This is a genomic window from Streptomyces sp. NPDC057302 (genome assembly GCF_042667685.1).
Lineage (GTDB): Bacteria > Actinomycetota > Actinomycetes > Streptomycetales > Streptomycetaceae > Streptomyces.
Genome location: NZ_JBHUZJ010000023.1, coordinates 1 through 56,854 on the forward strand (window position 1 = coordinate 1; position 56,854 = coordinate 56,854).

General features: G+C 71.4%; 50 protein-coding genes. 30 read left to right on the top strand and 20 right to left on the bottom strand.

The genetic code is table 11. From position 1 onward, the window contains the following. Positions 1-51: 51 nt before the first annotated feature. Complete coding sequence (locus ACFUPX_RS18305; protein ID WP_383322935.1) at positions 52-1,299, bottom strand: branched-chain amino acid ABC transporter substrate-binding protein; 1,248 nt, start codon at positions 1,297-1,299, stop codon at positions 52-54. Positions 1,300-1,804: 505 nt separating this feature from the next. Between ACFUPX_RS18305 and ACFUPX_RS18310 the strand changes: the two genes are divergently transcribed. Then, positions 1,805-1,963 carry a hypothetical protein gene (locus ACFUPX_RS18310; RefSeq protein ID WP_383322938.1) on the top strand — a complete coding sequence of 53 codons (159 nt, stop codon included), beginning with the start codon at positions 1,805-1,807 and terminating at the stop codon, positions 1,961-1,963. 247 nt (positions 1,964-2,210) lie between these two features. Here the strand turns inward: ACFUPX_RS18310 and ACFUPX_RS18315 are convergent, their stop codons facing one another. From ACFUPX_RS18315 to ACFUPX_RS18325, 3 genes are all read right to left on the bottom strand, one after another. Beyond that, a complete protein-coding gene (locus ACFUPX_RS18315; RefSeq protein ID WP_383322941.1) occupies positions 2,211-2,603 on the bottom strand; it encodes a hypothetical protein in 393 nt (130 codons plus the stop codon). An 85-nt stretch (positions 2,604-2,688) separates the two neighbouring features. Then, positions 2,689-3,162 (bottom strand): PaaI family thioesterase, encoded by a 474-nt coding sequence (locus ACFUPX_RS18320; RefSeq protein ID WP_383322944.1) that lies wholly within the window; start codon positions 3,160-3,162, stop codon positions 2,689-2,691. Between the two features lie 45 nt (positions 3,163-3,207). After that, positions 3,208-5,487 carry an FdhF/YdeP family oxidoreductase gene (locus tag ACFUPX_RS18325; protein WP_383322947.1) on the bottom strand — a complete coding sequence of 760 codons (2,280 nt, stop codon included), beginning with the start codon at positions 5,485-5,487 and terminating at the stop codon, positions 3,208-3,210. Positions 5,488-5,609: 122 nt separating this feature from the next. On the opposite strand from ACFUPX_RS18325, the gene polA reads away from it, so the two are divergent. From polA to ACFUPX_RS18350, 5 genes are all read left to right on the top strand, one after another. Continuing rightward, positions 5,610-8,351, top strand: coding sequence for a DNA polymerase I (gene polA, locus ACFUPX_RS18330; RefSeq protein WP_383322950.1), 2,742 nt, complete (start codon positions 5,610-5,612; stop codon positions 8,349-8,351). Positions 8,352-8,648: 297 nt separating this feature from the next. Beyond that, positions 8,649-9,581 carry a serine hydrolase gene (locus tag ACFUPX_RS18335; RefSeq protein ID WP_383322953.1) on the top strand — a complete coding sequence of 311 codons (933 nt, stop codon included), beginning with the start codon at positions 8,649-8,651 and terminating at the stop codon, positions 9,579-9,581. Positions 9,582-9,719: 138 nt separating this feature from the next. Beyond that, positions 9,720-11,429 (top strand): lytic transglycosylase domain-containing protein, encoded by a 1,710-nt coding sequence (locus ACFUPX_RS18340; protein ID WP_383322956.1) that lies wholly within the window; start codon positions 9,720-9,722, stop codon positions 11,427-11,429. Between the two features lie 160 nt (positions 11,430-11,589). After that, positions 11,590-11,724 (top strand): SPW_0924 family protein, encoded by a 135-nt coding sequence (locus tag ACFUPX_RS18345; protein ID WP_383322959.1) that lies wholly within the window; start codon positions 11,590-11,592, stop codon positions 11,722-11,724. Between the two features lie 14 nt (positions 11,725-11,738). Continuing rightward, positions 11,739-12,740, top strand: a complete 1,002-nt coding sequence (locus ACFUPX_RS18350) for a DUF3068 domain-containing protein (RefSeq protein ID WP_383322962.1) — start codon at positions 11,739-11,741, stop codon at positions 12,738-12,740. On the opposite strand, the gene hrpB is transcribed toward ACFUPX_RS18350, so the two are convergent. Next, positions 12,730-15,276, bottom strand: coding sequence for an ATP-dependent helicase HrpB (gene hrpB, locus ACFUPX_RS18355; protein WP_383322965.1), 2,547 nt, complete (start codon positions 15,274-15,276; stop codon positions 12,730-12,732). The genes ACFUPX_RS18350 and hrpB overlap by 11 nt on opposite strands. A gap of 4 nt (positions 15,277-15,280) precedes the next feature. Then, a complete protein-coding gene (locus tag ACFUPX_RS18360) occupies positions 15,281-16,111 on the bottom strand; it encodes a methyltransferase domain-containing protein (RefSeq protein WP_383322968.1) in 831 nt (276 codons plus the stop codon). A 398-nt stretch (positions 16,112-16,509) separates the two neighbouring features. Here ACFUPX_RS18360 and rpsA point away from each other — a divergent pair, with 398 nt between their 5' ends. Further along, positions 16,510-18,036, top strand: coding sequence for a 30S ribosomal protein S1 (rpsA, locus tag ACFUPX_RS18365; RefSeq protein ID WP_383322971.1), 1,527 nt, complete (start codon positions 16,510-16,512; stop codon positions 18,034-18,036). Between the two features lie 106 nt (positions 18,037-18,142). Here rpsA and ACFUPX_RS18370 read toward each other — a convergent pair whose 3' ends face one another. After that, on the bottom strand, positions 18,143-19,120 hold the full coding sequence (locus ACFUPX_RS18370; protein WP_383322974.1) for a sheath polysaccharide-degrading enzyme: 978 nt from the start codon (positions 19,118-19,120) through the stop codon (positions 18,143-18,145). 270 nt (positions 19,121-19,390) lie between these two features. On the opposite strand from ACFUPX_RS18370, the gene ACFUPX_RS18375 reads away from it, so the two are divergent. From ACFUPX_RS18375 to ACFUPX_RS18390, 4 genes are all read left to right on the top strand, one after another. Further along, complete coding sequence (locus tag ACFUPX_RS18375; protein ID WP_383322977.1) at positions 19,391-20,329, top strand: PAC2 family protein; 939 nt, start codon at positions 19,391-19,393, stop codon at positions 20,327-20,329. Between the two features lie 42 nt (positions 20,330-20,371). Beyond that, positions 20,372-20,974 (top strand): dephospho-CoA kinase, encoded by a 603-nt coding sequence (coaE, locus tag ACFUPX_RS18380; RefSeq protein ID WP_383322980.1) that lies wholly within the window; start codon positions 20,372-20,374, stop codon positions 20,972-20,974. A gap of 13 nt (positions 20,975-20,987) precedes the next feature. Next, a complete protein-coding gene (locus ACFUPX_RS18385) occupies positions 20,988-21,371 on the top strand; it encodes a DUF3592 domain-containing protein (protein WP_383322983.1) in 384 nt (127 codons plus the stop codon). Between the two features lie 97 nt (positions 21,372-21,468). Further along, complete coding sequence (locus ACFUPX_RS18390) at positions 21,469-21,891, top strand: tetratricopeptide repeat protein (protein WP_383322986.1); 423 nt, start codon at positions 21,469-21,471, stop codon at positions 21,889-21,891. A gap of 10 nt (positions 21,892-21,901) precedes the next feature. Here ACFUPX_RS18390 and ACFUPX_RS18395 read toward each other — a convergent pair whose 3' ends face one another. Beyond that, positions 21,902-22,162 carry a DUF6343 family protein gene (locus tag ACFUPX_RS18395; protein WP_383323182.1) on the bottom strand — a complete coding sequence of 87 codons (261 nt, stop codon included), beginning with the start codon at positions 22,160-22,162 and terminating at the stop codon, positions 21,902-21,904. A 227-nt stretch (positions 22,163-22,389) separates the two neighbouring features. Between ACFUPX_RS18395 and ACFUPX_RS18400 the strand changes: the two genes are divergently transcribed. The 3 genes from ACFUPX_RS18400 (at position 22,390) to ACFUPX_RS18410 (ending at position 24,649) form a co-directional block, all read left to right on the top strand. Then, on the top strand, positions 22,390-23,292 hold the full coding sequence (locus tag ACFUPX_RS18400; protein ID WP_383323185.1) for an acyltransferase domain-containing protein: 903 nt from the start codon (positions 22,390-22,392) through the stop codon (positions 23,290-23,292). A gap of 70 nt (positions 23,293-23,362) precedes the next feature. Beyond that, positions 23,363-24,058, top strand: a complete 696-nt coding sequence (locus tag ACFUPX_RS18405; RefSeq protein WP_383323188.1) for a class I SAM-dependent methyltransferase — start codon at positions 23,363-23,365, stop codon at positions 24,056-24,058. A 114-nt stretch (positions 24,059-24,172) separates the two neighbouring features. Then, a complete protein-coding gene (locus ACFUPX_RS18410) occupies positions 24,173-24,649 on the top strand; it encodes a DoxX family protein (protein WP_383322989.1) in 477 nt (158 codons plus the stop codon). Between the two features lie 93 nt (positions 24,650-24,742). Here ACFUPX_RS18410 and ACFUPX_RS18415 read toward each other — a convergent pair whose 3' ends face one another. After that, the gene (locus tag ACFUPX_RS18415; RefSeq protein WP_383322992.1) at positions 24,743-25,186 is read right to left on the bottom strand and encodes an RNA-binding S4 domain-containing protein; all 444 of its coding nucleotides are present in this window, start codon (positions 25,184-25,186) and stop codon (positions 24,743-24,745) included. A 171-nt stretch (positions 25,187-25,357) separates the two neighbouring features. Here ACFUPX_RS18415 and ACFUPX_RS18420 point away from each other — a divergent pair, with 171 nt between their 5' ends. Genes ACFUPX_RS18420 through pip form a run of 4 tightly spaced genes read left to right on the top strand, consistent with a single transcriptional unit; the run spans position 25,358 to position 30,492 of the window. Then, positions 25,358-26,725 carry a M20/M25/M40 family metallo-hydrolase gene (locus ACFUPX_RS18420; RefSeq protein WP_383322995.1) on the top strand — a complete coding sequence of 456 codons (1,368 nt, stop codon included), beginning with the start codon at positions 25,358-25,360 and terminating at the stop codon, positions 26,723-26,725. After that, entirely contained in the window at positions 26,722-28,248 is a 1,527-nt protein-coding gene (locus tag ACFUPX_RS18425; protein WP_383322998.1) for a YfcC family protein, read from the top strand. The genes ACFUPX_RS18420 and ACFUPX_RS18425 overlap by 4 nt, the downstream gene beginning before the upstream one ends. After that, positions 28,245-29,501, top strand: a complete 1,257-nt coding sequence (locus ACFUPX_RS18430; RefSeq protein ID WP_383323000.1) for an MFS transporter — start codon at positions 28,245-28,247, stop codon at positions 29,499-29,501. The genes ACFUPX_RS18425 and ACFUPX_RS18430 overlap by 4 nt, the downstream gene beginning before the upstream one ends. Before the next feature lie 37 nt (positions 29,502-29,538). Further along, positions 29,539-30,492 (top strand): prolyl aminopeptidase, encoded by a 954-nt coding sequence (pip, locus tag ACFUPX_RS18435; RefSeq protein ID WP_383323003.1) that lies wholly within the window; start codon positions 29,539-29,541, stop codon positions 30,490-30,492. 127 nt (positions 30,493-30,619) lie between these two features. Here pip and ACFUPX_RS18440 read toward each other — a convergent pair whose 3' ends face one another. Next, positions 30,620-31,279, bottom strand: coding sequence for a GntR family transcriptional regulator (locus ACFUPX_RS18440; RefSeq protein WP_383323006.1), 660 nt, complete (start codon positions 31,277-31,279; stop codon positions 30,620-30,622). Between the two features lie 159 nt (positions 31,280-31,438). On the opposite strand from ACFUPX_RS18440, the gene ACFUPX_RS18445 reads away from it, so the two are divergent. The 3 genes from ACFUPX_RS18445 (at position 31,439) to ACFUPX_RS18455 (ending at position 34,821) form a co-directional block, all read left to right on the top strand. Continuing rightward, positions 31,439-32,908, top strand: a complete 1,470-nt coding sequence (locus tag ACFUPX_RS18445; RefSeq protein ID WP_383323009.1) for an NCS1 family nucleobase:cation symporter-1 — start codon at positions 31,439-31,441, stop codon at positions 32,906-32,908. Beyond that, positions 32,908-33,624, top strand: coding sequence for an aspartate/glutamate racemase family protein (locus ACFUPX_RS18450; protein WP_383323012.1), 717 nt, complete (start codon positions 32,908-32,910; stop codon positions 33,622-33,624). The genes ACFUPX_RS18445 and ACFUPX_RS18450 overlap by 1 nt, the downstream gene beginning before the upstream one ends. 117 nt (positions 33,625-33,741) lie before the next feature. Continuing rightward, positions 33,742-34,821: a glycoside hydrolase family 6 protein gene (locus tag ACFUPX_RS18455; protein WP_383323015.1), complete on the top strand. Its 1,080-nt coding sequence runs from the start codon at positions 33,742-33,744 to the stop codon at positions 34,819-34,821. Here the strand turns inward: ACFUPX_RS18455 and ACFUPX_RS18460 are convergent. From ACFUPX_RS18460 to ACFUPX_RS18475, 4 genes are all read right to left on the bottom strand, one after another. After that, a complete protein-coding gene (locus ACFUPX_RS18460; protein WP_383323018.1) occupies positions 34,818-35,234 on the bottom strand; it encodes a RidA family protein in 417 nt (138 codons plus the stop codon). The two genes, ACFUPX_RS18455 and ACFUPX_RS18460, sit on opposite strands and share 4 nt — an antisense overlap. A gap of 73 nt (positions 35,235-35,307) precedes the next feature. Beyond that, on the bottom strand, positions 35,308-36,339 hold the full coding sequence (locus ACFUPX_RS18465) for a TolB family protein (RefSeq protein ID WP_383323021.1): 1,032 nt from the start codon (positions 36,337-36,339) through the stop codon (positions 35,308-35,310). Then, positions 36,336-37,730: an MFS transporter gene (locus ACFUPX_RS18470; RefSeq protein WP_383323024.1), complete on the bottom strand. Its 1,395-nt coding sequence runs from the start codon at positions 37,728-37,730 to the stop codon at positions 36,336-36,338. The genes ACFUPX_RS18465 and ACFUPX_RS18470 overlap by 4 nt, the downstream gene beginning before the upstream one ends. 41 nt (positions 37,731-37,771) lie before the next feature. Beyond that, positions 37,772-38,728, bottom strand: a complete 957-nt coding sequence (locus tag ACFUPX_RS18475) for a metallophosphoesterase family protein (protein WP_383323027.1) — start codon at positions 38,726-38,728, stop codon at positions 37,772-37,774. 231 nt (positions 38,729-38,959) lie between these two features. Here ACFUPX_RS18475 and ACFUPX_RS18480 point away from each other — a divergent pair, with 231 nt between their 5' ends. Both ACFUPX_RS18480 and ACFUPX_RS18485 read left to right on the top strand, forming a co-directional pair. Continuing rightward, on the top strand, positions 38,960-42,535 hold the full coding sequence (locus ACFUPX_RS18480; protein WP_383323191.1) for a DEAD/DEAH box helicase: 3,576 nt from the start codon (positions 38,960-38,962) through the stop codon (positions 42,533-42,535). A gap of 176 nt (positions 42,536-42,711) precedes the next feature. Beyond that, positions 42,712-44,112 carry an SWIM zinc finger family protein gene (locus tag ACFUPX_RS18485; protein WP_383323030.1) on the top strand — a complete coding sequence of 467 codons (1,401 nt, stop codon included), beginning with the start codon at positions 42,712-42,714 and terminating at the stop codon, positions 44,110-44,112. A 16-nt stretch (positions 44,113-44,128) separates the two neighbouring features. Here the strand turns inward: ACFUPX_RS18485 and ACFUPX_RS18490 are convergent, their stop codons facing one another. Further along, positions 44,129-44,749: a DUF4291 domain-containing protein gene (locus ACFUPX_RS18490; protein ID WP_383323033.1), complete on the bottom strand. Its 621-nt coding sequence runs from the start codon at positions 44,747-44,749 to the stop codon at positions 44,129-44,131. Between the two features lie 250 nt (positions 44,750-44,999). On the opposite strand from ACFUPX_RS18490, the gene ACFUPX_RS18495 reads away from it, so the two are divergent. Beyond that, positions 45,000-46,862, top strand: a complete 1,863-nt coding sequence (locus ACFUPX_RS18495; protein WP_383323035.1) for an FUSC family protein — start codon at positions 45,000-45,002, stop codon at positions 46,860-46,862. Between the two features lie 25 nt (positions 46,863-46,887). Here the strand turns inward: ACFUPX_RS18495 and ACFUPX_RS18500 are convergent, their stop codons facing one another. Continuing rightward, positions 46,888-47,373, bottom strand: a complete 486-nt coding sequence (locus tag ACFUPX_RS18500) for a DUF3574 domain-containing protein (protein ID WP_383323038.1) — start codon at positions 47,371-47,373, stop codon at positions 46,888-46,890. A gap of 246 nt (positions 47,374-47,619) precedes the next feature. On the opposite strand from ACFUPX_RS18500, the gene ACFUPX_RS18505 reads away from it, so the two are divergent. After that, a complete protein-coding gene (locus tag ACFUPX_RS18505; protein ID WP_383323041.1) occupies positions 47,620-48,681 on the top strand; it encodes a phosphatidylinositol-specific phospholipase C domain-containing protein in 1,062 nt (353 codons plus the stop codon). On the opposite strand, the gene ACFUPX_RS18510 is transcribed toward ACFUPX_RS18505, so the two are convergent. Then, positions 48,678-49,637, bottom strand: a complete 960-nt coding sequence (locus ACFUPX_RS18510) for an endonuclease/exonuclease/phosphatase family protein (protein ID WP_383323044.1) — start codon at positions 49,635-49,637, stop codon at positions 48,678-48,680. The two genes, ACFUPX_RS18505 and ACFUPX_RS18510, sit on opposite strands and share 4 nt — an antisense overlap. Positions 49,638-49,744: 107 nt before the next feature. Here ACFUPX_RS18510 and ACFUPX_RS18515 point away from each other — a divergent pair, with 107 nt between their 5' ends. From ACFUPX_RS18515 to ACFUPX_RS18525, 3 genes are all read left to right on the top strand, one after another. After that, the gene (locus ACFUPX_RS18515) at positions 49,745-51,136 is read left to right on the top strand and encodes an amidohydrolase (RefSeq protein ID WP_383323047.1); all 1,392 of its coding nucleotides are present in this window, start codon (positions 49,745-49,747) and stop codon (positions 51,134-51,136) included. A gap of 158 nt (positions 51,137-51,294) precedes the next feature. Then, entirely contained in the window at positions 51,295-51,996 is a 702-nt protein-coding gene (locus ACFUPX_RS18520) for a DUF899 domain-containing protein (RefSeq protein WP_383323050.1), read from the top strand. A gap of 116 nt (positions 51,997-52,112) precedes the next feature. Further along, on the top strand, positions 52,113-52,319 hold the full coding sequence (locus ACFUPX_RS18525) for a hypothetical protein (RefSeq protein WP_383323193.1): 207 nt from the start codon (positions 52,113-52,115) through the stop codon (positions 52,317-52,319). A gap of 39 nt (positions 52,320-52,358) precedes the next feature. Here the strand turns inward: ACFUPX_RS18525 and ACFUPX_RS18530 are convergent, their stop codons facing one another. From ACFUPX_RS18530 to ACFUPX_RS18540, 3 genes are all read right to left on the bottom strand, one after another. After that, positions 52,359-54,179, bottom strand: coding sequence for an ABC transporter ATP-binding protein (locus ACFUPX_RS18530; RefSeq protein ID WP_383323196.1), 1,821 nt, complete (start codon positions 54,177-54,179; stop codon positions 52,359-52,361). A gap of 280 nt (positions 54,180-54,459) precedes the next feature. Then, positions 54,460-54,912, bottom strand: coding sequence for a hypothetical protein (locus ACFUPX_RS18535; RefSeq protein WP_383323053.1), 453 nt, complete (start codon positions 54,910-54,912; stop codon positions 54,460-54,462). 51 nt (positions 54,913-54,963) lie between these two features. Further along, positions 54,964-55,332: an ATP-binding protein gene (locus ACFUPX_RS18540; protein WP_383323056.1), complete on the bottom strand. Its 369-nt coding sequence runs from the start codon at positions 55,330-55,332 to the stop codon at positions 54,964-54,966. Between the two features lie 263 nt (positions 55,333-55,595). On the opposite strand from ACFUPX_RS18540, the gene ACFUPX_RS18545 reads away from it, so the two are divergent. Continuing rightward, positions 55,596-56,456, top strand: a complete 861-nt coding sequence (locus tag ACFUPX_RS18545; protein ID WP_383323059.1) for a helix-turn-helix domain-containing protein — start codon at positions 55,596-55,598, stop codon at positions 56,454-56,456. Between the two features lie 93 nt (positions 56,457-56,549). Then, entirely contained in the window at positions 56,550-56,765 is a 216-nt protein-coding gene (locus ACFUPX_RS18550; protein WP_249593092.1) for a DUF397 domain-containing protein, read from the top strand. Positions 56,766-56,854: the final 89 nt, after the last annotated feature.

Here is a 56,854-nt window from a genome sequence, read left to right on the forward strand (position 1 = left end):
GGGCGCTGCAGAGGCAGCGCCCCGCGCGGTGGTGTCGTGCTGCGGGGTGGATCAGCCGGTGAACGTGCCGGACTTGACCGGCTTCCAGCCCTTGGTCGGGTCCTCGGTGGACTTCACCTGGTACACGGTGAGCTGCTTGTTGGTGGCGTCGCCGTACTGGTCGAAGGAGACCTTGCCGGTCACACCGTCGAAGGAGACGCCCTGCATGGCCTCGACGATCTTGGCGCGAGCGTCGTCGGGCAGCTTGCCGTCGTTGTCGTCGACGACCTTCTTGACCGCTTCGATGATCGCCCAGGCCGAGTCGTACGAGTAGCCGCCGTAGGCCTCGTAGGCCTCCTTGAAGCCGGCCTTCTTGTAGTTCGCGATGAACTCCTTGGCGGACGACAGCTTCTCGACGGGCTGACCGATCGAGGTCGCCATGTCGCCCTTGCCCTCCTTGCCGGCGAGCTTGACGAAGTCGGCGCTGTAGATGCCGTCACCGCCGACGAGCGGGATCTTGGCACCTGCCTTCTTCATCTGCTTGCTGAGCGGGCCGGCCGCGGGGTACTCGCCGCCGTAGTAGACGACGTCGGCGTCGGAGTTCTTGATCTTGGTGGCGACGGCGCCGAAGTCCTTGGTGTCCGGGTTCACGTGCTCCGTGCCGGCGACCTTGCCGCCGAGCTTGGTGAACTCGTCCTTGAAGGTGGCGGCCAGACCGGCGCCGTAGGTCTTCTTGTCGTCGACCACGAAGACCTTCTTCTTCTTCGCGTCGTTGTACAGGTACTGCGCGGCGAACGGGCCCTGGATGGCGTCCGTGGTGGCCGTACGGAAGTAGGCCTTGTACGGGCGAACCTTCTTGCCGCCGTTCCAGTCCTGGCCCTGGGTCATGGCCGGGTTGGTGTTGGCGGGGGAGACCTGGACGAGCTTCGCGTCGTCGAAGACCTTCTGCATCGACTCGCCGACGGAGGAGTTCAGGGGCCCGACGGCGCCGAGGATGTCCTTGTTCGCGACGAACTTGGTCGCGTTGGTCTGGCCCGACGCGGGCTGTCCCTGGTCGTCGGCGGCTTCGATCTTGAAGGTGATGCCGTCGACGTACTTCTTCTCGTTGGCCTGCTTGGCGGCGAGGTCCACGGAGTTGCGGATGCCGAGGCCCAGCGCGGACAGGTCGCCGGTCAGCGGCGCGTCGACGCCGATGACCACGGTGGTACCGCCACCCCCGGCGTCGTCCTTGTCCTTGTCGTCGCGTGAGCCACAGGCGGTGAGGGTGAGTGCCCCCGCGGTGAGTGCAGCGGTGATGGCTATGAGCGAACGTTGACGCACGATCAGTCCTTTCCCCTGGCACGGCCGTCCCCTGTTGGGTGGCCGAGTCGAGCGCAGAACCGAACTGACAGGAATCCGGTGGGCGCGGTGACTGGCCGTGACTCTAAGGGGCGCTTTGTTCCTGGTGGAGTGGTCGGGCCAAAGGTGTGACGCTCTTGTTATGCCACGGAGTATTCCGCGCTGGAACTCAGGGGGCGGATGAGACGGAATGCGCCGTCTTCGGCGCATCCCGCATGCTGAGAACTTGCAGGACTGTCAGGGTGTTTTACTCATGACATCAGTGTTCGGGGGGCATGCGGCTGTCAGGGCCGCTGAAAGATCTTTTGCGTACGCCGAGCCGAGGATGAAGCTCTGTATCTGCATTGCGCGCACATTACGCAGTGTTACGACCAGGAAAGGGAGTCCGGCATTCCGCTGCACATTTCCACATTCGCGAATGTGCATCGTGATCCGTGCCGTACGAGGGCTTCCCGTTTTCACGGTGAATGGGGTATGGGGAGCGGCGGTGACCGACAGGGCCGTCGTCGGCTGGGCGATCCGTCGGACGGACACCGGCGGCCCCGAGTCCTGGTCGACCCTGACGGTGAAGCTGAACGTGCGATCGCCCGCCCGCGGGTGCGTCATCCCGCCCTTGTACGACACGGAGACGGTCTGCGACGGGTAGAGCGGTGGCGGCGGCGCCGGGGGCCGGGGACGGGTCAGATAGAGGCTCAGCCCCGCCGCCCCGACGGCCACGGCCGTGGCGAGGGCCAGGGCGGTGCGGCGGTGGCGGGTGAGGAGCGGGTGGCTCCTGACGGGGTGGGCGGCGACTTGGTCCGCGGTGGCGGCTCGGGGGTCCTGGGCGTCGCCGGCGGCTTGCACGGCGCCGGCGTCGTAGGTGTTGTCGCCGGGCTCGATGGGGCCGATGGCGTTCACACCCACGGCCCGCCGCTCGGCTCCCCGTGGCGGTAGCGCTTCTCGCACCGCTCGCGGGCCTCCCGGGAGATCAACTTCCGCCCGGCGTCGACCCCTTGGCGCTTTCGCTCGGCGCGGGCCAGGTCGAGGGTGTCCCGCAGGATCATGTACTGACCGTTGGAGAGGCCCATCGACTGGTAGTCGCCGTAGGTCTCCTTGCCCGAGTCGTAGATCTGCCGCCCCCACTTGGTGATCAGGGCCGTGCAGAGGTCCTCCGGGGACGTGGTGGAAGGGGCGGGCCCGGGGGTGTCGTCGGCGGAAGGCGGGCCCCCGCAGCCGGTGGCGGTGAGCAGGGTGGTCAGGAGGGGGGCGGCGAAGGCGAGCGCACAGAGCGGTTTCCGGTGCCTCATGCACCGACGCTAGACCGGGGCCCCACGCTCCGACAATGCGTGGGGCGGGCCCGGTCGGTGCGGGGCGCGTCCGCCTCCAACCGCCTTATCCGGCGGAGCCGTTGCGCTCCACGTCGCGCAGCAGGCAGGTCAGCCGCGCGGTGCACACCCGCTTGTCCTGCTCGTCGGTGATCACGATCTCGTACGTCGCCGTGGAGCGGCCCCGGTGCACGGGCGTCGCCACGCCGGTGACCAGGCCCGAACGCGCGCCCCGGTGGTGCGTGCAGTTCAGGTCGACGCCGACGGCGAGCTTCTTGCTCCCGCCGTGCAGCATCGAGCCGACCGAGCCGAGGGTCTCGGCAAGGACGGCGGACGCGCCGCCGTGCAGCAGGCCGTACGGCTGGGTGTTGCCCTCGACCGGCATCGTGCCGACGACACGGTCCGCGGAGGCCTCGACGATCTGGACGCCCATACGGGTGCCGAGGTCGCCCGCGGAGAACAGGGCGGGCAGGTCGACGCCGAGCGCGGCGTACTCGTCGATGACCTCTTGCGGGAACTTCACGCTGTGCTGCTCGCCCATGGGCCCGGCTCCGTTCGTCGTCCTCACCAGTCGCTGAGCGAACGCTCAGTCGGTGCCCGATTGTTCCAGGCGTACGACGACGGACTTGCTGGCGGGGGTGTTGCTGGTGTCGGCCGTCGCGTCCAGCGGGACCAGGACGTTCGTCTCCGGGTAGTACGCCGCGGCGCAGCCCCGGGCGGTGGGATAGTGCACGACCCGGAAGCCGGGCGCGCGCCGCTCGACGCCGTCCCGCCACTCGCTCACCAGGTCCACGTACGACCCGTCGGCGAGGCTCAGCTCGCGGGCGTCCTCGGCGTTGACCAGGACGACCCGGCGGCCGTTCTTGATGCCCCTGTAGCGGTCGTCCAGGCCGTAGATCGTGGTGTTGTACTGGTCGTGCGAGCGCAGCGTCTGCAGCAGCAGCCGCCCCTTCGGCAGCTCGGGGAACTCGACGGGCGCCGCGGTGAAGTTCGCCTTGCCGGTGGCCGTGGGGAAGCGGCGCTCGTCGCGCGGGGCGTGCGGCAGGGCGAAGCCCGCGGGGTCGGCCACCCGCGCGTTGAAGTCCTCGAAGCCGGGGATCACGCGCGCGATGCGGTCGCGCACCGTGGCGTAGTCCTTCTCGAACTCCTCCCAGGGCGTGGCCGATCCGGGGCCAAGGACGCGGCGGGCGAGGCGGCACACGATGGCGGGCTCGGAGAGCAGCTGCGGGCTCGCGGGCGCCAGACGGCCGCGCGACGCGTGCACCATGCCCATGGAGTCCTCGACGGTCACGAACTGCTCGCCGCCACCCTGGACGTCCCGCTCGGTGCGGCCGAGCGTCGGCAGGATCAGCGCCCGCGCGCCCGTCACCGCGTGCGAGCGGTTCAGCTTCGTCGACACGTGGACGGTCAGGCGGGCCTTGCGCATGGCCGCCTCCGTCACCTCCGTGTCGGGCGAGGCCGCCACGAAGTTGCCGCCCATCGCGAAGAACACCTTCGCCTCGCCGTCCCGCAGCGCCTTGATCGCGCGGACGACGTCCAGGCCGTGCTCGCGCGGCGGCGCGAAGCCGAACTCCTTCTCCAGGGCGTCGAGGAAGGCCGGGGCGGGCCGCTCGAAGATGCCCATCGTGCGGTCGCCCTGCACGTTCGAGTGCCCGCGCACCGGGCACACGCCCGCACCCGGACGGCCGATGTTGCCGCGCAGCAGAAGGAAGTTGACGACCTCGCGGATGGTCGGCACGGCGTGCTTGTGCTGTGTCAGGCCCATCGCCCAGCACACGACCGTGCGCTTCGACGCGAGCACCATGGCGAGGGCTTCCTCGATGCGGTCGCGCTCGAGCCCGGTGGCCGCGAGGGTCTCTTCCCAGTCCGCCGTGCGCGCGGCCTCGGTGAACGCCTCGTACCCATGGGTGTGTTCGCGGACGAACTCCTCGTCGACCGCTCCCTCCGTCTCCAGGACGAGCTTGTTCAGGAGACGGAACAGGGCCTGGTCGCCGCCGAGGCGGATCTGCAGGAAGAGGTCGGTGAGGGCGGTGCCCTTGAGCATGCCCTGCGGGGTCTGCGGGTTCTTGAACCGCTCCAGGCCCGCCTCGGGCAGCGGATTGACCGTGATGATCTTCGCGCCGTTGTTCTTCGCCTTCTCCAGGGCGGAGAGCATGCGCGGGTGGTTCGTGCCCGGGTTCTGCCCGGCGACGATGATCAGGTCCGACTTGTAAAGGTCCTCCAGGAGGACGCTGCCCTTGCCGATCCCGATGGTCTCGGTGAGGGCGGAGCCGGACGACTCGTGGCACATGTTCGAACAGTCGGGCAGGTTGTTCGTGCCCAGCTCACGGGCGAACAGCTGGTACAGGAACGCCGCTTCGTTGCTGGTGCGGCCAGAGGTGTAATAGACGGATTCGTCCGGGCTGTCCAGCGCGGCCAGTTCCTCGGCGACTATGTCGAAGGCCCGCTCCCAGGAGACGGGTTCATAGCGCTCGGCGCCCTCCGCCAGATACATGGGGTGGGTGAGGCGGCCCTGCTGGCCCAGCCAGTAACCACTGCGGGTGGCGAGGTCGGCCACCGGGTGCGCGGCGAAGAAGTCCGGGGTGACGCGGCGCAGCGTGGCCTCCTCGGCCACCGCCTTCGCGCCGTTCTCGCAGAACTCCGCGGCGTGCCGGTGCTCCGGCTCGGGCCAGGCGCAGCCGGGGCAGTCGAAGCCGTCCTTCTGATTGACCCGCAGCAGGGTCAGCGCCGTACGGCGCACGCCCATCTGCTGCTGGGCCATGCGCAGCGAATGCCCGATGGCGGGGATGCCCGCCGCGGCGTGCTGCACCTCGGCGACCTGCGGCGCGTCCTGGACCGGATCACCCTTGGGCGACTTCCTTGCCATGATCGGCTCCCCTTCGAGCACGTGCGTGAGCTATGTCTGCGATCCTCCCACGCGACGCTGACAGCGCGGTCGCGGGTGAGGGTTGGGCCTGAGTGTCAGTGGGGCGTGGCAGGATCGGGGACGTGGCAGAAAAAGCAGCGAAGAAGAAGTCCGAGACCGCGCCGAAGCCGAGTGGCGAGCAGCGTCCGCGCCTGCTCCTCATGGACGGGCACTCCCTGGCCTACCGGGCGTTCTTCGCGCTGCCCGCGGAGAACTTCACGACCGCGACGGGCCAGCCGACGAACGCGATCTACGGCTTCGCGTCGATGCTGGCGAACACCCTGCGCGACGAGGCGCCCACGCACTTCGCGGTGGCGTTCGACGTCTCGCGCAAGACGTGGCGCTCCTCGGAGTTCCCCGAGTACAAGGCGAACCGCTCCAAGACCCCGGACGAGTTCAAGGGTCAGGTCGAGCTGATCGGCGAGGTGCTCGACGCGATGAACGCCGTGCGGTTCGCCGTGGACGGCTTCGAGGCGGACGACGTCATCGCCACGCTCGCCACCCAGGCCGAAGCGGCCGGCTTCGACGTCCTGATCGTCACCGGCGACCGCGACTCCTTCCAGCTGATCACCGACCACGTGACGGTGCTGTATCCGACGAAGGGCGTCTCCGAGCTGACGCGCTTCACCCCGGACAAGGTCGAGGAGAAGTACGGCCTCACGCCCAGCCAGTATCCCGACTTCGCGGCCCTGCGCGGCGACCCCTCGGACAACCTCCCCGGCATCCCCGGCGTCGGCGAGAAGACCGCCGCGAAGTGGATCAACCAGTTCGGTTCCTTCGCGGACCTCGTCGAGCGCGCCGACGAGGTCAAGGGCAAGGCCGGGCAGAACTTCCGCGACCACCTGGACGCGGTGAAGCTGAACCGCCGCCTCACGGAGATGGTGCGCGACGTCGAGCTCCCCAAGGAGGTCACCGACCTGGAGCGCGCCGCGTACGACCGCACGGCCCTCGCCCTGGTCCTCGACACCCTGGAGATCCGCAACCCCTCGCTGCGCGAGCGCCTCCTCGCCGTCGACCCGGGTGCGCAGGAGGCCGACGAGACGCCTGCCGAGCCCGGCGTGGAGCTGGACGGCTCGGTGCTCGGCGCGGGTGAGGTCGCGCCCTGGCTCGCCGAGCACGGCAAGGCGGTCCTCGGTGTGGCCACGGTCGACACCTGGGCGATGGGCACGGGCTCGGTGACCGAGGTCGCCCTCGCCGCGGCCGGGGGAGCGGCGGCCTGGTTCGACCCGTCCCGCCTGGACGAGGCCGACGAGAACGCGTTCGCGGCCTGGATCGCCGACCCGAAGAAGCCCAAGGTCCTGCACAACGCCAAGGCCGCGATGCGGGTCTTCCCCGAGCACGGCTGGAGCGTGGACGGCGTCACCATGGACACGGCGCTCGCCGCGTACCTGGTCAAGCCCGGCCGCCGCTCCTTCGCCCTGGACGCCCTGTCCCTGGAGTACCTGGGCCGTGAGCTGGCGCCCGCGTCCGCGCCCGAGGGACAGCTCGCCTTCGGCACGGAGGAGGACGACCGGGCCGAGGCCGACTCGCTGATGCACCAGGCCCGCACGATCCTCGACCTGGGCACGGCCTTCGGCGAGAAGCTGAAGGAGGTCGGCGCCGGTGATCTCCTGACGGACATCGAACTGCCGACGTCCATCCTCCTGGCCCGCCTGGAGCGGCACGGCATCGCGGCCGACCGCGCCCATCTGGAAGCGATGGAGGAGCAGTTCGCGGGCGCGGTGCAGCAGGCGGTGAAGGAGGCGCACGAGGCCGCGGGCCACGAGTTCAACCTCGGCTCGCCCAAGCAGCTCCAGGAAGTCCTCTTCGGCGAGCTGAACCTCCCCAAGACGAAGAAGACCAAGACCGGGTACACCACGGACGCGGACGCCCTGGCCTGGCTCGCGGCCCAGACCGAGAACGAACTGCCGGTCATCATGCTGCGCCACCGCGAGCAGGCGAAGCTGCGCGTCACGGTCGAGGGCCTGATCAAGGCCATCGCCGCCGACACCCGCATCCACACGACGTTCAACCAGACGGTGGCGGCGACGGGCCGTCTGTCCTCCACCGACCCGAACCTCCAGAACATCCCGGTCCGCACGGACGAGGGCCGGGCGATCCGCCGCGGCTTCGTGGTCGGCGAGGGCTTCGAGTCCCTGATGACCGCGGACTACAGCCAGATCGAACTGCGCGTGATGGCCCACCTCTCCGAGGACGAGGGCCTCCTGGAGGCGTTCGAGTCGGGCGAGGACCTGCACACGACCGTGGCGTCCCAGGTGTTCGGCGTGGAGGGCTCCGCCGTCGACGCGGAGATGCGCCGCAAGATCAAGGCCATGTCGTACGGACTGGCGTACGGCCTCTCGGCGTTCGGCCTCTCCCAGCAGCTGAACATCGAGGCGGGCGAGGCCCGTGCGCTGATGGACACGTACTTCGAGCGGTTCGGCGGCGTACGCGACTATCTGCGCCGAGCCGTCGACGAGGCCCGCGCCACGGGCTACACGGAGACGATGCTGGGCCGCCGCCGCTATCTCCCCGACCTGAACAGCGACAACCGCCAGCGCCGCGAGATGGCCGAGCGGATGGCCCTGAACGCGCCCATCCAGGGCACGGCCGCGGACATCGTCAAGATCGCCATGCTGAACGTGCACCGCGCACTGACCGAGGCGAAGCTCGACTCCCGCATGCTGCTCCAGGTCCACGACGAAATCGTCCTGGAGATCGCCCCGGGCGAGCGCGCGAAGGTCGAGGAGCTGGTCCGCCGCGAAATGGCCAGCGCGGCGTCGCTGCGGGCTCCGCTGGACGTCTCGGTGGGCGTGGGACCGGACTGGGAGTCGGCAGCGCACTGACGGCTGCGCCGGACTTGAGCGCAGTTCCTCCTCCCGGCCCCGGTTGGAAAGTTCCAGCCGGGGCCGGGAGGGTCCGGGAAGGTCAGCCCCTCCGGCGTTTGAGGAGCGGGGTCCGGGGCGGAGCCCAGGGCGGGGCGCCGCAGGGCCCCTCACCCACGTGGCCCAGGCCCCCAGGCCCGAAGAAGGCGCCCCGGCCACGATGACCGCATGGCCCTTCACCTGCGAAAGTGCCGAATAGCGATAGCCACGGCACTGGTCACGACCCTCCTCACCCCCCTCCCCGCAACCGCCGCCGGCGTGAGCACCGCGCAACGCGCGGCCTCCTGCACGGCCCGCAGCGACCCCGCCCTCGCCGCCCAGCTCTCCCGCGAGATCCGCGCCGTCCTGACCGCCCGGCGGGGCACCGTCTCCGTGGCCCTCCACGACCCCGCCACGGGCCTCAGCTGCACCTTCGGCAGCAGCCACCGCTACGACACCGCGAGCGTCGCCAAGGTCATGATCATGGAGGCCGCCCTGCGCCGCGCACAGGACTGGGGCCGCGGACTCACCGCCTGGGAGCGCCGCAAGATACATCCCATGATCACCCGCTCGGACAACACCGCGGCCGGGCGCCTCTTCGACGACCTGGGCCAGTCCTACATCGGCCGCTTCCTCGGCCGCGCGGGCACCTCCGCCACCACGCTCAATCCCTACGGCCTCTGGGGCCTGACCCGCACCTCCGCGGCCGACCAGCTCCGCCTTCTCGGCGTCCTCACCGGAGCCAGGGCCCGCGCCCTGCTCAGCCCGCGCTCACGCGCGTACGGCCTCAAGCAGCTGAACGAGGTGCGGCGCGACCAGCGCTGGGGCGTGCCCGCCGGAATGCCGCGCGGCACCAAGGCGTACCTCAAGAACGGCTGGCTGCCCCGGTCCACGAACGGCTGGCGGGTGCACAGTGTCGGCGCTTTCACCGGAACCGGAACCGGGAAGGCGTCAAAGACGTCTCAAGGCCGTAGCCGCATGTACCGCATCGTCGTCCTCTCGCACGACAACCCCACGATGAAGTACGGGGTCCGTACGATCGAACGCGTTGCCCAGGCCGTGCACCGCGCGCTCAACAAGGGCCGCTCCACGGGGCAGGAGCTCACCCCGGAGAGCGAGATCAGCGAGGTGCCCGACGGCTCGGCCCCGGCCGAGGACCCGACCGGCGCCTCGCCCGACGTCCCGCCCGAACAGGACACGGCCAACCGGTGAAAATCGGGCACGAACGGGTGTCTGGGCGCCGGAAGTTGTCGTAGTGTCGCCTGAGTCGGCCTGCTGGGGAGCACAACGGGGAGCACAACAGGGCAGGGCGGCGACAGGCACAGTCGTCAAGGGGAGGGGTTCACGGTCATGGCGGCGGTATTCGGCAGGCGGTTGCGCAGGGGAGCGGTGACCACCGCGGTGGCCGCCGCGGCGGTGGCGGCGCTCGCGGCGTCCCAGGCCCCGGGCGTGGCGGACGTCTCTCGCGACGAGCGGGCGGGGGCCTCCGGCTCCACACCGCCACCGGAGGAGTCCGCGACCGGCAACTCCCCTTACTACACCGACCTTCCGCCCCTGAAGACCCCGGTCCCGCCGACCGGAGCGCCCACCGGCGACGCCGAGGAGAGCGGCTCGGGGATACCCGCCACGGTCCTGGACGCGTACAAGAAGGCCGAGTCGTCCCTGGCCACCTCCAAGCCCGGCTGCAAGCTCCCCTGGGAGCTGCTCGCCGCGATAGGCCACGTCGAGTCGGGCCAGGCGCGGGGCGGCCGCGTGGACGCCAACGGCACGACGCGCGACCCCATCCTCGGCCCGCCCCTCAACGGCAACGGCTTCGCGAAGATCACCGACACCGACGGCGGCGCGTACGACGGCGACACGACGCACGACCGCGCGGTCGGCCCCATGCAGTTCATCCCCTCGACGTGGGACACCTGGGCGCAGGACGGCAACGCGGACGGCAAGAAGGACCCGAACAACATCTACGACGCCGCGCTCGCGGCGGGCAACTACCTCTGCGCGAACGACCGCGACCTGTCCGTCGGGGCCGAGCTGCACAAGGCGATCCTCAGCTACAACCACTCGACCGAGTATCTGAACCTGGTCCTGACGTGGCTGGAGCACTACCGCGAGGGCACCCACGAGATCCCCGACGGCACGGGCGTCGTGCCGAACGACCGCAGCGACTCCGGCACCCCGGGCACGGGCCCCACGACGACGCCCACGCCCTCGGCGTCCGGCTCGCCCTCGCCGAAGCCGCCCCAGCACGACAAGCCCGGCGGCAAGCCGACGAAGCCCCCCACGTCCGGAGGCGGCGGTGGCAGCGGCGAACCGACCACGCCTCCGTCGAGCGGCGGCGGCTCCCACACCCCCACGCCGACCGAGCGGGTGTCGAGCCTGGAGAACGCCGGCACGGGCAAGCTCGCCGCGACGGCGGGCGACGCCTTCGCCGAGCGCGTCGAGGTGCGCACCCAGTCCGCTTCGGGCTCGGGCGTGGCCAAGGTCAAGGTGAAGTTCGCGATCGTCGGCGACACCGACGCGCGCTTCCCGGGCGGCGCCACCAGCGCGACGGTCGCCACGGGCGCATCGGGCAAGGCCACCGCCCCGGCGCTCACGGCGGGCGAGAAGACGGGCGAGTTCAGGGTCCGGGCCACGGTCGTCGGACGCTCGCTGCCCGCTCTCGGCTTCAGGGCGACGGTCAGCGCGCGCCAGGCCGACGCCCTCGCCAGGACCAGCGACAAGGCGCTGACCTGCGAGCCGGGCAAGGAGTTCGCCGACCAGGTGGAGGTCAAGGCGACGTACAAGGGAGAGGCCGCCGACCGCGTCGCGGCCACCGCGACCATGGTCAAGTCGGCGACGGACGCCACGGCCAACGACAAGGGCCCGTACTTCAAGGACGCGGACGGCAAGCCGGTCCGCACCCTCAAGGCCCTGAAGACGGACGCGAACGGCGTGCTCAAGCTCCCCAAGATGTACGCCGACGACGCGGCGGGCACCTACCTCCTGCGCGTCACCACCACGGGCGGCGCGACGCTCACGGTCGAGCTGAAGGTGGCGGCAGCGGCCTCCCCGGCGGCCTAGACCCGCACAAACACCCCCTTCGGGGAGCGTTCCACGCGACGCCCCTCCGCCACCACGGCGGAGGGGCGTTCCGCTGTGTGCAACGTGTTCTCATCTGGCCGCCGCGTTGCTACGGTGCCCCAGCCCTGACGCCCTGTCAGTTCCTGCCGGGAGGATCCGCATGCGCGCTCTCGTCGCCGCCGCGACCGGTCTTGCCGTCGCCTTCGCCCTGGTCCTGACGATCACGGCGATGGGGGCCCCGCCCGGCGAGACATCGCCGAAGCCCCTGCTCACCACCGTCCCCAAGCACCCGTAGGGAGGGCCGCCGCGATGCGCCGCAAGGCCAGCCTGATCCTGCTCGCCTTCGCCGTGTTCTTCACGGCGATGTCCCCGCTCATGCGCTGGTACGCCTTCCCGCGCCTCGCCAAGATCCCGCCCAGTCAGTACCAGGAGGCGGTCCTCGAGGCGAAGAACCCGACGCTCATCGACTACGGCTCGATGAAGGCCAAGAAGATCGACAAGGTCACCATCGTGCAGACGCTCAAGGGCAACGTGGAGGCCTCGGAGAAGATCGAGAAGACCGATGGGGACTCTTCCCGTGACGTCGTCGTCTGGGACGCCCTCTCCTACGTCCAGGACGGGGACGGCAAGATGGTCTCCAAGGTCCCCGAGCGCTACATCTTCGACGCGCACAGCCAGGAACCGGTGCACGCGACGGGCGAGATGGTCGACGGGGACGCGGTCAAGCGCCAGGGCATCGAGTTCAAGTGGCCCTTCCTGACCGAGAAGCGGGACTACGAGTACTTCGACGCCCAGGCCCGCGTCACCAAGCCCATCCACTACAAGGGCACGCAGACCTTCCGCGGTGTGAAGGTCTTCTACTTCGAGCAGACCATCCCCTGGACCAAGGTGCCCTTCCCCAAGACCATGCCGGTCAAGGGCATCACGCCGGAGTCCCTCGCCAAGACCGGCACCACCCGCTGGTACACGACCGTCCGCAAGTTCTGGGTCGAGCCGACCACCGGGGCGCCCGTCTACGGCGAGGAGATCCAGCGCAACGAACTGCGCGGCGGCACGCTCCTCGGCGACCGGGACAAGGTCACGGTCTTCGAGGGACACGTGAAGATGCGCGAGGACTACATCAAGAGCACCGTCGACCTGGTGAAGTCCCAGCGCGTCCTGGTGCTCCTCCTGACGTCCTATCTCCCCTGGGGCTTCCTGGGCCTTGGACTGCTCCTGCTCGGCCTCTCCCTCTGGCTGGAGGCACGCAGCCGCAGGCCCGGCGACCCGGAGGCCACGGCGGCGCCCGAACCGGAACCGGTCAACGCCTGAGCCGGGCGTTCGTGAACCGCGTCGCCTGCGCGGCCGCCGGATCCTCCGGCCACGGATGCTTCGGATAGCGCCCGCGCAGCTCCGCCCGCACGGCCCGGTAGCCGTCCCGCCAGAACGAGGCAAGATCGGCGGTGACGGCCGCGGGGCGTCCGGCGGGGGAGAGCAGGTGCACCAGGACGGGCACGGTGCCGTCCGCGATCCGCGGGGTCTCGGCGAGCCCGAACATCTCCTGCAACTTCACGGCCAGGACGGGCTGTTCGGGGTCGGAGTAGTCGATCCGGATCCTGGACCCGCTGGGCACGGCCACCCGCTCCGGGGCGAGCGCGTCCAGCCGGGTGGCCTCACCGGTCGCCCATGGCAGCAGCCGGTTGAGCGCCTGCCCCGCGTCGATGCGCCGCAGGTCGGCCCGGCGCCGCGCCTTGGAGAGCTCGGGCTCCAGCCACTCGTCCACGCGCGCGTGCAGGGCGCTTTCGGAGACGTCGGGCCAGGGCGCCCCGAGATGCCGGTGCAGAAAGGCGAGCCGCTCCCGCCGCTCGCGCGCGCCCTGGGACCAGTTCAGGAGCGAGGTCCCCTCCTCCCTGAGTCCCGCGAGCAGCCCTTCTCGTACGAGAGCGGGAGCGGGCTTCTTGAGCGGCCGCACCCTCAGCTCCACGGCACCGAGCCGCTCGACGTGGCGCGCGACGAGATCCCCGTCGGCCCAGGCGACCTCGTCCCCCTCGCCGTACAGCGGCGCCGCCGCGCTCCGGGCGACATCCCCGTCGATATGCCCGCCGAGCAGCACGCGCGCGTGCCCCGCGCCCACCGGCCGGTCGGCCACGGCCACGGTGATCCATTGCGCGCCGGTCAGCGCGGACCCCGGGCGCACCTCGGCGCGGGTCCCGTTGACCATGAGGTAGGTCCCGTCGCCGCGCGCCTGGGCGACCCGCTCGGGGAAGGCGAGCGCGGCGACGAGGCCGGCAGCGTGCTCATCGCTCCTGCCGGTCCCCGGCTCCCGTGCCGTCGGCGCACCGGCTCCCGGCGGCGACGCCTCCGCGGCAGCGGTCAGCCGCCGCACCTCCGTGCGCCACCGCGCCGCGTACCCGTCACCGCCCTGCCGGGCAGTGCGCCACGCAGCCGCGAGGTCGTCCCCGTACTCCCGCGGCGGCTCCTCGCTGAGGAGGGCCACCACCTCGGCCGCGCGGCGCGCTCCCACGAGGGGAACCGCGTCCAGCAGGGCCCGCGCAAGGCGGGGGTGCAGTCCCACCCGCGCCATCCGCGTGCCCCGCTCCGTGACCCGCCCCGACTCCGCGTCCACCGCACCGACCGCCGTCAGGACGGAACGTGCCGCCGCCATCGCGCCACCCGGCGGGGGATCGAGCAGGGCGAGCCCGGAGGCGTCGGGATCCCCCCAGCAGGCCGCCTGAAGGGCGAACGCGGAGAGGTCGGCCAGCTTGATCTCCGGCGCCGGAAAACGCGGCAGACGGGCGTCCTCCGCCTCCGCCCAGCACCGGTACACGGCCCCCGGCGCCTCACGCCCGGCGCGTCCCGCCCGCTGCCGGCCGGCCGCCTGCGAAGCCCGTACCGTCGTCAGCGCGCTCAGCCCGCGCGCGTGGTCGACGCGCGGCTCACGCGCGAGCCCCGAGTCGACGACGACCCGCACCCCGGGCACCGTCAGGGACGACTCCGCCACCGACGTCGCGAGGACCACCCGCCGCGCGCCTCCCGCCGAGCCCGCGAGCACCGCGTCCTGCACCGCGGCGGACGCCCGCCCGTGCACCTGGAGCACCTCGGCCGGCACGTCCCCCAACTGCCCGGCCACGCGCGCGATCTCACCGACACCGGGCAGGAAGCACAGCACGTCCCCGTCCCGCTCGGCGAGCGCGCGCCGCACCACCGACGCCACATGCGTGAGCAGCGCCGGATCCACCCGCATCCCGTGCGGCGGCCGCACCGGACGCACGGGCGGCGCCCAGACGACCTCGACGGGGTGCGAGGTGCCGTGCGCCTCCACCACGGGAGCGTCCCCGAGGATCCGCGACCACCCCTGCGCGTCCGTCGTCGCGGACGCGGCCACGAGCCGCAGCTCGGGCCGGAGGGCGGCCCGCACGTCCACCAGGAACGCCGCCACGGTGTCGGCGTCGAGATGCCGCTCGTGACACTCGTCGATGATCACCACGTCGACGCCGCTCAACTCCTGGTCCCGCTGGAGCCGTTGCAGCAGGACGCCCGTGGTGACGACCTCCACGCGCGCGTGGCGTCCCACCACGCGCTCGCCGCGCACGGTGTACCCGACGCTCTCCCCGACCTTCTCGCCGAGCAGCCACGCCATCCGCCGCGCGGCGGCCCGAGCGGCGATGCGCCGGGGCTCGGCGACCACCACACGGCGTACCGGAGCGTCCCCGAGGAGCCCGGCGAGGGCCAGCGGCACCAGCGTCGTCTTGCCCGTGCCGGGAGGCGCGCACAGCACGGCGCTGCCCGGCCCCTCCAACGCGGAGCTCAGCGCGGGCAGCGCACTGCGTACGGGCAGGTCCAGGGCGTCGCTACGGAGACGGATCACGCACTCAGTCTCGTACGCAGACGTAGATCGCCGTCCCCGGGATCAGATTCCCGCGCAACGGCGACCAGCCGCCCCACTCCTGGGTGTTCCACTCGGGCCACTGGGGCTCCACCAGGTCGACGAGGCGGAAACCGCCGGCCACCACGTCCCGCACCCGGTCGCCGATCGTCCGGTGGTGCTCCACGTAGACGGCGTTCCCGTCGTCGTCCTGCTCCACATAAGGAGTGCGGTCGAAGTAGGAGGCCGCGACCGTAAGACCCTCGGGGCCCGGCTCGTCGGGGAAGGCCCAGCGCATCGGGTGCGTCGCCGAGAACACGAAACGGCCGCCGGGCCGCAGCACGCGGTGCACGTCCTTGAGGACCCGCACCGGATCGGCCACGAACGGCATCGCTCCGTAGGCCGAGCACACGAGGTCGAAGCTGCCGTCCGCGAACGGCAGCGCCCCCGCGTCGGCCTCCACCAGCGGCACACCGCCGCCGATCCGCAGCGCGTGCTGCAACTGCCGGTGGGAGAGGTCGAGCGCGACCGGACGCGCGCCCTGCGCGGCGAGCCAGCGCGAGCACTGCGCCGCACCCGCGCCGATCTCCAGGACGTCCTTGCCCTCCAGTTCCTCGGGCGGGCCGAGAAGCTCGGCCTCCACCTCGTCCAGTCCTTCGGGACCCCACACGAACCGGTCGTCACCCAGGAAGGTGCCGTGCTCGATCTGGTAGTCGTCCGCATTCCTGTCCCACCAGCCACGGTTGGCGCGACTGCTCTCCGTCACATCGGCGTCACGGCGGGTGGCTTCCGGTTCGGGCGTCTCGGGCAGCTCGGACTCTTGGATGATCGGCTCCATCGTCGTACTCTTCCGTCTGGCTCGGTGAGGCTTCGTCGCGGCGGGACAGTCGCGGGGTGGACCGAAAGCGGTCGCGGCAGGGCGCCGTGCGGCCCGTGTGGCCTCATGCGACAGCATTTGTGCCGGGTATGCGGCGTTCCGCCCCGGGTGTGCGCCTTCGCGCATTGACCCTGTCCGGCTGCCCCCGTATGCTACAAGTTGCGCTGCGAGCCTGCCTTCCTCAGACGTAGCAGGATGCGCTCGCATCTGTTGTATGTCCCCTCGGTTGTCGAGGCGCCTTCCGTTTCTCCGGAAACTCAGGACGGCGCTTTGCAGGCTGTCCGGCTTCTTCAGAGCGAAATCGGCTCCGGCGCTAGCAGTACCTACGACTCACCGTCCGTACCGGAGCCCTTACCCACATGACGAGCAGCACCGAGACCACCGCTTCCACCACCCCGCAGGTAGCGGTCAACGACATCGGTAACGAGGAAGCCTTCCTCGCCGCGATCGACGAGACGATCAAGTACTTCAACGACGGCGACATCGTCGACGGCGTCATCGTGAAGGTCGACCGGGACGAGGTCCTGCTCGACATCGGTTACAAGACCGAAGGCGTCATCCCGTCCCGCGAGCTTTCCATCAAGCACGACGTCGACCCCAATGAGGTCGTCGCCGTGGGCGATGAGATCGAGGCTCTTGTTCTCCAGAAGGAGGACAAGGAAGGCCGTCTCATCCTGTCCAAGAAGCGCGCACAGTACGAGCGCGCCTGGGGCACGATCGAGAAGATCAAGGAAGAGGACGGCATCGTCACCGGCACCGTCATCGAGGTGGTCAAGGGTGGTCTCATCCTCGACATCGGCCTCCGTGGCTTCCTGCCGGCTTCCCTCGTCGAGATGCGCCGCGTCCGCGACCTCCAGCCCTACGTGGGCAAGGAGCTCGAGGCCAAGATCATCGAGCTGGACAAGAACCGCAACAACGTGGTCCTTTCCCGCCGTGCCTGGCTCGAGCAGACCCAGAGCGAGGTCCGCCAGACCTTCCTCACGACCCTGCAGAAGGGCCAGGTCCGCTCCGGCGTCGTTTCCTCGATCGTCAACTTCGGTGCGTTCGTGGACCTCGGTGGCGTCGACGGTCTCGTGCACGTCTCCGAGCTTTCCTGGAAGCACATCGACCACCCCTCCGAGGTTGTCGAGGTCGGCCAGGAAGTCACCGTCGAGGTTCTCGACGTGGACATGGACCGCGAGCGCGTCTCGCTGTCGCTCAAGGCGACGCAGGAAGACCCGTGGCAGCAGTTCGCCCGCACGCACCAGATCGGGCAGGTTGTTCCCGGTAAGGTCACCAAGCTCGTTCCGTTCGGTGCGTTCGTGCGCGTCGACGAGGGCATCGAGGGCCTGGTCCACATCTCCGAGCTGGCCGAGCGCCACGTGGAGATCCCGGAGCAGGTCGTCCAGGTCAACGACGAGATCTTCGTCAAGGTCATCGACATCGACCTCGAGCGCCGCCGCATCAGCCTCTCGCTGAAGCAGGCCAACGAGGCCTTCGGCGCCGACCCGTCGGCCGTCGAGTTCGACCCGACCCTGTACGGCATGGCCGCGTCGTACGACGACCAGGGGAACTACATCTACCCCGAGGGCTTCGACCCCGAGACCAACGACTGGCTCGAGGGCTTCGAGTCGCAGCGTGAGGTCTGGGAGACGCAGTACGCCGAGGCGCAGACGCGCTTCGAGCAGCACCAGGCCCAGGTCATCAAGTCCCGCGAGGCTGACGCCCAGGCCGAGGCTGAGGGCGCTGCGGCTCCCGCTTCCTCGACCGGCACCCCGGCTGCCGGTGGCAGCGGCGGTGGCGGCGGCGGTTCGTACTCCTCGGAGTCGGACGACAACTCCGGCGCCCTGGCGTCGGACGAGGCGCTTGCCGCTCTGCGCGAGAAGCTTGCGGGCGGCCAGAGCTGAGGCTCGCCCCTAGGCGGTAACAGCTGAACGCTGCGGGCCCGCACCTCTTCGGAGGTGCGGGCCCGCAGTTCTGTTTTCGGCCCCCAGTCCCTTCGGGGCGCCCCTCCTACGGCGTCACCGTGATGTTCGTCAGGCCCTTGCCACCCGTCACCGTGTTGCTCGCGTACACCGTCGTCTTGCAGCTGCCGCTGAAGTTGGTCACGTTGACCGCCAGTTGCTTGTCGCCGGTCGAGCCCGACAGGTTCGACCTGTTGCCGCGGAAGACCGTGCCGCAGCCCCAGCCGGACTGCTGGCTGTGGGTCTCGTAGCCGTTGTTCGTGGTGTTCTTGCCGGTGTTGTTCTCGATGACGTAGTTGTTGCCCTTCACGTCGATCCACGAGTCGTCGTAGTTGTTGCCGGTCAGGCCCTTGCCGTCGAAGGTGTTGCCGGTGACCTTGCCGCCGGTGGTGCCTTCCTTGAGGTCGATGGCCTCGCCGCCCACGTCGGGGCCGATCGTGTTGCCGGTGATCTGTACGTTGTCGCTCTTGTCGCTCAGACCGCCCGCGCTGCCCACGTAGACGCCCTCGCCCATGCCGCGGTCGTCGTTCCCGGTGTCGTAGATCTTCGAGCCCTTGATGACGCCGTCGTTGCTCGACTTCCGGAAGTGGACGCCCTCCATGTCGAGGCCGTGGACCGTGACGGTGTCCACGACGACGCCTCTCGCGGAGTCGATCATGATGCCCTTCTGGCCGCCGGTGACGGTGATGCCCTTCACCGTCCAGTAGGAGGCGCCGTTCAGATGCAGGCCGTAGCCGCCGCCCGCGGTGAGCACCGCCTTCGAGGAGCCGGTCAGGGTGATGCGGGCTCCTGAGCTCGCGGCCGTGCTCGTCTTGAAGTTTCCGGTGTACGTGCCGTCGGCGAGGTGGATGGTGTCGCCCGGGGAGGCGCCGGTGAGCGCGGACTTGAGCTCGGCGGCCGTGGAGACCTCGATGGTCCCGGCCGCCGCCGGCACGGGGGAGGCGGTGGCCACGACGGCCGGGCCTGCGACGGCGGCCGCCGCGACGAGCGCGGAGAAGGAGATGAGCAGAGTGCGTCGGGTACGCATGTGGGGTGACCCTCCGGTTCTTGTACGTGAACACTGGGTGTGCACATGAACGTAGAGGTGGGGCATGTCCGCGTCAAGGTCTGGGCCATTGCCGTGAACTCGGCTTCCCCTCAAGGGTGTTCACGCATACGAAACCGGGCCCGCCCGGCCCCACTACCGGCGTGTACGTGACGTAAGAAGCCGCCGTGAAGAGGTAGGGGAGGGAATGCCCGCGCCGCTGCGGGCGTTCTGCTGTACGAGTCACGACGAAGAGGGCGAGGAGCGGTCACAGTGCTTGATCCGCAGGGTTTGTACGCATGGGAGCCGAAGGGGCTCGCCGTCGTCGACATGGCGCTCGCCCAGGAGTCGGCCGGACTGGTCATGCTCTACCACTTCGACGGTTACATCGACGCGGGCGAGACCGGCGACCAGATCGTCGAGAGCCTCACCGACAGCCTGCCCGGTCAGGTGGTGGCGCGCTTCGACCACGACCGGCTCGTCGACTACCGCGCCCGCCGCCCGCTGCTCACGTTCCGGCGCGACCGCTGGGCCGACTACGAGGTGCCCACGCTCGACGTGCGCCTCCTCCAGGACGCCACGGGCGCGCCCTTCCTGCTGCTCTCCGGACCCGAGCCGGACGTCGAGTGGGAGCGTTTCGCCGCGGCCGTCGAGCAGATCGTGGAGCGGCTCGGCGTACGCCTCGCGGTGAACTTCCACGGCATTCCCATGGGCGTGCCGCACACCCGCCCCGTGGGCCTGACCCCGCACGGCAACCGCACCGACCTGGTGCCCGGACACCGCAGCCCCTTCGACGAGGCGCAGGTGCCCGGCAGCGCCGCGTCGCTGGCCGAGTACCGCCTCCTGGAGGCCGGCCACGACGTGCTCGGCGTCGCCGCGCACGTCCCGCACTACATCGCCCGTTCCGCCTACCCGGACGCGGCCCTCACCGTCCTCGAAGCGATCACCGGAGCCACGGGCCTGGTGCTGCCGAGCGTCGCGCACTCCCTGCGCACCGAGGCGCACCGCACGCAGACCGAGATCGACCGGCAGATCCAGGAGGGCGACGAGGAACTGGTCGCCCTCGTGCAGGGACTTGAGCACCAGTACGACGCGGCGGCAGGAGCGGACGCGCGCGGCAACATGCTCGCGGAGCCCGTGGACATCCCCTCGGCCGACGAGATCGGCCAGGAATTCGAGCGCTTCCTCGCCGAGCGTGAGGGCGACGCGTAGCCGAGCGGGCGGAGAGTGACGCCACCCCCTAAGCTGCCGGTCATGCTGAAGGTGGGCCTGACCGGCGGTATCGGCGCCGGCAAGAGTGAAGTGTCACGTCTCCTCGTCGCGTCGGGAGCTGTGCTGATCGACGCCGACAAGATCGCGCGAGAGGTCGTGGAACCGGGAACTCCGGGCCTGGCGAAGGTCGTTGACGCCTTCGGGCGGGAGATCCTCGCTGCGGACGGCACCCTCGACCGGCCGAAGCTGGGCTCGATCGTCTTCGCCGACCCCGAGAAGCTGGCCGTACTGAACTCGATCGTGCACCCCCTGGTCGGCGCCCGCTCCGCCGAGCTGGAGGGCGCGGCCTCGCAGGACGCGGTGGTCGTCCACGACGTGCCGCTGCTCGCGGAGAACGCCCTGGCGCCGCTGTACGACGTCGTGGTCGTGGTCGACGCGAGCCCCGAGACCCAGCTGGACCGTCTCGTGCGGCTGCGCGGCATGAGCGAGGAGGACGCCCGCGCGCGGATGGCCGCCCAGGCGACGCGCGAGAAGCGTCTGGAGATCGCGGACCTCGTGATCGACAACGACGGCCCGCTGGAGGGCCTGGAGCAGCGGGTCGGCGCCGTGTGGGCGGACCTCGCGCGGCGGGCGCGGGAGGCCTAGAAGGAGGCGGGGCGTGGTCGTACTGGCGGTGTTCACCGCTCTGGGCGGCCTGGTCGCGCTGCTGGCCGGGGTGTACGGCCTGCGGCAGACCCGGCGCATCACGGACATGGGCGAGGTGGCGCAGGCCCTGGTCAAGGCGGTGCAGCCGGGGGCGGGGCGGCCGACGCTGCAGTTCGAGACGGGGGACGGGCAGGTCGTCGAGGTGGTGTCGCCGGTGCCGCCGAGCAGGAAGCGGCCGCTCGTCGCGGGCGACCGGGTGCGCATCGCGTACGACAGCGACGACCCCCGGGAGACCGTCGTGCTGGGGCGTGAGCGCAGGGGCATCGACCGGGGCTTCGTGGTGGCGGGCGCGGCGGTGCTGCTGCTCGGTCTCGTGCTGACGTCTCTGGCGCCGTGAGGCCCCCGCCGCCCGGGAATGGGGCACGGAGGGAATTGACGGAATAGGCGGCGCCGTGACGGGCGTTGACACGGAGCAGCGAGGGAAGGAGTCACGCGTGCCCGAAATTACCCCGGAGACCCATGTCATCGACTTCCGTGCGGCGGAACAGCTCCTTGCCGCACGGGATCCCCGAGGCGCGGTGAAGCTGCTCGACACGGTCATCGCGGCCCACCCCGAGAACACGGCGGCGCGGCTGCTGCGGGCCCGCGCCTTCTTCGCCGCCGCCCAACTGCGCGCCGCCGAGCTGGAGTTCAGCATCGTCCTGGAGCGCGAGCCGGACAACGCGTTCGCCCACTTCGCGCTGGCCCGCACCTACGAACGTGCGGCGCGGCCCGACCAGGCCCGGCGCCACTTCCGCCTGGCCGCGGCGCTCGACCCGCAGCCGGAGTATCTGGCGGCGGCCCGCTTCGACGACGCCGAAGCGGGTGGCGAAGGCGACGGGGGCGACGCGGGCACCGAGGGCCGGCCGGGTCGCTGACGCGCAATCGCTAACCGGCTTTCGGAGGCTCGTACGGCGGGATGTCGCGGCCCGGCTGATAGTGCGGGCCCTGGTGGATGTGGCGCAGGATCACCGCCATGTCGGCGGTGACGATCAGCCAGAGCGCCCCGCAGGCCACCGCCCACGCGGGGCGTCCGGCGAGGGCGAAGGCGACGATGCCGAAGGTGGCCCAGATCAGGCCCCACACGCTGAACCAGAAGCGCATGCGCAGCGGACTGCGCGCGGTCACCGGTTCACTGCCCGTACGCATCATGAGAGGTCATCTCCTCCCTCTCCACCCCGTTCCCGGCGGGTCTCCACCTCCAAGGATCCACCCGTGGGTGGTGGACCGGAAGGGGCGGAGGCTTCAAGATCGTAGATGTGTCGATCGGGGGTAAGGCTGTGCTGGACGTACTGAGGAACAGGGCGAGGACGGACGAGCGGCTCGCCGCGTGGCTGAAGGATCTGGAGAGCGCGGGGCAGCCGCGGGCCGAGGCGGTGCTGCCGTCGGCGGACGAGCTGCCGGACGTGCTGCTCGACCTGGCCGTGCCGCACGAGGACATCAACGACCTGCTGGCCCTGCGCGCACGCCTGGCGGATGACCCGGAAGCGCGGTGGCTCCTGGACCGCGGCGTCGACGGGACGGTGCGGGACATGGGGGTGGCCGGCGCGGGGCCGCGGTATCCGCCGCTGCCGGTGGAGTTGGGCTCACTGGGGGTCTTCTTCTACGTGTACGTCTTCGTGGCGTCGCTGCCGTACGTGCGTGCGTACCACCGGAGCCGAGGCATCCCGGACGACGTCTCCCGGCGTACGCTCGCCGACCTCGGACGGCACATGGCGGTGCACCGCAGGGCGCGCGGCGGTCCCGGGCTGCTGCACCCGAGCTGGAACTCCCTGCATTTCCGGGGCGAGCTCTACCAACTGGGGCGGCTGCAGTTCCAGCGCGGGGTGCTGGGGGAGCGGATGGGCGACGCGGTGGCCGCGGCGGGGCATTGCGCGGGCCGGGGCGATCCCTGCCTGGACCTCCACATCACCGACTTCCGGGGGCCGCTGTCCCCGGAGGCCTGCGACCGCTCGGTGGAGCTGGCCCGGGAGTTCTTCGCGCGGCACTTCCCGCAGGAGCGATATGAGACAGCCATGTGCCACTCCTGGCTGCTCGATCCGCAGCTGAAGCGCTATCTGCCCGCGGAGTCGAACATCGTCCGCTTCCAGGAGCGCTTCCGCCTCGTGGACGGGCATGACCGGGAGCCGGACGACAGCGCTCCCGTCGCCTTCGTCTTCGGCGACCGGGACCTGCCCGTGGCCGAACTGCCGCGGCGGACAAGGGTGGAGAGGGCCGTGGGGGACCATCTGCGGGGCGGAGGCCACTGGTACGGGGGGCATGGCTGGTTCCCGCTGTAGACCGCGTGGCCACGGGGAGAGGGGGGAACGGCGCCCTGGAGCGCTTCGTTGACGGGGCATGACCACTGAGATGCGTGAGGGATACGAGGGGACGGGCCCCGGAGCGATCACGCCGGACGGCTGCGCGGTGGACCTGTACGCGCGCCTGACCGTCGGGGACGAGCCGGACGTCGTCGCCGGAGCGGTGCGGGCCGGGGCGCACATTCTGGAGCTGGGCAGCGGTGCGGGGCGGGTGACGCGTCCCCTGCTCGAGCGGGGGTTCCGGATCACGGCCGTGGACGAGTCCTCCGAGATGCTGGAGAAGGTCTCCGCGCTCGACGGGCGGGTGCGCACGATCCGGAGCCCGATCGAGACGCTAGACCTGGGCGAGCGGTTCGAGGTGGTGATGCTCGCGTCGTTCCTCGTGCACACCGGCGACGTCTCGGTGCGGCGCGGGATGCTGCGGGCCTGCCGGAGCCATGTGACGGACGACGGCTGTGTGCTGATCCAGCGGGAGGGCGCGGATTACCACACGAATCTGCCGAGGGAGCGGGTCGACCCCGGTGGGTTCACGGTGCGGATCCTGTCGGCGGAGCCGGTCGGGGACGGGGTGAACGAGGTGCGCGCGGAGTACGTGTTCCCGGACGCCGTATGGACCCAGACGTTCCGCGCCCGTCCGCTCACGAAGGAGGAGTTCGAGCAGGTGCTGCTGGAGGAGGCGGGGCTGAGGGTCGACAAGTACCTGACGGAGGACGGGACGTGGGTGCGGGCGGTGCCGGTGCGCTGATGTCCGGGACGGGGGATCCACGGAGTTGGGGTGGCGCCCGGCGATGAGTTCTGCGGGGCGGGTCGGTCTATCTCGGTGACAGCACAACAGCCCCTGTTCACCTAGGAGATCACCATGACCACGGCCACCACCACCCCCACCACCCCCAGCGCCTCCGCCCGGACCGCCCCCGCCTCCACCACCGGCGGCTCCGCCTTTGCCGGTCGTCGTTCCGTCCGCGTCACGCTGCGCACGCTCCAGGTGGTGCTCGCGCTGTTCTTCGGTCTCGCCAGCGGGGTGCCGAAGCTGATCGCGCACCCCACGGCGGTGGAGGCCTTCGAGAGGCTCGGGTGGGGCGAGCCGGGGATGTACACGATCGGCGCGCTCGAGGTGCTCGGCGGGATCGCGCTGCTGATTCCGGTGCTCAGTTCCGTCGGCGCGACGGCTCTGGTCGGGCTGATGATCGGCGCGTTCATCGTGAGCGTCACCGCGCTCGGCGGGGAGAACGCGGCCACGCCGCTCGTCCTGATCCTCCCGCTGGCGTGGATCGCCTGGGCGCGACGCGGGCAGACGGCGGAGCTGGTCCGCCTCCTCGTGCGGCGCGGTGCGTGAAGGGCGCCGCACCGGGATGGAGTTCCGTCCCCGTGCCGAGGGCTCACCGGGCAGCGCCGGGTGGGCCCTCGGTGCGGGGACGGGGGCGCGTGGCTAGCCGCCCTCGAAGCCGCGCAGTCGTTCCATGTCCCGGCGGTCGCGCTTGGTGGGGCGGCCCGTTCCCCGGTCGCGGATGCCGGCCGGGGCCACGGCCTCGCGGGGCGGTGGCGGAGGGCTGTTGTCGACGTAGCACTCGACGGCCACCGGAGGGCCCACGCGCTTGCGGATGAGGCGTTTGACGACGACGACGTTCTCGCGGCCGCCCGCGTGGCGCAGGCGTACCTCGTCGCCGACGTGCACGCCGTAAGCGGGCTTCACGCGCTCGCCGTTGACCCGCACATGGCCGCCCTTGCAGGCCGCCGCGCCCATCGAGCGGGTCTTGACCAGGCGTACGGCCCAGATCCAGGCGTCGATCCGCACGGTTCCCCCGCCCGCGGCGCCGCCCGCCCCCGCGCTCCCGCCCGTACCCGCGCCCCCGCCTGAAGTCTCCGAAGCCATGCCTCGACTTTAATGCCTGCCCGGCGGTGGGGGAGGCGGTGTGTGACAGCCGTGCGGCAGCAGTGCGGCATCCCCGGCCGCACGGCGAGCCGTTCGGGATCCGTTCCCCTCGGAGTCTGATAATTCGGGCTAATCACCACAAAGCCTGATGTAGACCCAGGGGTGCCGCCTATGAAGCTCGAAGCCACCGTCGATGACCTGATGGACACGTTGCGCGCCGACCTCGAACGGCTGGCCGCGATCCCCTCGATCGCCTTCCCCGGCTTCCCCTCCGAGCCGGTCCAGGAGGCGCACGATCTGCTGGTCGAGCTGTTGCGGGCAGCGGGGGTGGCGACCGTCGAGCGGCTCGACCTGCCGGACACCTCACCGGTGATCTACGCGGAGATCCCGCCGCCGACCCCGCAGGCGCCGACGGTCCTGCTCTACGGCCACTACGACGTCCAGCCGCCCGGCGACGAGAGCCTGTGGAAGTCGCCGCCCTTCGAGCCGACCCCGATCGAGGGCGGCCTGCGCGCCCGGGGCATCGCGGACGACAAGTCCAACGTCATCGCGCACCTGGGGATGCTGCGGGCCTACGGCGGCCGGCCGCCCGTCGGGATCAAGATCGTCATCGAGGGTCAGGAGGAGTACGGCAGCGCCTTCGACGACTATCCGCCCACCGACCCGGAGCGGTTCGCCTGCGACGCCATGGTGGTCGCCGACCTCGGCAACCTCCGCCCCGGCACCCCCACCCTCACCACCGCCCTGCGCGGCGCGTCCGAAGTGGTCGTGGAGGTGCGCACCCTCGACGAGCCGCGCCACAGCGGGGAGTTCGGCGGCGCGGCGCCCGACGCCCTGCTCGTGCTCCTCAAGGCCCTGGCCACCCTGCACGACGTACACGGAGACGTGGCCGTGGAGGGGCTGCGGCGGGAGGACTGGAGCGGCACGAGCTACACCGAGGACGAGTTCCGCTCGCTCGCCGGTGTGCGCGAGGGGGTGCCGCTCGTCGGCAGCGGCAGCCTGGGCGAGCGGCTGTGGAGCGGCCCCGCGATCACGGTGGTCGGCCTGGACGCGCCGACCGTCGAGCACGCCGCTTCGGCCGTCGTGCCGTACGCGCGCGCCAAGTTGAACCTCCGCTTCCACCCCCGCCAGGACGCGAAGGAGGCGCAGGGCAAGCTGGTCGACCACCTGCGCTCGCTCACGCCGTTCGGCGTCCCCCTCACCGTCACGCCCGGCGACACGGGACCCGGCTACGAGGCGGCCACCGGCGGCCCCGCCTACCGAGCCGCCCGAGCCGCGCTCAAGGAGGCCTGGGGCGAGGACGCCTCGTTCGTGGCGACCGGCGGCTCCATCCCCCTGGTCAACGGCCTCGCGAAGGCGGCACCCGGCGCCGAGGTCCTGCTCTTCGGAGCCCAGGACAGCATGTGCAATCTGCACGCCCCGAACGAACGCGTCCTCTTCTCCGAGCTGCGCAACACCGTCGTCGCCATGGCCGCCTTCGTGCGGGAGTACGCCGCCGACTTCGACGGCGGCGATGCGGCCGGGAAGAGCCGCGCATGAGTACCACGGCGACCGATCCCGGCACCGAAGAGCCGCAGCACAAACGGAAGTTCACCTTCCCCAGCGCTCTGACCATCCTCGCGATCGTCACCGTAGGCGTCTGGCTGCTCGCCTTCCTCATTCCCTCCGGCGCCTACGACCGCAACGACAAGGGCGCCCCCGTCCAGGGCAGCTACCACCGCGTCGACTCCGGCCAGAGCTTCGTCGACCGGCTGGGCGACCTCTTCCTCGCCCCGGTCAACGGCCTGTACGGCATCCAGGACGAGAAGTCGGGCGTCGTCGGGCCCGACATGACCGGTGAGCTGTACGGCAGCGCGGGCGTGTTCCTGTTCGTGCTCGCCATCGGCGCGTTCATCACCGTCGTCTTCGCCACCGGCGCCCTGGACCGCGGCATCGGCCGCCTCGCCCACCGCCTGCGCGCACGCGGCGCGATGCTGATCGCGGGCGTGATGCTCGTCTTCTCCGTCCTCGGCACGGTCGAGGGATTCGCGGAGGAGACACTCGGCTTCTACGGCCTGATCGTGCCCCTGATGCTGGCCCTCGGCTACGACCGGATGGTCGCCGTCGGCGCGATCATCCTGGGGGCCGGGATCGGCGTGCTCTGCTCGACGGTCAACCCGTTCGCGACCGGGGTCGCCTCCTCGGCCGCGGACATCTCGCTCGGCGACGGCATCGTGCTGCGGTTCGTGATGTGGGTCGTCCTGACCGCGGTCACCATCGCCTACGTCATCCACTACGCGAAGCGCGTACAGAAGAACCCGGAACGCTCCCTCACCGGCTTCCTGCCCGGCGACCGCGAGCAGACCGACGAGGACGCGGGCGAGGTGCCGGAGCTGACGCGCCTGCACAAGGCCGTCCTCGTCCTGGTCGCCCTCGTCTTCGCCTTCATGATCTTCTCCGTGGTGCCCTGGTCGAGCGCGCTCACCGGCAACGCGGATGCGAAGCCGTACGGCTTCGAACTCGACTGGTCCTTCCCGCAGTTGGCGGCGCTCTTCCTCTGCGCCGCCGTGCTCGTGGGGTGCGTGGCACGGATGGGCGAGCAGAAGCTCAGCTCGACGATCATCCAGGGCGCGGCCGACTTCATCTCGCCCGCGCTGGTGATCGTGCTCGCGCGCGGCGTCACGGTGATCATGAACAACTCGAAGGTCACCGACACCGTCCTGCACTCCATCGAGGGCGTCGTGAAGGGCACGTCCTCCGGGCTCTTCGCGATCATCGTCTTCGTCGTGAACCTGCCGCTGGCCTTCCTGATCCCCTCCACCTCCGGCCACGCCACCCTCGCCATGCCGATCCTCGCCCCCCTCGCCGACTTCGCCGGGGTCTCGCGCTCGGTCGTCGTCACCGCATGGCAGGCCGCGAGCGGCTGGATGAATCTGTGGGTGCCGACCACCGCCGTGACCATCGGCGGCGTCGCGCTCGCGAAAGTCGGCTACGACAAGTACCTGCGCTTCGTCTGGCCGCTGCTCGCCATTTTGTTCGTACTGATCTGCGCCTTCGTGGCGCTCGGAGCGGTGATGACATGACGAATCCCCCAACCCCCTCCCCGACCCCCTCCCCGACCCCCTCCACCCCCTCGCCCCCCTCAGCCCCCTCAAGCGCCGCGGCCAGGCCTTCGGCCGCCGCGTACCGCAATCTCGCGGTCGCCACGGTCGGCTTCACGCTCACCTTCTGGGCGTGGGACCTCATCGCGCCGCTCGGCAGCGACTTCGGGGAGCGGCTCGGGCTCTCGTCGTTCGCCCAGTCCCTGCTGGTGGCCGTGCCGGTCATCGTCGGCTCGCTCGGCCGCGTCCCGGTCGGCGCGCTCACCGACCGCTACGGCGCCAAGCGGATGTTCCCGCTGGTCTCGGCGCTCACGATCGTGCCGGTGCTGCTGATCATCCCGGCCAAGGACAACTACATCGCGATGCTCGCGGTCGGCTTCCTGCTCGGCCTGGGCGGCACGACGTTCGCGATCGGCATCCCGCTGGTCAACTCCTGGTTCCCGCCCGCCCACCGGGGCTTCGCGCTCGGCGTCTTCGGGATGGGCATGGGAGGCGTGGCGCTCTCCGGGTACTTCACGCCGCGGATCGCCAAGCACGGCGACAACCTGCCCTTCCTGGTCGTCGCGATCGCCCTCGCCGCGTACGCGGTGCTCGCGGCGCTCCTGATCACCGACCGCCCCGACCGCCCGGTGCCGACGAGCCCGCTCACGACCCGTCTCGGTGCGGCCGGCCGGCTGCGGGTGACGTGGGAGCTCTCCGCGCTGTACGCGATCGGGTTCGGCGGCATCGTCGCCTTCGGCGTCTATCTGCCCACGTACCTGAAGACCTGGTACGACCTCTCGCCCACGGACGCGGGCACGAAGGCCGCCGGGTTCGCCCTGGTCACGGTCATCTTCAGGCCCATCGGCGGCTGGCTCTCCGACCGGATCCACCCGGCGACGGTCACCTCGGTCGCGCTGTCCGTCGTCGCGGTCTTCGCCATCGCGCAAGCCTTCGAACCCCCGCTGAACCCGGGCGGCACGATCTTCTTCCTGGCCATGGCGGCGGGACTCGGCACGGCGAGCGGCAGCGTCTTCGCACTCGTCTCCCAGGTGACGCCGCAGGCACAGGTCGGCTCCGTGACGGGCATCGTCGGAGCGGTGGGCGGCCTCGGAGGGTTCGTCCCACCGCTGGTCATGGGGGCGATCTACAGCGCCAAGGACTCGTACTCGATCGGCTTCATGCTGCTCTCCGATCTGGCGCTCGCGGGATGCGTGTACGCGTACGGGCGGATGCGGGGGCTGCGGGCCGGTTGACCCGTGGGGCGCGCGGCCAGCGGGTTATCTTCGGCCGATGGGCCTTTATCCGGAGATCGAGCCGTACGACCACGGCATGCTCGAAGTCGGCGACGGCAACCGCGTGTACTGGGAGGTCTGCGGCAATCCGCTGGGGAAGCCCGCGGTCGTGCTGCACGGAGGGCCGGGGTCGGGGTGCACGCCGTTCTTCCGGCGGTACTTCGACCCCGAGTCGTATCGGGTGGTGCTCCTGGACCAGCGCGGGTGCGGGCGTTCGACACCGCCCGCGAGCGACCCCCGTACCGACATGAGCGTCAACACGACCAAGCACCTGCTGGCCGACCTGGAGTTGCTGCGGCGGCACCTGGGGATCGAGCGGTGGCTGGTGTGGGGCGGGTCCTGGGGGTCCGTGCTGGGGCTCCGCTATGCGCAGACGTATCCCGACCGGGTGTCCGAGCTGGTGCTCACGGGGCTCGCCACGGGGAGCCGGGCGGAGGTCGAGCTACTGACCCGGGGGCTCGGGCGGATCTTTCCGGCGGCGTGGGAGGCGTTCCGGGACGGGGTCCCGGAGGGGGAGCGGGACGGGGATCTCGCCGCCGCGTACAACCGGCTCCTTGAGTCCTCCGACGCGGAGGTGCGGGCCGCTGCCGCGCGGGCGTGGACGGACTGGGAGACGGCGTTCGCGTCGCAGCCGCCGCGGTCCGTTCCCCGGTACGAGGACGAGACCTTCCGGGCGGGATTCGCCCGGACCGTCACGCACTACTTCGCCCATGACCACTGGCTGGGCGGGGACGAGGTCGTGCTGCGGGACATGGGGGCGCTGGCCGGGATTCCGGGGACGCTGGTGCAGGGGGTGCTCGATCTCGGGAACCTGGTGGGGATTCCCTGGCGGCTCCAAGGGGCCTGGCCGGGGAGCGAGTTGATCCTTGTCGAGGATGTGGGGCACAACGCGGGGGCGCGGGGGATCGCGGAGGAGCTGGTGCGGGCGACGGATCGGTATCGGGCGGGGTGAGGTGCGGGCGGTCCCTGCGGGGCTTTCCCCAATCCCGCCCCTTCCCGAAACCAAGGGGCTCCGCCCCCTGGACCCCCTTACAAGATGTCCTCAAACGCCGGACGGGCTGGAACAGCCCGTCCGGCGTCTAATCCTGTTCTTCCTCGCCGAAGAGCTGCCGCACCGTCGACCGGTAGTTGGTCCTGACGTGGGCCAGCGCCACGCCCCGCGCCCGCTCCGCATCCCCCGAGGCCACCGCCTCGTACAACTCCCGGTGTTCCGCGAGGAGATGCGTCCACTCCTCGTTCCGCCGCGTCATCCACCGCAGCCGCCCGTCCACCGGCTCCATGACCGAGGTCAGCAGACCGTTTCCCGCCATGGCCAGGAGGCGGTCGTGGAAGCGCGTGTTGATGTCCGTGATCGCCTCCGCGTCCGCCGTGCGCGTCGCCTTCGCGGCGCTGTCGAGCAGGGCGGACAACTCCGCGAGGCCCTCCTGCGTGGCGCGCTGCGCCGCACGACCCGCCGCGAACACCTCCAACGCCTCGCGCAGCTCGAAGAGTTCGGTGACATCGGTGCGGGTGAGGCGGCGGACCACCGTTCTGCGGGGGGTCTCGAACATGACGAAGCCCTCGGCGACCAGGGCCCGGATCGCCTCGCGGACCGGGACCCTGGACACGCCCAGCCGCTCGGCGAGCTCCCGTTCGACCAGGCGGTCGCCCGGCCTGAGGCGTCCGGCGATGATCTCCTGCCGCAGCTCGGCGAGCACGCGTTCGCGTACGGCGGCCAGCGGCTGCTCCACGGTCGTCATGGGGTCCATCATTGCCGAACCTTGGATCGATTTACCGATTCGTAACCGCGCGGACATTGCCGGGCGCCTCCGGGAGCGGGAGCATGACGGGATCTTTGGTATACCAAACTTTGGTATACCAAAGAGCGCCGCACCTCCGTCCCCCCTGCAGGAGGCCCCGTGTCCCTCACCCAGCGCGCCGACGCCCCAGGCGTCGCGGCCGACTTCGTGCCCGATCCCCGCCTCACCAACGAGGACCTCGCCCCCTCCGCCGAACGCAACTGGAAGGTCTTCGACCTCTTCGCCCTGTGGATGTCCGACGTCCACAACCTCGGCAACTACACCTTCGCGGCCGGTCTGCTGGTCCTCGGCCTGAACGTCTGGCAGATCTTCACCTCGCTCCTCGTCGGCTTCGTGCTCATCTACGCCGGGATGAACATGATGGGCCGCATCGGACAGCGCCACGGCGTGCCCTTCCCCGTCGTCAGCCGCATCAGCTTCGGCGTCTGGGGCGCCAACATCCCCGCCCTGATCAGGGCCGTGATCGCCATCATGTGGTACGGAATCCAGACCTATCTGGCCTCCATCGCGGTCAATGTGATGCTGATCGCCGCCTTCCCGAGCCTGGACGCGTGGACCGAGCACTCCTTCCTCGGCCTGCACGCCCTCGGCTGGTGTTCGTTCGTCGCCCTCTGGCTGGTGCAGGGGCTGATCATGACCCGAGGCATGGAATCCGTACGGAAGTTCCAGGACTTCTGCGGGCCCGCCATCTGGGTCGTGATGATCGCCCTCGCCGTGTGGATCCTCTGGAAGGCCGGCTGGACCATTTCGCTCACCAGCACCCCGAACCCGGTCTCCACCGGTGAGCAGGTGCGGCAGTGGTTCGGCGCCATCGGGCTCATCCTCGCCACCTACGGCACGCTGATGCTCAACTTCTGCGACTTCTCGCGCTTCGCCCCCGACTACCGCACCGTCAAGCGCGGCAACTTCTGGGGCCTTCCCATCAACTCCACGGCCTTCGTGATCCTCTCCGTCATCGTCACGGCGGGCAGCCTGGAGGTCTTCGGCAAGGCCATCACCGACCCCGCCGAACTGGTCGCCGAGATCGGCAACACCTGGGTCCTCGTCTTCGGGGCGCTCACCTTCGCCGTCGCCACGATGGGCGTGAACATCGTGGCCAACTTCGTCTCACCCGCGTACGACCTGGCCAACGTCTGGCCGCAGAAGATCACCTTCAAGATCGGCGGGATCATCTCCACGGTCGCGGCCCTGCTCGTCACGCCGTGGAACCTCTATTCCAACCCGACCGTCGTGAACTACTTCCTGGGCGGGCTCGGCGCCTTCCTCGGACCGCTGTTCGGGATCATCGCGGTCGACTACTTCTGGGTGAAGCGCGGTCGCATCGACGCCGAAGCGCTCTTCAAGGCCGAGCCGGGATCGCCGTACTACTACAAGAAGGGCGTCAACCCGAAGGCGCTCGCCGCCTTCGTGCCGACGGCAGGATTCGCGGCGGTGTGCGCGCTCGTGCCGTTCTTCGACTACGTGGCCCCGTACTCCTGGTTCATCGGCACGGCCACGGCCGCGCTCCTGTACGCCGTGCTGTGCCGCGCCGAGCGGACCGCCGCCGTCGCCGCCGAGGTGGAGGCCTAGTGCGCATCGTCGTCACCAACTGCAATACGACCCGGGCGATGACCGAGGAGATCGTGCGCGGCGCCCGGGAGGCCGCCGCCCCCGGCACCACGATCACCGGGCTCACCCCCGCCTGGGGGCCGGAGTCCGCCGAGGGGTGGCTCGACAGCTATCTTTCGGCGGCCGCCGTTCTCGACACCCTGCGTGGGCATGAGGAGCCGTACGACGCCGTGGTGATGGCCGGGTTCGGCGAGCACGGACGCGAAGGCGCACGCGAGCTCCTCGACGTGCCCGTCGTCGACATCACCGAGGCCGCCGCGCATCTGGCCTGCCTCCTAGGGCGGCGGTACGGCGTCGTCACCACCCTCGACCGGGCGCGCGGCCAGATCGAGGACAGCCTGCACGCGGCGGGCGTCGGACAGAACTGCGCCGCCGTGGTCGGGACCGGCCTCGGCGTCCTGGACCTCGGCGACTCCGAGGTCACCGTCCGCGCCTTCCTCGCCGCGGCCGAACGGACCCGCGACGCGGGCGCCGAGGTCCTGGTGCTCGGCTGTGCGGGAATGACCGGCCTCCAGGAGAAGGTCGGCGCCGCCCTCGACATGCCCGTGGTCGACGGCGTGGCCGCGGCGGTGAAGCTCGCCGAGTCGCTCGTGGGCCTCGGCCTGACCACGAGCCGCGTCGGCGGCTACGCCAAACCCCTGCCGAAGACACGTACTTGGGCGCCGCCGTCGGAGTGATTCTTCGGGTGATCTGCCGCCCGACCGGCGGTGTACGAGGCCTCATGAGGGCCGGGTCACCGCAGACTCCGGGGAATGCGCCGGGCCCATCCGGTGCCGAGCAACTGGAGGTGCCCGGTGTCGCAGCCGCCCTTCCGATCCCCTGAGCGTGTCCGTCCCCGCCTCGCCCGGTTCCTCGCCGCCGCGCTGCTGCTGAGCGCGGCGGCTTCCGGTGCCTCGGCGTCCGGTGCCCCGGCTTTCGGTGCCCCGGCTTCCGGAGGGGCGGCCAAGGGTGCGGCCGGTGCCGCGTACGCCGCCGCGCACGCGGGCGACGCCCCGGGTCCCTCCTTCTGGGTCGACCCGGACACCGCCGCCGCCCAACAGGTCACCGCATGGCGCCGCCAGGGCCGCAGCGCCGACGCCCGCCTCCTGGGACGCATCGCCGACCGCCCCCAGGCCGTGTGGCTGCACAGCCCGGGGCCGGGACCCGTGGTCCGCGCGGCCACACAGGCGGCGAGCGCGACGCGGCACACCGCGGTGCTCGTCGCGTACTTCATCCCGCACCGCGACTGCGGTGACTACTCCGGGGGCGGGGCGGGGACCGCGGCGGAGTACCGGCGGTGGATCGACGAGTTCGCCGAGGGCATCGGCGACCGTGCCGCATACGTCGTCGTCGAACCGGACGCCGTCGCGCAGAAGATCGCGGGCTGCGCGAAGGCCGACGCCCGCGAGCGCTACGGGCTGCTCGCCTACGCCGTCCACCGCATCAAGGCCCGCCCGCACGCCAAGGTCTATCTCGACGCGGGCAACGCGGGCTGGATCCCCGCCGAGAGCCGCCTGGTGGGCCCGCTGCGGCAGTCCGGTATCGCCAGGGCCGACGGCTTCGCCGTCAATGTGTCCAACTATCAGACCGACGCCGTGAGTTCGGCGTACGGGCACCGCATCGCGGCAGCACTCGGCGGCGACAAGCACTTCGTCGTCGACAGCAGCCGCAACGGCAACGGCCCCTACACCGGCGGCGGCAACGAAGCCTGGTGCAATCCGCCGGGCCGCGCACTCGGCACTCCGCCCACCAGCTCCACCGGCGACCCCGCGCTCGACGCCTACCTGTGGATCAAGCGCCCCGGAGAGTCCGACGGAACCTGCCGGGGCGGGCCGAGGGCGGGTCAGTGGTGGCCGCAGTACGCCCTCGGGCTCGCGAGCAGGGCCCGGGGCTAGGTCTGGTCGGGGACCACTGCCGTGGCGGTGATCTCGACCAGTTGGCCGGTGTAGCCGAGGCAGGTCGTGCCGAGCAGGGTGGAGGTGTGCGGGCCCTTCGCGAGCAGGTCGGAGGCGCGGACGACCTCCCACGCCTGGCTCAGCACGCCGGGTTCGTCGCTCACGACGTACACCGTGCTCGCCACCACCTGGGTCAGGTCGCTGCCGATCGCGCGCAGGGCCTCGTCGAGGTTGGCGACGACCTGCGCGGTCTGGCGCGCGACGTCACCCTCCCCGACGAGGTTCCCCTCGGCGTCGAGCGGCACCGAGCCCGCCATGAAGGCGAGCTTGGTGCCGGCCTCGACCAGGGCTGCGTGGGCGTATCCGGGCGGCGGGAAGAGGGTGGGTACGACGGTTCGGTGAGTGGTGGCCATGGTCCTGATCCTGCGGGAGGCGGCCGGCGGGACGCATCCGAATTTCACCCGGGCAATGGCAGGCGGGCCTGTCTCAGCGCACCGCCGCCGGTGAACTCCCGCTCCGTACCAGCAGGTTCGGCGCTCCCTTGCCGTCCGCCGGCGTGGTCCAGACGTCGCGCTTCCTTCCCTGTTCGCCCGGGAGCGCGTACGCCAAGGTGTCGTCGTCCAGCCATGCGGCCTGGTCGTCGACGCTGCGGGTCTCGGCGAGGGGGTGTTCGCGCATCGTGCGCAGGTCGAGGACGTAGAGACGCCAGGGTTGCGAAGTCCCCTTCCGAACGCGCTTCTTGAAGGCCAGCCGTGTGTTGTCCGGGGAGAGGGAGGGGCACTCCACGTTGGTGCGCAGGGTGCGGGCCGCCCACTTCTTCATGTCGCCCTGGACCAGGTACGTCTTGCCCTTCGTGGAGACGGTGGCGTAGAAGCGGTTGTCGTCGTCGGCGAAGGTGACGCCCCAGTAGTTGACGTCGGGGGAGTGATAGCGGCGGCCGTCGAGGGTGAGGGGGATCTCCTCCATGTTCTTGATCAGGTAGCCCGTGCGGGTGTCCAGGATCGAGGTGCGGGTGGAGAAGGAAGAGCCCGCGTACGAATCCCCCGTCGCGAACATCGTCCAGGACAGCATCCGGCCCGACGCCGAGACCCGGGCCCGGTTGGGGATGCCGGTGAGGGCGATGCGGCGCTTCTCGCGCAGCTGCCGGTCCAGGACGAGGGCGTACGACGTGGGCGGGATGCCTGGGCGGCGCTGGAGGCAGAGCGCGGTGTCGGCGGCGGCGTAGAAGCGCTCGCAGGAGGGGCCGCCCGTGGTGCGGGCGCCCTTTCCCGAGGCGTTGACCGTACGGGCTACGCGGCCCGCGCCCGCTTCCGTGCCGCGGAAGTAGAGGTGGCCCGGGTCGAGTGCGAACTCCGATATGGCGGAGGTCGGTTCGGCCCGTTCGGCCGCGTGCAGGGTGTAGCCGACGGCCACCGTCGCGAGGACGGCGGCTGCCGCGGCCACGGCGATGATGCGGGCGCGCAGGGACTTGAGGGCGGGTGCGGAGGTGAGGGCGGGGCCGGGTGTAGGGGGCTTCATGTCTGGGTCTGCCTTTCCCGGCGGGGGAGGAGCGCCGTCGCGCCCGCCAGTGCCGCCGTCAGTGCGAGCGCCGCGCAGGTCAGGGCCGGGCCGATGCCCCACAGCGTCCAGGCCGCGCCGAACCCGGCGGCCGCGACGAGGCGGGCCAGGGCCTGGCCCGTCTGCAGGACCGCCATGCCGCTGGCCCGGCGTCCCCGCGGCAGCACGGGCGTGGCGAGCGCCATCAGGACGCCGTCGGTGGCCGCGTAGAAGACGCCGAGAAGCAGGAGTACGCCGATGAGCAGGGCCCATCCGTCGGCGGGGGAGAGCAGCAGGACGTATCCGCCGAGCAGCGCCACATGCCCGGCCAGGAAGGGCACGCGGCGGCCCGTGCGGTCGGCGAGGCGCCCGGCGGGCACGGCCAGCAGCAGATAGACCGCGGCGGCGCCCAGCGGAAGCAGCGGGAACCAGCTCACCGCGAAGTCGAGCCGCCGCTGGAGGAGCAGGTAGAGGAAGGCGTCGCCGATGGTGGCGGCGCCGAGGAGGGATGTGGCGCAGAGGATGCGTCGGAAGGCGGGGAGGCGCAGGAGGTCAAGTGCGGTGCCTCGGGGCTGTGTTGTGGCCGACTGGGATGTCGGGGTCGGGGTTGGGGTCGAGGTCGGGACCGGTGTTGGGGTTGGGGTTGGGGGTGGGGTTGGAGCCAGTGGTGGTGGCGCGGCGGCCCGTCCCGGCACGAACGCGATCAGTATCAGCACTCCGAGCAGCCCGAAGCAGAAACTGACCACGAACACGGCGTCGTACGCGTCCGCCGTGGCCCAGAGCAGCGCGAACGCGGCGAGCGGACCGAGCAGCGCGCCCGTGGTGTCCATCGCGCGGTGCACGCCGAACGCCCTGCCCAGGGCGTCCGGCGGGCTGCTGAGCGAGATCAGCGCGTCGCGCGGCGCGGTCCGCACGCCCTTGCCGATGCGGTCCGCGGCGAGCGCCGCGCCGATCCCGGCCGTGGCGCCGCCCGCGAGGAGCAGGCCGAGCCGGGAGAGCGCGGAGAGGGCGTAGCCGCCGCCCGCGACGAGCTTGTGCCGTCCGCCGCGGTCGGCGGCGTACCCGCCGAGGAGTCGCACGAAGGCGGTGACGCCGTTGTAGAGGCCGTCGAGGAATCCGAACTGGAGTGGTGATAGCCCTAGTTGGAGCACGAAGTAGAGCGGGAGTACCGCCGTGACCATCTCGGAGGAGATGTCGGTGACGAGGCTGACCGCGCCGAGGGCGAGGACGGGGCCGGCGACGCGGCCCCGTCCTGTCTTGGTCCCGGCCTTGGTCCCGGTCTTGGTCCCGGTCTTGGTCCCGGCCTCGGCCGTGGGAGCAGCCTCAGCCTCGCCCTTCGCCTTGGCGACCGCGTTCGTTGATGCCAGATACATCGCAGCGACTCAGCAGCTCGGCAGCTCAGCAGCTCAGCAGCTCAACGGCACTTGTAGGACGGGCTGCTGTCCTTCGTCGCGCCGTCCGTGCCGACGAGGTTCCAGGAGAAGCCGGTGTCGGTGAAGCTCAGCTGCACCACGCCGAACTTCTTCGTGATCCGCTTCTGGCTGTTGGGCTGGACTTCCTCGATCTTGTAGGGGTTGGCGCCGCCCATGCCGCCGAGCAGCTCGACGATGCCGTTGGCGTCGGCCTTTCCGTCCGGGTTCTGCGGCGCGAACCGCTCGTAGTGGTGGTCGTGGCCGTTCATGACCAGCTCGGCCTTGTTGGCGTAGAGGAGCTTCCAGATGGGCCTGCTGACCGGGTCGTTGCCGTGCTCGCCCGAGGAGAAGAGGGGGTGGTGCCAGTAGGCGGCCACGCACTTCTTGGAGTTGGCGGCGAGGTCCGCCTTGAGCCAGTCGATCTGCGACCTGTCGTCGAAGCCGTTGGAGTCCAGCGCGATGAAGTGCCAGTTGTCCTGGTCGTAGCTGTAGTAGCTCTTGCCCTTGGGGTAGGCGACGCTGCCGAAGTAGGACTTGTAGCCCTTCAGGGCGCCGTCCGGGTCGTACGTCTCGTGGTTGCCCGGCACCGGACGCGTCTTGTCCTTGAACGCGCCCCAGCTGGTGTCGTAGTAGTCCTCGAAGTCCTTGAGCCGGGCGTCGTCGTACTGGTTGTCGCCCATCGTCAGGACGAAGGACGGGTTGAGCTTCTCGACGAGCGCGGCGGTCTTGGGGTGCGCGCAGCCGCTGTCGTCCGAGGTGCACTGTTCGGCGATGTCTCCGGCGGCCACCGCGGTGAAGGCCGCTTTCGTGTCCTTGCCGCTCGGCGCGGCGTCGGCCTCGTCGGCCGGGGACCAGAGGAGGACCCCGCCGACGAGCGCGAGGGAGACGCCTGCGGCCAGGGGGATGGCCCAACGGGCTTGGGGCGTACGGGATTTCGTGGCGCGGGGGGTGGGCGGCATGTCCGTCTCCTAGATCGGCGTGGGGGGCCGTGAGCGGTGCGGAGGCCAGTCGCAGGCATCTTGTCGAGGCGCCATGTCCGCGTCAATAACTTCGGCGGATTATTGTTAGGAAAGTTTCCTACCAGAGCTCACCTCGGGGCGGCTGGCCTAGGGTGGCGTGCGGGAATGACGTGCGAGTGGCTGAGGGTGAGCGGGGCGGTGAACTAGGTGGTGGGCGAGGTGGCGGACGTGATGGCGGGGGGTGCGGCTCGGTCCGTCGCGACTGCTGGCGCCGCTGACGCTGCTGGCGCCGCTGACGCGCCCGCTGCCGGGCTCCTCCGGGAGCTCGTGCGGACCTGCGCTGCTGTTTTCCTGCCGGCCGAGGTGCCGCGGGAGGGGCGGATCGCGTTCTGGGCGCCGGCGGGGAGGCTTTCTGGGGGTGGGCTTCTTGGCGGCGGGCTTCCTGGGGGTGGGCTTCCTGGGGGTGGGGCTGCTGGGGGTGGGCTTGCTGGCGGGGGCGGGGTGCCCGGGGCTGGGATTTCCGGTGTGGGTGGGCTGTCTGGTGGGGGTGGGTCTCCCGGTGTGGGTGGGCTGCCTGGTGGGGGCGAGTCTCCCGGGGTGGGCGAGTCTCCCGGTGTGGGTGGGCTGCCTGGTGGGGGCGAGTTTCCCGGCGTGGGCGAGATCCCCGGTGTGGGTGAGCTGACTGGTGGGGGTGAGATTTCCGGTGTGCGTGAGCTGCCCGGTGTGGGTGAGCCTCCCGGCGTGGGTGAGATCCCCGGCGAGCTGCCTGGCGTGAGCGAGCCTCCCGGCGTGGGCGAGCTGCCCGGCGCGGGTGAGATCCCCGACGAGGGTGAGCTGCCCGGTGTGGGCGAGCCTCCCGGTGTGGGCGAGCTGCCCCGCGAGGGAGAGCTGCCCCGCGTGGCCTGGCTGCCCGGTGCCGTCGCGGGGGAGATCGCCGTTGTGCGCCCCCATGGCAAGGGGGTCCGCACGCGTACCGTCCCCGCGCTGATCCTGCCGGTGGCCGAAGCCGTCGGGCTGTTCCTGCGGGCCGGTCCCGCGCACCCCGCCGTGGCCTGCTGGGCCGCCGCCACCCGGCATGCCCTCCACCTGGCCGCGCGGGGCAGGCTGCTGCCGGGCCTGACCCGCGGCGACCTGGACGCGTGGCGGGCGGGGCCGCTGGACGCCGCCGACGTCACGCAGCTGCGGGCGATCGCCGCCGCACTGCCGGCCGAGGCGCACGCCGTACCGCTGCCCGGCAGCAGGCCCCTCCTGCTCCCCGAGCCGTTCGCCCTGGTCAGGGCCTTCGTCGACGCGGTGGTGGACACCCTGCCGCGTACGCCCGCCGCGGCGCACGCGGTCGGCGCCCCCTTCGCGGCGCGGGAGCCGCAGCGGCTGCCGGGCGCCCGGGAGTGGGCCGCGGAGGTGGCGGCCGGGATGGACGCGGGGGTGCGGGTGTCGCTGCGGCTCGACCTACAGGCGCACGAGGTGTTCGACGGGGCGTCGGTCGATGTGCCCGACGATGTGCCTGATGGCGTACCCGCTGCTGAGCCGGGCGGCCGGACGGGTGGTTTCCGTGAGCGCGGCGGCTCCCGGGGAAGCAGCCGGACAGGCGGCTCCGGCTCCGGCTCCGGGGGAAGCAGCCGGACGGACGACTCCCGCTCCCGCTCCCGCTCCCGCGAGAGCGTGGCGAGCCCCGCGGCGGCCGTCGTGCAGGTGCACAGCCTCGCTGACCCCACCCTCGTGGCGGACGCGGCCCAACTCTGGTCCGGCGCCGACCACTTCGGCCCGCGAGCCCGCGTGGACACACTGCTCGCGGTGCGACGCGCGGCCCGCGTATGGCCCCCGCTGACCCGCCTCCTTGAACGTCCCCGCCCCGACGTACTGCCGCTGAGCGAGAGCGAGTTGTACGAACTCCTCGGCACGGCGGCGACCAGGCTGGCCGCGGCGGGTGTGGCCGTGCACTGGCCGCGTGAGCTGACCCGCGGCCTGACGGCAACCGCGGTCGTACGCCCCGCGCCCGGCACCGCGGCGGACAACTTCGACTTCTTCAAGACCGAGCAACTCCTCGAATTCCGCTGGCAGTTGGCTCTGGGGCCCAACGACGGCGAGGGCGGCGACGGCGATGGTGAGGGCGGAGGGGGCGGCCCCCTCACCGAGGCCGAGATGGACATCCTGGCGGAGGCGCACCGCCCGGTCGTACGCCTCCGTGACCAATGGGTCCTGGTCGACCCCGAACTCGTACGCAAGGCACGCAAGCGGGATCTGGGACTCCTGGACCCGGTGGACGCGCTCTCCGTCGCGCTGACGGGGGCGGCGGAGGTGGACGGCGAGCGGGTCGAGGCGGTCCCGATCGGCGCGCTGGCCACGCTGCGGGAACGCCTGACCGACGACCTGCGCCCCATCGCCCCGCCCCCCGCACTCGCCGCCACCCTGCGCGACTACCAACTGCGGGGCCTGGCCTGGCTGGACCGGATGACGTCGCTCGGCCTCGGCGGCTGCCTCGCCGACGACATGGGCCTGGGCAAGACGGTCACCCTGATCGCCCTCCATCTGCACAGGGCCCGCCCCGAGCCGACACTGGTGGTCTGCCCGGCATCGCTGCTCGGCAACTGGCAGCGGGAGATCGAGCGGTTCGCGCCGGGGACGCCGGTGCGCCGCTTCCACGGCACGGGCCGCAGCCTCGACGGTGACCTGGCGGGCGGCTTCGTCCTGACGACGTACGGGACGATGCGTACGAGCGCGCCCGAACTGGCCGACCACGCCTGGGGCCTGGTGGTGGCGGACGAGGCGCAGCACGTCAAGAACCCGCACGCGGCGACGGCGAAGGCGCTGCGCACGATCCCCTCCCGGGCGAGGGTGGCGCTCACCGGAACCCCGGTCGAGAACAACCTCTCCGAACTCTGGGCGCTGCTCGACTGGACGACGCCGGGGTTGCTCGGCCCGCTCAAGTCGTTCCGCGCACGCCACGCGCGCCTGGTGGAGGGCGGCGAGGACGACGAGGCGATGGCGCGCCTGGCCCGGCTGGTCCGCCCCTTCCTCCTGCGCCGCAAGAAGTCCGACCCGGGAATCGCCCCCGAACTCCCCCCGAAGACGGAGACGGACCACCCGGTCACCCTCACCCGCGAACAAGCCTCCCTCTACGAAGCGGTCGTACGCGAGACGCTCGCCCGCATCGAGGCGTCGGAGGGCATCGCGCGCAGGGGCCTGGTCATGAAACTCCTCATGGCGCTGAAGCAGATCTGCAACCACCCGGCGCAGTACTTGAAGGACGGCGAGATCACGACACGCGGGGGCCGCTCCCGCTCGGGGAAGCTGGAGCTGCTCGACGAACTCCTGGACACGATCCTGGCGGAGGACGGCGCGGTCCTGATCTTCACGCAGTACGTGGAGATGGCGCGCCTCCTCGAGTCGCACCTGTCGCGGCGCGGCATCGGCACGCAACTCCTGCACGGGGGTACGCCGGTCCCGCGGAGGGAGCAGATGGTGGACCGCTTCCAGTCGGGCGAGGCACCGGTGTTCCTCCTCTCCCTGAAGGCAGCGGGCACGGGTCTGAACCTCACCCGGGCGGGCCACGTCATCCACTACGACCGCTGGTGGAACCCGGCGGTCGAGGAACAGGCCACGGACCGCGCCTACCGCATCGGCCAGACCCAGCCGGTCCAGGTCCACCGCCTGATCACGGAGGGCACGGTGGAGGACAGAATCGCCGAACTCCTGGCGGCGAAGCAGGCGTTGGCGGACGCGGTACTGGGCGGCGGAGAGGCAGCACTGACGGAACTGTCGGATGCGGACCTCGCGGATCTGGTGTCGTTGCGGAGGATGTCGTGAGGGGCGCGGGCGAGGGCGCGGGCGGCTTGGGCGGTGCAGGCAGTGCGGGCCGTACGGGCGGTGCAGGCAGGGCTGGCAGTGCAGACGGCGCTGGTGGCTTGGGCGGCGCGGGCAGCGCAGTCGGTGCGGGCCGCACGGGCGGTGCAGGCGGTGCAGGCGGTGCGGGCCGCACGGCCATGAACTCCGCCAGCGGCGCCTCCCACACCGGCTCCGGCGCTGGTCCCCACACCGGCTCCGCCAGCAGTGCCTCCCACGCAGCCCCCGGCGCGGGCTCCCGCACCGGCTCCCGCACCGGAATGACCTCCGCCAGCCGCGCGACCGGCGCCGGTCGCGTCTTCCCCCCGCTCCCTCAACACCCCGACCCCAAGGCCCCGTTCGCCACGTCCTGGTGGGGCAACGCCTGGATCGGTGCCCTGGAGGGGACGTCGCTCGACGCGGGCAGGCTCGGGCGTGGGCGGGCCTACGCCCGTGAGGGTCACGTCGACACGATCACGGTCGCCCCGGGCCGCATCGTGGCGTACGTACACGGCAGCCGCCCCCGCCCCTACCGCGCCGAGATCCGCATGCGCACCCTGACGCCGGAGGACTGGAACAACTTCCTGGACGCGGTGGCCACCGAACCCGCCCACATCGCGGCGCTCCTGGACAAGGACATGCCGCACGCGCTGGTGGAAGCGGCGGAGCGAGCCGGAGTGCAACTCCTCCCCGGCCCCGGTGACTTGGTCCCGTTCTGCACCTGCCCGGACCACGGCCGCCCCTGCAAACACGCGGCAGCGCTCACCTACCAGACGGCCAGACTGCTGGACGCCGACCCCTTCGTACTCCTCCTCCTGCGAGGCGGAGACGAACAAGCACTCCTCGACGAACTGGCCCAGCGCAACGCGCACCGGGCGGCCCGCGAAGAATCCGCCGCGACGCAAGGCGGCGCGACCGGCGAATCCCTCCCCGGCACCCTGGCCCGCGACGTCCTGGCGACGGAGTACCGCCCCCCGCTCCCGCCCCCGCTCGCACCCCCCGCCCACCCGGGCGAACCCCCGCTCCTGCCCTCCCTGCCGGGAGCCCCGGACCCCACGTCCCTGGAGTTCCTGGCCACGGACACGGCGAACAGGGCCCACGCGTACCTGACCACCGGCGCGAACCCCCTCCCCGCGACCGACCCCTGGCACGACGCGGTCCGCCTGGCCGCGTCCCACCCCGGCCTCACTGGCCGCCGCACGTTCAGCCGCCAGTTCGCCGAACTGGCGAGGTCGGTGCACCACACCCCCGCCGACCTCTCCCGCGCGGCGGCGGCCTGGCGCCAGGGCGGTGAGGAGGGCCTGTCGACCCTGGAATCGCCCTGGGACCCCCCGGCGGGCCCCTTCGACCGGGCCCGAGGCGCCCTGATCACGGCAGACCTCCCCCGCATGACCATCCACCACAACCACCTCACCAACGCCTCGGGCTCCCTCCAACTCCGCTACGGGCGGGACGGCCGCTGGTACCCGTACCGAAGCGAGCCGGGACGGGACGACTGGTGGCCGGAGGGGGAGGCGGACGCGGATCCGGTGGGGGCGCTGACGGCAGTGATCGGCTACTGACCGCCCCGCCGATCCATCACGCACTCAGGTGAGCGAGCAGGTCGTCCCCCGCCGGGTAGGGCCGTTCCGCGGGGAGGAGGCTCTCGACGGTCGCGAGGCCGTTCTCGCGTACGAGGGTGTGGATGGCCCTGGCCCGCTCGGTGACGTCCGTGATCGAGACCGTCCACTCGTCCGCGTAACGCCGCGCGGCATCGCCCGTCAGGCCCAGTTGGAGGGAGCGGTGCGGGAGGGGGTTCAGGTGCGGGTCGCGCTCCGGGTCCCACTGGACCCGGGTGGGAGCACGCCGCAAGTCCCGCTTCCAGGCCGCCTGGGAGGGATGGAGCCCGCGCGCGTAGTGCGACAGGCACGCGTGGCGCAGCGCCCACTCGAAGCCCTCGCGGGTGATCTCCACCGCCAGAACGGTCTCCTGCCCCTCCTTCGTCGCCCAGCCGCAGCGGTACATCATCCAGAGGAAGCTCGGCTTGATCCATGTCATGCGATCGCGCTTCCAGGCATCGGGAAAGCGGCCTGCGCGGGCCGCGGGCTCACCGATCTCGGGGGCGTACGCCTGGTAGACGGTGACCGTCGACTCCGTGTAGAGGGCTCGGATCTGGCGGGTGGGCGGTGCGGCGGTGTCGTCGGCGTCTGTGCGGTTCATGGTCGTCAGCCTGCGGTCCGAGTGAACTCGCTGGCCAGCGAATTGTTCGAACCGCCCACCAACCGCCCACGAGGCGTTCACAAAGCAGTCGTCGAGCGTCACATCACGGAAATACGCACGCCCCTTGCTCGCCAGGAACACCGTTTACGGTGGAACACACGCCCAGGCCGATGTCGTCCGGCGGCGCGTACGCACGTGCACATCCACACCTACGTGCGTACACGTACACCTCCCGACGACGACTGAGCAGGTGAGCCCCCTGATTTCGCTGATCCCGCGCGCCGCTTCCCTTCCGCCCTGGCTCGGGCATGCCCTGCGTACGCAGCGTGGGCCCGTGCCGTGGCATTCCGTGGTGCGGGGTGCGCTGGCCGCCGGGCCGGTCTTGTGTGCGGGTGTGGTTGCCGGGCGGGTCTCCCTGGGGGTGGTGGCCGCGCTCGGGGCCATGCTGGCCGGGATCAATGACCGGGCGGGGAGCAGGCGCGTCGCCGTGCGGCGGCTCGGGGTGCCCGCGCTCGCGGGGGCGGGTGGGCTCGTCCTTGGGGCGTACGTCGGTGAACGGGTCGGCGGGTCGTATCTGCTGCCGCTCGTGTTCGCCGTGCTCGGGCTTTTCGCCGGTGCCTTCAGCGCTGTCGGTACCGTCGCCTCCGCCGGTGGTACGCAACTGCTCGTGGCCGCCGCCATCGGAGCGGGCATGCCCTTGCCCGAGCCCGGATGGCAGCGGGCGCTGTTCTTTCTCGCCGGGGCCGGGTGGCTGCTCGCGCTGCGGCTCGTCCTGCCCTCGCCCTCGCCGGGCGAGGGATGGACCGGCGCCGGTGCGGGCCGCCCTTACCGACTTGACGGCGAACGCACCGCCGTCGCAGCCGTCTACGAAGCCGTCGCCGCGCTCCTCGACTCCGCCGGCACCTCCCGGTCGACCGCCCGCCGCGCCGCCCTCACCGCCGCGCTCGACCAGGCCCAGGACGCCCTCTCCGGGCCACGCCTGCGCCGCCGCGCCAGCTCCGCGGCCGAGCGGCGGCTGCACGCGCAGTACCTCGCCGCGCTGCCGCTCGGCGAGGCGGCGACCGCGCTCGCCTGGGCCGGGGAGCCGCTGCCGGAGCGTGCCGGAGAGGGGCCGCGCCGTCTCGCCGCCGCCGTCCGCGACGGCGTTCCCTGCGGGCCGCTGCCCGCGCCCGCCCGCTCCGGCGCCGGGCTGCGCGCCCTCGACGACGCTCTGCTGTACGCCGCCGAAGCCTTCGACAGCGGCATCGCGAAGCCCCCGCGCGGCGGCGGGCGCGGACCCGTCGGCCTGCTGCGCACGGCTGCCGGGCCCGGCGGGCGCGAGTACGGCGTGCGCGTCGCGCTCTGCTTCGGGGCGAGCGCGGCCGTCGCGCAGGCCCTGCACCACCCGCACTGGTACTGGCTGCCCGCCACCGCCGTCTTCCTGGTCAAGCCCGACCTCGGGCCGCTCGCCTCGCGCGTCCTGTGCCGCGCGCTCGGCACCGTCCTTGGCGCCGTCCTCTTCGCCGCTCTCGCCGCCCTGCTGCCGCGCCCCGCCGGGCTCGTCGCCGTCGTCGCCGTGTGCGGTGCGCTGATTCCGGTCGCCACCCGGCACTTCGCCGCCCAGACCGCCGTCGTCACCGTGCTCGTACTCGCCCTCGTGATGGTGGGCGGGGAGCCGCAGGCCTCCTGGGGGCGGATCGGCGAGACGCTGCTCGCCTGCGGGATCGTCCTGCTCGTCGGGCATCTGCCGTGGCCGGTGCAGCGCGGTGGCCGCGTGCAGGACCGGCTCGCGGCGGCCCGCGAGTCCGCGCACGCCTATCTGCGCCACGTCCTGAGCGGCGCGGGCGACGGAGGGCCACCCGTCGACGGCGACCACCGCGCCGCCCGCTGGGCCCTGCGGCGCGATGCCTACCGGACGCTGGCCGAGGCCCGCGCCGCGATCGACCTGGCGGCCGCCGAACTCCCCACCCTGGCCCGGCACTCCGCGGGCTCGGAGAAGGTGGCGGCCACCCTCGAACGCCTCGTCGACACCACGACCGCCTGCGCGGTGCACGTCGACGACACGGGCCGCCTGCCGCGGCGGCACGCCGAGCGCCTCGACGCGCTGCTCGCGGAGCTCACCGCGGTGGCCTGACCGACCCGGACGACACGGGCCTGCCTCAGAAGTCCACGCGCAGCCGGTCGTCGAGCCGCGCCACCGAGTCCTGCGCGTACTTCTTCACGTAGTCCTCGCGGATCTCCTCGACCAGGGCGTCGCGCTTGGGCGCCTGTGCCGTCGGATAGAGGAGGATCAGCTCGTACGAGCGCTCACGCTCGATCTTGCCGTTCGAGTCCCGCCACTGGCCGCGGCCGTCCTGCACCGTGAGGCCGTCGGGGAACGACGGCGTGACCTCGTCGTCGATGAACTTCATGAACTGCTTGTCGGTCACGTCGGGGCCGCCGTCGGGGCGTTCGGTCCCGAAGAGGAGACGGGTCTCGGTGTAGGCCTGACCGCGGGACACCTGCGTGGTGGTGGTCGTGCCGGGCGCGCGCGTGTCGCCGTCGAGCGAGGCGTACGCGGCCGGGGCGCCGACGGCGAGGACCGCGGCGGCGGCCGCGGCCACGGAGAGACGGGTGCGGGAGACGCGGGAGAGGGTGAGGGCCATGGGGTTGATCCCTTTCTGGTTCTGCTTCTGTTCCTGCGGCGGGGAGGACGGACGTCGACGGATCTCCGAGTACGTTGATCCATATCGCGCGCAGACGGTAGCGGACACGCCACGCGCCCCGCCCTCACTCTCGTGGCCCCACGGCTTGATATCTCTGCCTGCCCGTAAGTCGCCGTCTTCCCTTCCGACACACAACTCCCCTACGTTTCACCCGTCTTGACCGGAGCGTGGGAGGGGACGGCTGACATGAGGGCACGTACTGGGAGAGGCCTCGCCTTGGCGCTCGCCGCGACGGCCGCGCTGGCGTTCGGCGGCGCGGGGTCCGCGAACGGCACCGGCCGCGCCGCGGACGACCCGGCGCCGCGGTCGCCCTACGCCTCCACCACCGGCGTCGGCGTCCACAACGCCTACGAGAAGTCGAAGTACCCGTACTTCGCCGACGCGCTCGACTCAGGCGCCGGGATGCTCGAACTCGACGTATGGACCAATGTGTTCGGCAGCGGCTGGCGGGTCTCGCACAGCAACCCCGTCGGGAACGACAACAACTGCGAGAACGCCGCGAGTCCGGCCGAATTGCGCACCAAGCCGCGCAACCAGAGCCTCACCGGATGCCTCGCGGACATGAAGAGCTGGCACGACGCCCACCCCGGCCACCGGCCCATCCTGGTCAAGGTCGAGCTGAAGGACGGGTTCCAGGGGAGGAACGGACGCGGGCCCGCCGACCTCGACGCCCTCCTGAAGAGCAAGCTCGGCGACGCCGTCTACCGCCCCGGCCAGCTCACCGGCGGACACGCCACCCTCGACGAGGCCGTACGGAGCGACGGCTGGCCCGATCGGAGCGCGCTCGCGGGCAAGTTCGTCGTCGAGCTCATCCCCGGCACCGTCGAGCAGAGCAACCCGCTCGACACCCTGTGGACCGACCGCGAGTACGCCACGCACCTGCGCGACCTCGCGGCGGCCGGGCGACTCGGTGAGGCCGCCGCCTTCCCCGCCGTGCTCGGCGCCGAGGCGGGCGACCCGCGCGGGCGGTACGCGGACGCGGCGATCCGGCCCTGGTTCGTGCTGTTCGACGGCGACGCGTCCACGTACGCGGGCGGCACCATCGACACCAAGTGGTACGCCGACCGGCGCTATCTGGTCGTCATGACCGACGCCCACAACGTCGCCCCGGCCATCGACTCCGTGAACCCCACCGAGACCCAGGCGCGCGACCGCGTCGCCCTGCTCGCGCGCGGCAACGCCAGCATCGTGTCGTCGGACTGGTATCCGCTGCCGGGCGTCCTGTCGACGGTGGTTCCGCGCGGCTAGCGCTCGATCCGTATCCACACCGGCGCGTGGTCGGACCCCGTCGCGTTCCGCCGCTCCGCCGGATCCTCGTCCACGCCGACCGAGGGCAGCGCGGTCGCCGTGGAGCCGGGCACACCCGTGCCCGCCGCCGTCACCATGTTCAGGAGGCTGCGGCTCACCAGGACGTGGTCGATCAGCTCGCGGCGGCCCGCGTGGATGCGCGAATAGCGCTGCTCGGGCGGGATGAGCGGGGCGACGTTCCACAGCCGTTTCGCGTCGCCCTTGTCGGGCTGGTCGAAGCCGGGGGTGCCGATCTCGGAGCCGGGCGGGCCGAGCAGGATCTGGGTCGTCGCCGCCGGCACCTCGTCGTTCAGGTCGCCGAGCACCACGACGTCGTGCTCCCGGCCGTCCCCCTTCAGGAGGCGGTCGGCCACGGAGCGCATCAGCGTCGCCTCCGCCGCGCGCCGGTAGAGCGCGTACGCCCCGAAGCGGGCCCGCTCGCCCTCGTCCCGCGGCTGGAACCGGCCGCCGCCGTAGGAGAGCAGCTTCGACTTCAGATGGCAGACGGCCGCGTCGAAGAAGAACGCACGCGTGCTCACCGTCACCGCGAGCACCCCGCGCCCGGCCGCCGCCACGGGCGGGCCCGCGTCGCTGACCTGCACCGGACGCAGCGGCGCGGGGAAGGGACTCTCGTCGGCCACGACGAACACCGGCAGCGTGCTGAGGAAGCCGACGCGGGTGCCGCGTTCGTCCGCGTGCTCCGAGAGCGTGGTGTGCCAGGTGCCCTCCAGCATCCCGGCCAGATCCTCCAGGGCCTCGGGATCACCGACCTCCTGCACGCCGAGCACGCTCGGCCGCAGAGCCTTGATCGTCGCCGCGAGCGAGGCCAGCTTCGCCTCGTACGCGGCCTTGTCCTTGGGCCCGAACTTGCCGCCGGGCCGGTAGAGGTTCTCCAGGTTCCACGTGCCGAGGAGCATGGCGGGCTCCAGCTGCTCTCGCGAGGTCGGTTGAGTTGACGTCAGCGTGCCCGTGAATCCGCCGACGCGACAGGGCACGGGATGCGCACTCCCCGTACCTTGAACAGATGACGCCGCCTCCCGCGCACGGCCCCGCCGACCTCGTCATCACCGGCCGCGGCCCCGCCGACCTCGTCATCACGGGCTGCACGGCCCTAGTCCACGACGAAGGGGGCCGGGCCGGATTCCTCGACGACGCGGCCATCGTCGTACGGGAAGGACGCATCGACGCCGTCACGACCACCCCGGCCGTGGCCGGTCTCCAGGCCGCCGAGCGCATCGACGCGCGCGGCCAGGCGGCCCTGCCCGGCCTGATCAACTGCCATACGCACACGCCGATGGTGGCCCTGCGCGGCCTCGCCGAGGATCTGCCGGCGCACGAGTGGTTCAACGACTGGATCTGGCCCATCGAGTCCAACCTGACCGAGCGTGTCGTCGGGCTCGGCGCGCGGCTCGCCTGCGCCGAGATGATCCGGGGCGGGGTGACGACCTTCGCCGACCACTACTTCGCGATGGACACCGTCGCCGGCGCCGTCGCGCAGAGCGGCCTTCGCGCCAACCTGGGCGCGGCCTTCTTCTCCTCGCAGGGGCCCGAAGGCCGCGCCGCCTCGGTGGAGTTCGCGCTGCGGCAGCGCGGCGCCGCCGACGGCCGCATCACCACCTCCCTCGCCCCGCACGCCCCGTACACCGTCGACGACGCGGACCTCGCCGCGACCGCCGAACTCGCCCGCGAGCACGGCCTCATGGTGCACCTGCACGCCTCCGAGAACCGGGCCCAGACCGACAACAGCCTGGAACGCCACGGCCGCACCCCCATCGAGGTCCTGCACCGCGCCGGACTGCTCGACGTCGACGTGCTCATCGCGCACGGCACCGGCATCCTCGACCGCGACCTGCCCGTACTCCAGCAGGGCACCGGCCGCATCGCCGTGGCGTCCGCGCCGCGCGGCTACCTCAAGTTCGGCTGGGACACCACGCCCGTGCGCGCCCTGCGCGAGATCGGCATCCCCGTCGGGCTCGCCACGGACGGCGCCGCGTCGAACAACACCCTGGACGTATGGGAGTCCATGGCGCTGACGGCGCTCGTGCAGAAGTCCACGCAGCGCGACCCGGCCTGGCTGACCGCACGCCAGGCGCTGGACCACGCCACGCTCCAGAGCGCGCGGGCCGTCGGCCTCGGCGACGAGATCGGCAGCCTGGCGCCGGGCCGCCGCGCCGACATCATCCTCGTATCCCTGGACGGCCCCCACACCCAGCCCGTGCACGACCTCGCGGCCACCCTCGTACACAGCGCACGCTCGGCGGACGTCACCACGACGATCGTCGACGGCCGGATCCTGATGCGCGACCGACGGCTGCTCACCCTCGATGTCCCGGAAATCGTGGCGGAGTTGGGCACCGAACTACCCGCCCTGATCGACCGCAGCCACGGCAAGCGGATCCAGGACTACGAGGGATGAGGGCCGAGGGCTGAGGTCTGAGGGCCGGGGCGGCCCGTCCCTCGACGGATTCTTTCGAAGTTTCTTCGCCGCGACCGATGAGTTCCGGTGAGCCCGCAGGTCACCCCTCGCAGAGGCACGGATCCGAGGGGCGGATCCGCAGGAGGGACTGAGGGACCATGGGACTTCCCGGCATCGTCACGCGCGAGGAGTGGCTCGCCGCGCGCGAGGAACTGCTCGTCAAGGAGAAGGCGGAGACCCGGGCGCGTGACGCGCTCAACGCCGAGCGGCGGCGGCTTCCGATGGTCGAGATCGACAAGGAGTATCTGTTCGACGGTTCCGACGGCAAGGCGACGCTGTTCGACCTCTTCGACGGGGATGCCCAACTCATCGTCTACCACTTCATGTTCGCCCCGGAGTGGGACGCGGGCTGTCGCAGCTGCTCGGCCTTCCTCGACCAGATCGGGCACCTCGCCCATCTGCGGGCCCGCGGCACGAACTTCATCGCGGTCTCCCGCGCGCCGTTCACCAAGATCCTGCCCTTCAAGGCGCGGATGGGCTGGACGGTGCCGTGGTACTCCTCGAACGGCAGCGACTTCAACCAGGACTTCAATGCCACGGTCGTCACCTCCGGCGCTGAGGGCGGGGAGTCCGGTGAGCAGCCTGGCCTCAGCTGCTTTCTGCGCGACGGCGACCGCGTCTTCCACACCTACTCGACGTACGAACGCGGTCTGGACTGGGTGGCCTCGTACTCCAGTCTTCTCGATCTCACCGCCCTTGGCCGGCAGGAGGAGTGGGAGGAGCCGAAGGGCCGGTCGACGGGGATCGGGGCGCCGGCGGGTAGTGGTCGGGTGAGGTATCACGACGAGTACGAGAGGTGAGGAACTGGCACAACTCGGTGTCAGGTGCGTCACGTTGCGAGTCCTTTGGGCCCCCCGGCGCGTTCTAGTCCGTAAGAGTCCGTCAGGACTGCCAACGGGGGAGCAAAAGGACGATGATGAACGATCGAGTGGTACTGGAACGCTTTCCGGCCGGTGGGCCGCGAGGATCGTGGCCCGCGGAGGACTTCGCGCGCGCCCGCCGTATGGAGGGGCAGGAGGCGGAGGTCGTGATGGACCTCGCATCCGACGCCTTCCTGGTGATCGTGCGCGAGACCGGTGTGAGCACGGTGACCGGCCTCGGCGAGGTGGTGGCCGCCGCATAGGCCCGAGCGCTCGCCTCAGCGTTAGCCTCAGCGTTCGCCTCAGCGCTCGGTGTGCCCGTTCGGTGAGGGGATCTTCGCGGTGAACTGGTCGGCCTGGAGGGCGTACAGCTCCGCGTAGACACCGCCGGTCCGCAGGAGTTCGTCCGGTGTGCCCGACTCCACCAGGCGCCCTCCGTCGAGGACATGGACCAGATCCGCGTGGCGCACCGACGCCAGGCGGTGGGTGATGAGGATGACGGTCTGGCCCGTCCCGGCAAGGGCCCTGATCTTCTCGAACACCTCCAGCTCGGCGCGGGCGTCGAGCGCCGCCGTCGGTTCGTCCACGATGAGGATGCCGCCGCGCCGGTACGCGGCGCGCGCGATGCCGAGCCGCTGCCACTGACCGCCCGACAGCTCGTGCCCGCCGGTGAAGGCACGCGCCAGCAAGGTGTCGAGGCCGCGCGGCAGATCGGCCACGACGTCGCCCGCGCCCGCCTCGCCGACCGAGGCGCCGATGCGGTCGTCCGTGAGCGGCACCGACGACCGGCCGATCGCGATGTTCACGCGGGCCGTGAACGGCCAGCGCTTGAAGTCCTGCGCCACCATCGCGATGCGCTCCGCCAGTTGATGCCGGTCCGCGCTCGCCGCGTCGACGTCGTCCCACAGGATCCGGCCGTTCTTCGGCGCGTACAGACCGGCGAGCAGCTTCACCAGAGTGGTCTTGCCCGAACCGTTCTCACCCACCAGGGCGACGATCTTCCCGGTCGGCAGGGTGAGGGAGACATCGCTGAGCGCGTCCCTGCCCGCGGCCCCCGGATAGCGGAAGGTGACGTTCTCGAACCGGATCTCCCGTGGGTCCGGCGGCAGTTCGGCGCCACCGACCGGGATCGCGCGCTGCTCGGCCTCCACGAAGAGCCGCTCCAGGTCGCCGACGAACAGGGCGTCCTCGTGCAGGGAGTTGACCTCGAGGACGAGCGTGTCGAGGTTGGACGCGCCGGTGCGGATCGCGATGACGGCGGTGCCCGCGACGGACAGCGCCATCGCCCCGGCCAGCAGCAGTCCGCCGAGCGTTGCATACGTGGCCACGGTGGCGACGCCCGTCCACGCCGCCGCGATCAGACCCGTGCGGGCGGCGAGCCGCGCCAGCCGCGCCTGCTCCTCCTCCGCGGCCTCCGACATGGACCGGTAGTGCCGCAGCAGGAACGGCCCCACGCCGTGCACCCGGATCTCCGGGGCCGCACGCGCCTCCGTGAGGAGGCTGCCGATGAGCCGCCCCGCGCGGGCGTGCTGCACCCACGCGTGGAAGGAGACATAGCGGCGCCGGGCGATCGTCAGGGCGCTCCACGCGCTCGGCAGGGTCATCGTCACCAGGAGCGGGAGCAGCACGGGGTGCAGGACGGTCAGGACGCTCGCCGCCGCGAGCAGCGAGATCATCGCGTTCACCACGCGCGTGGAGATGCCGATCATGCGGCGGGCCGACGAAGCGCCGTACTGCGCGGTGTCGAGCAGTTTGTGGAACGCGTCGTCCTCGATGGCGGACAGCTCCACCGATGCCGCCTTCTCCAAGTACTGCTCGGTGGCGACGCGTTCGACCTTCGGTTCGAGACGTCCTGTCGCGTACGTCGACGCGGCGCGCAGCAGCGCGGCCACGAACAGCACGCAGGCCATCGTCACCAGGGCGGGTGCGGCGCCGCGCATCCGGTCGGCCACCGGGGCGTCGGTCATCAGGCGGCCGAGGACGCTGTTGACCGCGAGGAGGCTCACCGCCTGGGCGAGTCCGCGGCCCACCTCGGCGCCGATGACGACGCGCGCCGCACGCCGGTCGGCCTGCCAGGCGAGCCGGAAGCTGGCGGCCAGGAGCGCGGGCAGCCGCTTCAGCATGGAGCGGAACCCCAGCTGGAGGAAGGCCTGTTCGTGCTGGGCCCAGCCGGTGTCGTAGCGCAGGGGGCCGCCGAAGAGCAGCGACTCCGACTCCGAAGTCCCGGACGCTTTCCGGGCGTTGTACTGCTTGTCTTTCGTCTGCTTCCCCTTGTCCCTTTGTCCCTTCGAGGACGACCCCGGCGGAGCCGATGATGACGGCACGCAAGGCTCCCGCGCCAGCGGGTTTTGGGGAAGGGGCGAGGGTGAGGAAGGGGCGGGCGCGGTGAAGAAGCGCCGGAGGTCAGGCCCGGACGGCCCTGGACCATTGCGGTGTGGTCCCGGTGGCCCTGCACCACGCCAGATACAGCGGGATCGGCGGCGTATAGGGAACCTCGCCCCCGGAGGGGCTGTGGATCAGCGAGGGGGCGCGCCGGGCGCCCGGCACCACGGCTCCGGCGGCGTAATAGGCGGGGGAGGGCCATTCGAGCGCGACATCGGAGTCCGCGGGCACGATCCACCACCAGCGGGCCGCGTCGACGTCCTCGTACACACATCCGACGCGAGGCAACCGGGCCATCAGCCGGGGGCCGAACCGCGCGGGAACCGAGACCGCGTCGCACCCCAGAGGCTGCGACATCCCGTCCGGGACGGCGAGCCGGGTCGGCGCGGGCGGAGCGGTGGCGGCAGACCGCCCCCGTTCGAGGCGGACCAGCGTGTCCAGATCCAACAGCCGCCGCACCGTCACCGTGCTCACACGCCCCCTGCCCACGTCGTCCTCACGCCCGCACCAGCACTCTCCGTCACGTCACGCCCGCAGTTCCGCCCATACGGTGAGGCCTGCTCCGGGACCCTCGTCCCGCACGCCCCACGCGTTGCTCACCGCCTCGACGAGAAGCAGTCCCCTCCCGTGCTCCTCGTCGGCGTCGGGCCCCTCCTGGGCGGGCCGCGGGACACCTGATCCATATCCGTCGTCACGCACAGCTATGCGCAGGGACCCGGGCCTGGTGCAGAGCTCGCAGACGATCCGGTGGCTCGCCGTGTGCACGATCGCGTTCGTGACCAGCTCGGACACCACGAGGGCCGCGGCGTCGCGGGCGTCCTCGCCGATGTCCCAGCCAAGGAGCTGGGCCTTGGCCAGCCGTCTCGCCTGCGCGGCGGAGCCCGGCCGTGGCACCAGCGCGAAGCTGACGCAGAGCTCGGAACCGCCATCGGCCCAGGCGTCGGCGGTAACGCCAACAGGGGCTTCGGCGGCAGCTGTGTGTAACGGCGCGGGCGGAGTCACGCCATCCACTATCGCCCCGCCGGGAACACCTTGGCAAGACCCACTCTGAAAAGTGCACAGTGGCGTGTCCCTTCCGGACGGCACATGGCACACTGCTCGCAACGGCTCCAGGTGCGGAGTGAATTGGCATTACATGGAGTACGTGGAGGTAGGACGTGAGCGAACCGCGGTCCGCGCCGACCGTCGGCCAGGTCGTCCTAGGCCGTCGTTTGCAGGACCTGCGCGAGCGCGCCGGCCTCAAACGAGAGGAGGCGGCGCGGATTCTTCGCGTCGCCCCCGCCACGGTCCGTCGCATGGAAATGGCCGAGGTCGCGCTGAAGATCCCGTATCTCCAGCTGCTCCTGAAGTCCTACGGCGTCGCCGATGACGAGGCCGACGCCTTCGTGACGCTCGCCGAGGAGGCGAACAAGCCGGGCTGGTGGCAGCGGTTCCACGACATCCTGCCGGGCTGGTTCAGCATGTACGTCAGCCTGGAGGGCGCGGCCGCCCTGATCAGGTCCTACGAACCGCACTTCGTCCCCGGCCTGCTGCAGACCGAGGAGTACGCGCGTGGCGTGATGCGCTCCGGGGCGATCGGCCAGACCAATCCCGACGACATCGAGCGGTACGTGGCGCTGCGGATGGAGCGCCAGTCGCTGCTCACCCGCGAGGACGCGCCGCGGGTCTGGATCGTGATGGACGAGACCGCCCTGCGCAGACCGGTGGGTGGTCCAGACGTGATGCGCGAGCAGATCGACAAGCTGCTCGAAGCCGTCGAACTTCCCCATGTGACGCTGCAGGTCGCGCCGTTCGCGGCGGGCCCGCACCCGGGCACGTACGGACCGTTCGTGCTCTTCCGCTTCGCCATGGCGGAACTGCCGGACATGGTCTACAGCGAGTACCTGACCGGCGCCGTCTACCTGGACGCGCGCACCGAGGTGGCCACCCACCTGGAGGTCATGGACCGCATGGCGGCGCAAGCCGCGACGGCACAACGCACAAAGGAGCTCCTGCGGGACCTCCGCAAGGAGCTGTGAATGGACCGACACCGAGCCGGTACGCGACCCGGGTCGAAACCCGGAGCCGGATCCCGCCCCGAGTCACGGGACGACTCCCGGATCTACAACGGCATGCCCGCCCGTGAACTCGGCAGCGAGGGCTGGCACAAGCCGTGGAGCGGCGGCAACGGCGGCAACTGTCTGGAGGCCATGAAGCTGGCCGACGGCCGGGTCGCGGTCCGCCAGTCGGCCGATCCGGACGGCCCGGCGCTGATCTACACGCACGGCGAGATCAACGCGTTCATCCAGGGGGCGAAGGCGGGGGAGGCCGACTTCCTGCTGTCGTGAGCGGCTCGTGACCGGCTGTAGCCGGTCGCGTCCCCTTCGTGAATCGTGAGCCCGTTCGTGAGCCGTGAGCCCGCCCGCGCGTCCGCGCC

Coding starts and splice junctions, on each gene's coding strand:
- ACFUPX_RS18315 (WP_383322941.1), bottom strand. CDS start 2,603: ATGAGGCACCGGAAACCGCTCTGTGCGCTCGCCTTCGCCGCCCCCCTC.
- ACFUPX_RS18320 (WP_383322944.1), bottom strand. CDS start 3,162: ATGGGCGAGCAGCACAGCGTGAAGTTCCCGCAAGAGGTCATCGACGAG.
- ACFUPX_RS18325 (WP_383322947.1), bottom strand. CDS start 5,487: ATGGCAAGGAAGTCGCCCAAGGGTGATCCGGTCCAGGACGCGCCGCAG.
- ACFUPX_RS18340 (WP_383322956.1), top strand. CDS start 9,720: ATGGCGGCGGTATTCGGCAGGCGGTTGCGCAGGGGAGCGGTGACCACC.
- ACFUPX_RS18345 (WP_383322959.1), top strand. CDS start 11,590: ATGCGCGCTCTCGTCGCCGCCGCGACCGGTCTTGCCGTCGCCTTCGCC.
- ACFUPX_RS18350 (WP_383322962.1), top strand. CDS start 11,739: ATGCGCCGCAAGGCCAGCCTGATCCTGCTCGCCTTCGCCGTGTTCTTC.
- ACFUPX_RS18360 (WP_383322968.1), bottom strand. CDS start 16,111: ATGGAGCCGATCATCCAAGAGTCCGAGCTGCCCGAGACGCCCGAACCG.
- rpsA (WP_383322971.1), top strand. CDS start 16,510: ATGACGAGCAGCACCGAGACCACCGCTTCCACCACCCCGCAGGTAGCG.
- ACFUPX_RS18370 (WP_383322974.1), bottom strand. CDS start 19,120: ATGCGTACCCGACGCACTCTGCTCATCTCCTTCTCCGCGCTCGTCGCG.
- coaE (WP_383322980.1), top strand. CDS start 20,372: ATGCTGAAGGTGGGCCTGACCGGCGGTATCGGCGCCGGCAAGAGTGAA.
- ACFUPX_RS18395 (WP_383323182.1), bottom strand. CDS start 22,162: ATGCGTACGGGCAGTGAACCGGTGACCGCGCGCAGTCCGCTGCGCATG.
- ACFUPX_RS18405 (WP_383323188.1), top strand. CDS start 23,363: ATGCGTGAGGGATACGAGGGGACGGGCCCCGGAGCGATCACGCCGGAC.
- ACFUPX_RS18410 (WP_383322989.1), top strand. CDS start 24,173: ATGACCACGGCCACCACCACCCCCACCACCCCCAGCGCCTCCGCCCGG.
- ACFUPX_RS18415 (WP_383322992.1), bottom strand. CDS start 25,186: ATGGCTTCGGAGACTTCAGGCGGGGGCGCGGGTACGGGCGGGAGCGCG.
- ACFUPX_RS18420 (WP_383322995.1), top strand. CDS start 25,358: ATGAAGCTCGAAGCCACCGTCGATGACCTGATGGACACGTTGCGCGCC.
- ACFUPX_RS18425 (WP_383322998.1), top strand. CDS start 26,722: ATGAGTACCACGGCGACCGATCCCGGCACCGAAGAGCCGCAGCACAAA.
- ACFUPX_RS18430 (WP_383323000.1), top strand. CDS start 28,245: ATGACGAATCCCCCAACCCCCTCCCCGACCCCCTCCCCGACCCCCTCC.
- pip (WP_383323003.1), top strand. CDS start 29,539: ATGGGCCTTTATCCGGAGATCGAGCCGTACGACCACGGCATGCTCGAA.
- ACFUPX_RS18440 (WP_383323006.1), bottom strand. CDS start 31,279: ATGACGACCGTGGAGCAGCCGCTGGCCGCCGTACGCGAACGCGTGCTC.
- ACFUPX_RS18460 (WP_383323018.1), bottom strand. CDS start 35,234: ATGGCCACCACTCACCGAACCGTCGTACCCACCCTCTTCCCGCCGCCC.
- ACFUPX_RS18465 (WP_383323021.1), bottom strand. CDS start 36,339: ATGAAGCCCCCTACACCCGGCCCCGCCCTCACCTCCGCACCCGCCCTC.
- ACFUPX_RS18470 (WP_383323024.1), bottom strand. CDS start 37,730: ATGTATCTGGCATCAACGAACGCGGTCGCCAAGGCGAAGGGCGAGGCT.
- ACFUPX_RS18475 (WP_383323027.1), bottom strand. CDS start 38,728: ATGCCGCCCACCCCCCGCGCCACGAAATCCCGTACGCCCCAAGCCCGT.
- ACFUPX_RS18480 (WP_383323191.1), top strand. CDS start 38,960: ATGGCGGGGGGTGCGGCTCGGTCCGTCGCGACTGCTGGCGCCGCTGAC.
- ACFUPX_RS18485 (WP_383323030.1), top strand. CDS start 42,712: ATGAACTCCGCCAGCGGCGCCTCCCACACCGGCTCCGGCGCTGGTCCC.
- ACFUPX_RS18490 (WP_383323033.1), bottom strand. CDS start 44,749: ATGAACCGCACAGACGCCGACGACACCGCCGCACCGCCCACCCGCCAG.
- ACFUPX_RS18500 (WP_383323038.1), bottom strand. CDS start 47,373: ATGGCCCTCACCCTCTCCCGCGTCTCCCGCACCCGTCTCTCCGTGGCC.
- ACFUPX_RS18505 (WP_383323041.1), top strand. CDS start 47,620: ATGAGGGCACGTACTGGGAGAGGCCTCGCCTTGGCGCTCGCCGCGACG.
- ACFUPX_RS18510 (WP_383323044.1), bottom strand. CDS start 49,637: ATGCTCCTCGGCACGTGGAACCTGGAGAACCTCTACCGGCCCGGCGGC.
- ACFUPX_RS18515 (WP_383323047.1), top strand. CDS start 49,745: ATGACGCCGCCTCCCGCGCACGGCCCCGCCGACCTCGTCATCACCGGC.
- ACFUPX_RS18520 (WP_383323050.1), top strand. CDS start 51,295: ATGGGACTTCCCGGCATCGTCACGCGCGAGGAGTGGCTCGCCGCGCGC.
- ACFUPX_RS18525 (WP_383323193.1), top strand. CDS start 52,113: ATGAACGATCGAGTGGTACTGGAACGCTTTCCGGCCGGTGGGCCGCGA.
- ACFUPX_RS18530 (WP_383323196.1), bottom strand. CDS start 54,179: ATGCTGAAGCGGCTGCCCGCGCTCCTGGCCGCCAGCTTCCGGCTCGCC.
- ACFUPX_RS18550 (WP_249593092.1), top strand. CDS start 56,550: ATGCCCGCCCGTGAACTCGGCAGCGAGGGCTGGCACAAGCCGTGGAGC.